General features: G+C 55.9%; 43 protein-coding genes and 1 riboswitch (1 of these 44 running past the window's edge). Of the genes, 28 read left to right on the forward strand and 15 right to left on the reverse strand.

Annotated features, from left to right (window positions below):
• Window positions 1-672: 672 nt before the first annotated feature.
• The 3 genes from CEE69_RS23090 to yajC form a co-directional block, all read right to left on the reverse strand.
• A complete protein-coding gene (locus CEE69_RS23090; protein ID WP_233215550.1) occupies window positions 673-2,157 on the reverse strand; it encodes a sulfatase in 1,485 nt (494 codons plus the stop codon).
• Between the two features lie 159 nt (window positions 2,158-2,316).
• Window positions 2,317-5,595: a protein translocase subunit SecD gene (gene secD, locus CEE69_RS23095; protein WP_099262981.1), complete on the reverse strand. Its 3,279-nt coding sequence runs from the start codon at window positions 5,593-5,595 to the stop codon at window positions 2,317-2,319.
• A 78-nt stretch (window positions 5,596-5,673) separates the two neighbouring features.
• Window positions 5,674-6,093: a preprotein translocase subunit YajC gene (gene yajC / locus CEE69_RS23100; protein WP_099262982.1), complete on the reverse strand. Its 420-nt coding sequence runs from the start codon at window positions 6,091-6,093 to the stop codon at window positions 5,674-5,676.
• 167 nt (window positions 6,094-6,260) lie between these two features.
• On the opposite strand from yajC, the gene CEE69_RS23105 reads away from it, so the two are divergent.
• The 3 genes from CEE69_RS23105 to CEE69_RS23120 all read left to right on the forward strand — a co-directional run bounded on the left by CEE69_RS23105 (window position 6,261) and on the right by CEE69_RS23120 (window position 13,027).
• Complete coding sequence (locus CEE69_RS23105; RefSeq protein WP_099262983.1) at window positions 6,261-7,514, forward strand: DegT/DnrJ/EryC1/StrS family aminotransferase; 1,254 nt, start codon at window positions 6,261-6,263, stop codon at window positions 7,512-7,514.
• A 125-nt stretch (window positions 7,515-7,639) separates the two neighbouring features.
• On the forward strand, window positions 7,640-7,918 hold the full coding sequence (ppnP, locus tag CEE69_RS23110) for a pyrimidine/purine nucleoside phosphorylase (protein WP_099262984.1): 279 nt from the start codon (window positions 7,640-7,642) through the stop codon (window positions 7,916-7,918).
• Between the two features lie 618 nt (window positions 7,919-8,536).
• Window positions 8,537-13,027: a PVC-type heme-binding CxxCH protein gene (locus CEE69_RS23120; RefSeq protein WP_099262986.1), complete on the forward strand. Its 4,491-nt coding sequence runs from the start codon at window positions 8,537-8,539 to the stop codon at window positions 13,025-13,027.
• A 67-nt stretch (window positions 13,028-13,094) separates the two neighbouring features.
• On the opposite strand, the gene CEE69_RS23125 is transcribed toward CEE69_RS23120, so the two are convergent.
• Window positions 13,095-14,135: a siderophore ABC transporter substrate-binding protein gene (locus CEE69_RS23125; protein WP_158231068.1), complete on the reverse strand. Its 1,041-nt coding sequence runs from the start codon at window positions 14,133-14,135 to the stop codon at window positions 13,095-13,097.
• A 364-nt stretch (window positions 14,136-14,499) separates the two neighbouring features.
• Window positions 14,500-15,945 carry a Gfo/Idh/MocA family protein gene (locus CEE69_RS23135; RefSeq protein WP_099263071.1) on the reverse strand — a complete coding sequence of 482 codons (1,446 nt, stop codon included), beginning with the start codon at window positions 15,943-15,945 and terminating at the stop codon, window positions 14,500-14,502.
• A 468-nt stretch (window positions 15,946-16,413) separates the two neighbouring features.
• Between CEE69_RS23135 and CEE69_RS23145 the strand changes: the two genes are divergently transcribed.
• From CEE69_RS23145 to CEE69_RS23170, 6 genes are all read left to right on the forward strand, one after another.
• Window positions 16,414-16,746, forward strand: coding sequence for a HesB/IscA family protein (locus CEE69_RS23145; RefSeq protein ID WP_007326964.1), 333 nt, complete (start codon window positions 16,414-16,416; stop codon window positions 16,744-16,746).
• A 105-nt stretch (window positions 16,747-16,851) separates the two neighbouring features.
• Complete coding sequence (gene nusB / locus CEE69_RS23150) at window positions 16,852-17,289, forward strand: transcription antitermination factor NusB (RefSeq protein WP_199169927.1); 438 nt, start codon at window positions 16,852-16,854, stop codon at window positions 17,287-17,289.
• Window positions 17,286-17,909, forward strand: coding sequence for a Holliday junction branch migration protein RuvA (gene ruvA, locus CEE69_RS23155; RefSeq protein ID WP_099262989.1), 624 nt, complete (start codon window positions 17,286-17,288; stop codon window positions 17,907-17,909). Before nusB ends, ruvA begins: the two co-directional genes overlap by 4 nt.
• Window positions 17,910-18,218: 309 nt before the next feature.
• Entirely contained in the window at window positions 18,219-18,824 is a 606-nt protein-coding gene (locus CEE69_RS23160; RefSeq protein WP_099262990.1) for a thioredoxin family protein, read from the forward strand.
• Window positions 18,825-18,832: 8 nt separating this feature from the next.
• Window positions 18,833-19,816 carry a dihydrodipicolinate synthase family protein gene (locus tag CEE69_RS23165; RefSeq protein ID WP_099262991.1) on the forward strand — a complete coding sequence of 328 codons (984 nt, stop codon included), beginning with the start codon at window positions 18,833-18,835 and terminating at the stop codon, window positions 19,814-19,816.
• Window positions 19,817-19,925: 109 nt separating this feature from the next.
• A complete protein-coding gene (locus CEE69_RS23170; protein WP_099262992.1) occupies window positions 19,926-20,987 on the forward strand; it encodes a GNAT family N-acetyltransferase in 1,062 nt (353 codons plus the stop codon).
• 53 nt (window positions 20,988-21,040) lie between these two features.
• Here CEE69_RS23170 and CEE69_RS23175 read toward each other — a convergent pair whose 3' ends face one another.
• Window positions 21,041-21,997 carry a DUF1559 family PulG-like putative transporter gene (locus CEE69_RS23175; protein WP_099262993.1) on the reverse strand — a complete coding sequence of 319 codons (957 nt, stop codon included), beginning with the start codon at window positions 21,995-21,997 and terminating at the stop codon, window positions 21,041-21,043.
• Between the two features lie 70 nt (window positions 21,998-22,067).
• Window positions 22,068-22,829 (reverse strand): tetratricopeptide repeat protein, encoded by a 762-nt coding sequence (locus CEE69_RS23180; protein WP_099262994.1) that lies wholly within the window; start codon window positions 22,827-22,829, stop codon window positions 22,068-22,070.
• Window positions 22,830-22,888: 59 nt separating this feature from the next.
• Here CEE69_RS23180 and CEE69_RS23185 point away from each other — a divergent pair, with 59 nt between their 5' ends.
• Window positions 22,889-23,902, forward strand: coding sequence for an AEC family transporter (locus tag CEE69_RS23185; protein WP_099262995.1), 1,014 nt, complete (start codon window positions 22,889-22,891; stop codon window positions 23,900-23,902).
• Between the two features lie 25 nt (window positions 23,903-23,927).
• Here CEE69_RS23185 and lptE read toward each other — a convergent pair whose 3' ends face one another.
• From lptE to recO, 3 genes are all read right to left on the reverse strand, one after another.
• Window positions 23,928-24,479, reverse strand: a complete 552-nt coding sequence (gene lptE / locus CEE69_RS23190; protein WP_099262996.1) for an LPS assembly lipoprotein LptE — start codon at window positions 24,477-24,479, stop codon at window positions 23,928-23,930.
• On the reverse strand, window positions 24,476-25,648 hold the full coding sequence (locus CEE69_RS23195) for a tetratricopeptide repeat protein (protein ID WP_099263073.1): 1,173 nt from the start codon (window positions 25,646-25,648) through the stop codon (window positions 24,476-24,478). Before CEE69_RS23195 ends, lptE begins: the two co-directional genes overlap by 4 nt.
• 101 nt (window positions 25,649-25,749) lie before the next feature.
• Window positions 25,750-26,583 (reverse strand): DNA repair protein RecO, encoded by an 834-nt coding sequence (recO, locus tag CEE69_RS23200; RefSeq protein WP_099262997.1) that lies wholly within the window; start codon window positions 26,581-26,583, stop codon window positions 25,750-25,752.
• 622 nt (window positions 26,584-27,205) lie between these two features.
• Here recO and tpx point away from each other — a divergent pair.
• The 8 genes from tpx to CEE69_RS23240 all read left to right on the forward strand — a co-directional run bounded on the left by tpx (window position 27,206) and on the right by CEE69_RS23240 (window position 37,788).
• Window positions 27,206-27,724: a thiol peroxidase gene (gene tpx, locus CEE69_RS23205; protein ID WP_099262998.1), complete on the forward strand. Its 519-nt coding sequence runs from the start codon at window positions 27,206-27,208 to the stop codon at window positions 27,722-27,724.
• A 121-nt stretch (window positions 27,725-27,845) separates the two neighbouring features.
• Window positions 27,846-28,847: a phosphatidate cytidylyltransferase gene (locus CEE69_RS23210; RefSeq protein WP_099262999.1), complete on the forward strand. Its 1,002-nt coding sequence runs from the start codon at window positions 27,846-27,848 to the stop codon at window positions 28,845-28,847.
• Window positions 28,848-28,953: 106 nt separating this feature from the next.
• Window positions 28,954-30,021: a PhoH family protein gene (locus tag CEE69_RS23215; RefSeq protein ID WP_099263000.1), complete on the forward strand. Its 1,068-nt coding sequence runs from the start codon at window positions 28,954-28,956 to the stop codon at window positions 30,019-30,021.
• Entirely contained in the window at window positions 30,018-32,402 is a 2,385-nt protein-coding gene (locus CEE69_RS23220) for an HD family phosphohydrolase (protein WP_099263001.1), read from the forward strand. Before CEE69_RS23215 ends, CEE69_RS23220 begins: the two co-directional genes overlap by 4 nt.
• Window positions 32,402-32,965 (forward strand): rRNA maturation RNase YbeY, encoded by a 564-nt coding sequence (gene ybeY / locus CEE69_RS23225; protein WP_099263002.1) that lies wholly within the window; start codon window positions 32,402-32,404, stop codon window positions 32,963-32,965. The genes CEE69_RS23220 and ybeY overlap by 1 nt, the downstream gene beginning before the upstream one ends.
• Window positions 32,962-34,254, forward strand: a complete 1,293-nt coding sequence (locus CEE69_RS23230; protein ID WP_099263003.1) for a hemolysin family protein — start codon at window positions 32,962-32,964, stop codon at window positions 34,252-34,254. The genes ybeY and CEE69_RS23230 overlap by 4 nt, the downstream gene beginning before the upstream one ends.
• Before the next feature lie 71 nt (window positions 34,255-34,325).
• On the forward strand, window positions 34,326-36,230 hold the full coding sequence (asnB, locus tag CEE69_RS23235) for an asparagine synthase (glutamine-hydrolyzing) (RefSeq protein ID WP_099263004.1): 1,905 nt from the start codon (window positions 34,326-34,328) through the stop codon (window positions 36,228-36,230).
• Between the two features lie 70 nt (window positions 36,231-36,300).
• Entirely contained in the window at window positions 36,301-37,788 is a 1,488-nt protein-coding gene (locus CEE69_RS23240) for a hypothetical protein (protein ID WP_099263005.1), read from the forward strand.
• 20 nt (window positions 37,789-37,808) lie between these two features.
• Here the strand turns inward: CEE69_RS23240 and CEE69_RS23245 are convergent, their stop codons facing one another.
• Window positions 37,809-38,645: a DUF4465 domain-containing protein gene (locus CEE69_RS23245; RefSeq protein ID WP_233215553.1), complete on the reverse strand. Its 837-nt coding sequence runs from the start codon at window positions 38,643-38,645 to the stop codon at window positions 37,809-37,811.
• A gap of 396 nt (window positions 38,646-39,041) precedes the next feature.
• A riboswitch (cobalamin riboswitch) is annotated at window positions 39,042-39,288 on the reverse strand.
• 379 nt (window positions 39,289-39,667) lie between these two features.
• Between CEE69_RS23245 and CEE69_RS23250 the strand changes: the two genes are divergently transcribed.
• On the forward strand, window positions 39,668-40,351 hold the full coding sequence (locus tag CEE69_RS23250; protein ID WP_390179997.1) for a haloacid dehalogenase type II: 684 nt from the start codon (window positions 39,668-39,670) through the stop codon (window positions 40,349-40,351).
• 34 nt (window positions 40,352-40,385) lie between these two features.
• On the opposite strand, the gene CEE69_RS23255 is transcribed toward CEE69_RS23250, so the two are convergent.
• The 4 genes from CEE69_RS23255 to CEE69_RS23270 all read right to left on the reverse strand — a co-directional run bounded on the left by CEE69_RS23255 (window position 40,386) and on the right by CEE69_RS23270 (window position 46,500).
• Window positions 40,386-42,197 carry a sodium:solute symporter family protein gene (locus CEE69_RS23255; protein WP_099263007.1) on the reverse strand — a complete coding sequence of 604 codons (1,812 nt, stop codon included), beginning with the start codon at window positions 42,195-42,197 and terminating at the stop codon, window positions 40,386-40,388.
• Between the two features lie 182 nt (window positions 42,198-42,379).
• Window positions 42,380-44,488, reverse strand: coding sequence for a family 20 glycosylhydrolase (locus CEE69_RS23260; RefSeq protein WP_099263008.1), 2,109 nt, complete (start codon window positions 44,486-44,488; stop codon window positions 42,380-42,382).
• A 194-nt stretch (window positions 44,489-44,682) separates the two neighbouring features.
• Entirely contained in the window at window positions 44,683-45,153 is a 471-nt protein-coding gene (locus CEE69_RS23265; RefSeq protein WP_199169928.1) for a hypothetical protein, read from the reverse strand.
• 171 nt (window positions 45,154-45,324) lie between these two features.
• Window positions 45,325-46,500, reverse strand: a complete 1,176-nt coding sequence (locus CEE69_RS23270; protein ID WP_233215554.1) for a DUF1559 domain-containing protein — start codon at window positions 46,498-46,500, stop codon at window positions 45,325-45,327.
• A 328-nt stretch (window positions 46,501-46,828) separates the two neighbouring features.
• Between CEE69_RS23270 and CEE69_RS23275 the strand changes: the two genes are divergently transcribed.
• From CEE69_RS23275 to CEE69_RS23325, 9 genes are all read left to right on the forward strand, one after another.
• The gene (locus CEE69_RS23275; protein ID WP_143549320.1) at window positions 46,829-47,185 is read left to right on the forward strand and encodes a hypothetical protein; all 357 of its coding nucleotides are present in this window, start codon (window positions 46,829-46,831) and stop codon (window positions 47,183-47,185) included.
• A 241-nt stretch (window positions 47,186-47,426) separates the two neighbouring features.
• Window positions 47,427-48,641 (forward strand): ankyrin repeat domain-containing protein, encoded by a 1,215-nt coding sequence (locus tag CEE69_RS23280; protein ID WP_099263077.1) that lies wholly within the window; start codon window positions 47,427-47,429, stop codon window positions 48,639-48,641.
• A 138-nt stretch (window positions 48,642-48,779) separates the two neighbouring features.
• Complete coding sequence (locus tag CEE69_RS23285) at window positions 48,780-49,271, forward strand: protease complex subunit PrcB family protein (protein ID WP_199169929.1); 492 nt, start codon at window positions 48,780-48,782, stop codon at window positions 49,269-49,271.
• Window positions 49,272-49,312: 41 nt separating this feature from the next.
• The gene (locus tag CEE69_RS23290) at window positions 49,313-49,831 is read left to right on the forward strand and encodes a zf-TFIIB domain-containing protein (RefSeq protein ID WP_099263010.1); all 519 of its coding nucleotides are present in this window, start codon (window positions 49,313-49,315) and stop codon (window positions 49,829-49,831) included.
• A 111-nt stretch (window positions 49,832-49,942) separates the two neighbouring features.
• Window positions 49,943-51,592, forward strand: a complete 1,650-nt coding sequence (locus CEE69_RS23295; RefSeq protein ID WP_099263011.1) for a TolC family protein — start codon at window positions 49,943-49,945, stop codon at window positions 51,590-51,592.
• Window positions 51,593-51,802: 210 nt separating this feature from the next.
• Window positions 51,803-52,258, forward strand: coding sequence for a hypothetical protein (locus tag CEE69_RS33335; RefSeq protein WP_233215555.1), 456 nt, complete (start codon window positions 51,803-51,805; stop codon window positions 52,256-52,258).
• Window positions 52,259-52,529: 271 nt separating this feature from the next.
• Entirely contained in the window at window positions 52,530-54,032 is a 1,503-nt protein-coding gene (locus CEE69_RS23315; RefSeq protein WP_099263013.1) for an efflux RND transporter periplasmic adaptor subunit, read from the forward strand.
• Between the two features lie 110 nt (window positions 54,033-54,142).
• Complete coding sequence (locus tag CEE69_RS23320) at window positions 54,143-57,481, forward strand: efflux RND transporter permease subunit (RefSeq protein ID WP_099263014.1); 3,339 nt, start codon at window positions 54,143-54,145, stop codon at window positions 57,479-57,481.
• A 105-nt stretch (window positions 57,482-57,586) separates the two neighbouring features.
• A protein-coding gene (locus CEE69_RS23325) for a hypothetical protein (protein WP_099263079.1) crosses the window boundary here: on the forward strand, window positions 57,587-57,671 show its 5' portion. It continues 416 nt past the right edge of the window; only the first 85 of its 501 coding nucleotides appear in the window; the start codon lies at window positions 57,587-57,589; its stop codon lies off the right edge, out of view.

A 57,671-nucleotide genomic window follows, 5' to 3' on the forward strand; every position in this document is an offset into this window, starting at 1 on the left:
ACCCACTGACTGGCGAGCCGTATGCGGGAGAACCGCACGTACGGTTCTGAGGGAGGGGAGTCCGGCTCAACCGGACTTCCCTACCCCTATCAGGTGCTGGTCGATGATTGCTGCGCGTTTGTTGATGGTTTCAGTAGGTTTGGCGGGCGTCGCAAGGCGTCGACTTGATCGGCGACGATCTTGAATAGCCATTCGGTGTCGACTGTTGATTCAGGCGTTACTCCGCACCACCAGCAATCACGTAGCCGACAGAGGCCCTCTGTCGGCAAGGCAGATCAGCCACATGTGGCAGGCATCCGAAAGCTCGTGCCCGCTGGGGTGAGCAATCGCTTGCTGCGATTGATTGCGCTCATGCCGACTGAGGGCCTCAGTCGGCTACAGGTGCTGGTCGGTGATTGCTGTGCGCTTGTTGATGGTTTCAGTAGGTTTGGCGGATATCGCAAGGCGTCGACTTGATCGGCGACGATTCTGAATGGCCATTCGGTGTCGCCTGTCGATTCAGGCGGGGCTCCGCTCAACCAGCAATCACGTAGCCGACAGAGGCCCTCTGTCGGCATCAAAAGATCTCACGCGACAGACATGCGTGAGGTAACGATCGATTCAACCCGAGTCAGTAGGGTCGTATTCGGGAAAGCGGTGATACGCGGTAACTGAGTTGGGTGGCTCGGCCAATCAGTCTTTTTCGGTTGGTGGGAACCGTTTGCGTTGCTCGCTTGGGACTGGTTTTCCGCTCTTGAGGCTCCACCATTCGTGAGCACGCTTGGGATCGTAGCTCGGGTTGGGAATCGGTGTCCGAGCCAACACGTTGCTTCTCCACTGCGTCAGTTTGCGTTTGAGGTCGCCCGCTCGGCCCTGCTTCTCGGAGGCTAAGTTTTTCGTTTCGCCCAAGTCACTGGCTAGGTTGTAAAGTTCCAGATCTCCGGTGCCGTCGAGGTATTCGATCAGCTTCCAATCTCGCTCGCGAATCGTGCTGGCGGGACGATCGTGGTGGTAGTGTGGGTAGTGCCAATGCAATGCCTTGCGATCGAGCATTGATGTTGGATTCGACAGCAAAGGCAGCAGGCTGTGGCCATCGATGGTTTGATTGGTCGGCAGTTCGCCACCGGCCATCTCAACGAAAGTCGGGTAGAAGTCATGGCTGATGGTTGGCTCAACACACACCGTGGATGCTTTTGTGGCATTTGGGTGGCGGATGATCAGCGGAACACGAATTCCACCTTCATGAAGCGAGCCCTTTTCGCCTTTGAGCGGAGCTTGGCTGCTGACCAGATCATCGGCCGACTCGCGGTAGTCGTAGCGTCGGTAGAGTCCGCCATTGTCGGACGTGAAGACAATCATCGTGTCGTCGGCGATCTGGAGTTCATCGAGCGAAGCGACCAAACGGCCGACCATGTCATCGCAATGCTCGATCATTGCGGCGTAGACCGGATGGGGGAGCGATTGCCCGGTTTGCTTGGTCTTGGCTTCGTACTTCTGAACCTTTTCTGACATCGCGCCCAGCGGAATGTGAACCGCGAAAGGTGAAAGCATCAGGAAGAAAGGTTCGTCTTTGTTCTGACGCATGAAGTCAATGCACAGATCGGCTTCGAAATCTGTTCGGTACTGGTCCGGCTTGGGCTTCAGATCCTTTCGGCCCTGCACCCGATAGCGACCGGGAAGGTGCGGTCCACCAATGACAGCGCTGAAGTCGTAGCCCTGTCGATCGGGTTGAAACTCAGGCGCATTGCCGAGATGCCATTTGCCGACATATCCGGTGGTGTATCCGGAAGCTTTCAATGATTCCGCAACCGTGACCGTGTCGAGTGGCAACGCCATCGTGGTTTGTGGCGTGATGACTCGTTCGAACGGTCGCCAGTGACCGGGGATGTGCGCGGTGATCCCGATCCTCGCTTGGTTCTGCCCGGATTGCAACGCGCATCGAGTCGGTGAGCACACGGCGCCGGAGGCATAGAAGTTGGTGAACCGCAAACCTTCCGCGGCGAGTTGATCGATGTGTGGTGTTTCGACAAAGTCGTTGCCGTAGCAACCGATGTCTTTCCATCCCAGGTCATCAATGAAGATCAACAGAATGTTGGGCTGGTCAGCGTGGGCTTGCGCTGGGAACCAGCAAGCGATCATCGCGAATGCGAAGGCGAACGGCGTCACTCGATGTGTCACGGCAATTTCCATGAGGTGGGGATGGAAGGTGGGACGTCGAATGATAGTCGATTGAGTGTGGCTGATTGGAGCTGCGCATGAAAAAAACTCCCTTCCGATGATTCGAAAGGGAGTTTCGTTGTTTTCTCAGGATCGTCGCAGATGAACTGCAGAGAGCGATCAGGCGTTGGCTGCCTTCTTCTCTTCGCGTTCGACCAACCACAGAAGCACTGGGCTGGCAACAAACACGCTGCTGTAAGTACCGACGATAACGCCGATCACCAAAGCGAACGCGAAAGCGTGGATGCCTTCGCCGCCGAAAGCGTAGAGCAACGCGACCACGATCAAAGTGGTCAACGATGTCAGCAACGTTCGGCTGAGCGTTTGGTTGATGCTGGTATTGATCATCTCGCCGGTCAAACGAGGAGCTTTGCCCTTCGTCTCGCGAATTCGGTCAAAGACAACAATCGTATCGTTGAGCGAGTAACCAATGATCGTCAGCAACGCGGCAACAACCGTCAGCGAGATCTTGAAAGGATCGATCAACAAGAAGCCGAGAGCGTCGGCGACCCAGTAGCTGATTGCAATTGCACCCAGGGTGATCGCGACGTCGTGAAGCAAGGCGACCACAGCGGCCAGGCCATAGATGACGCGTTGGAATCGGAACCAGATGTAGCCGATGATGCAAAGCAGCGAAGCGAACAGGGCTCCGAATGCTCGGCTAATCATGTCGCCAGCGACGCGAGCACCAACAGCACTGCTGCTGATCCAAACCGGATCGCTGTCGAGTTGTTTTTCCATTTCACCCATGACCTTGATGGCGTTGTCACCACCAAGTGGCAATTGAACACGCCATTTAGGGAACGCCAAAGTCGAACCAGGCGACCAAGCTTCAATGTCTTCCCCGAGTGGTTTGACGATGATTCCTTCTCTTTGTATTGGAACGCCAACCGCTTCCGCGGCTGCCACGATCGAATCGACCAATCCTTCCTCGTTTTTCACGGCAACTTTGTCGCTGCCTTTGATTCCGAGCGAGATGTCCGTGGTGCTGAAAGCAAGGCCGGGGAATTCGCGAGCCTCCATTTTCGGTCCATCCGATTCCGCATCGGTTGTTTCTTCGGCCTCTGCTTCTTCAACAGGGGCTTCTTCTTCGTCGTCTTGAGCGATCACCAGCATCACGCCGTTGTCGGCCGATTGCCACTGGCTGGTCGCAGAATCCGAAGGTTCAGCGGGATCAGATGAGCTGGTTTCATCCGTGTCAGGAGCGGCAGTTTCTTGCGTTGCACCTTCCAAGTCAGCCGGAGTGATGTCGACGCTGTAGGTCACCAAGCCAACTGATTCGGAAGCCGCGAAGCCTTCTCGAATAACCTGTTTCAGGTCTTCGACTCGCTCAACGGAGGAGTCGACTTTGAAGACCGTGCCTTCTTCGGCACCTTCCATCGAGACGCCGTTGACCGTGAATTGAACCGAATCGTTCTCGGATGATGCCACAGCGTTGTCCATGATCTTGCGAACTTCGTCGGCTTCGGTTGGTTGGTCAACTCGGAATTGAACAGAGGAACCACCGGCAAAGTCGATGTCGAGGATGCTTTGTCCGCGAGCGAACAAGGCAGCCAAGCCACAAACGACCAAGATGGCCGAAAGAGTCAGCGTCATTTTGCCTTTGCTGATGAAGTTGAACTGTCCACCGCCGGCGAACGCCGAACGAATGCTGTTGACGCCATCGGACATGCCAAGTGACAGGAACCCGCGACGCTCAGCCAAGTCGAAGATCGTTCGCGAAACGTAGATCGCGGTGAACATCGAGTAGAGAATGCCCAAGATCAACGTGACGGCGAAGCCGCGAATTTGATCGGTACCGATCGCATAAAGAACGATGGCGGTGATCAGAGTTGTCAGGTTGGCATCGATAATCGTCGTGGTCGCTCGAGCGAAACCGTTGCGAATCGCCATGCGAGCCTTGGCTCCCTTGTTCAATTCTTCTCGGATGCGTTCGAAGATCAAAACGTTGGCGTCGACTGACATACCGACGGTCAGAACCAAACCGGCGAGTCCGGGCAGGGTCAGCGGTTGGTTGATGAAGACCATCGTGGCCAAAATCATGGCCATGTTCATGACCAACGCGATGCAGGCAACGACGCCAGCGAAGCGGTAGTAAACCAGGATGAAGATGAGGACCAAGCCGAGCGAAACGGCGATCGAATACAGACCCTTTGTTCGCGTGTCAGCACCCAATGTCGCACCGACTTCGTTTTCGGCGATGGGTTGCTTGGTCACGGTCGCCGGCAATTGGCCAGCTTTCAGGATCTGCACCAGCGAGTCGACTTGATCGCGGGTGAAGTTACCCGTGATGCGACCGTTTTTGTTCATCGGTTCTTGGATCGAAGGAGCCGAAAGCAGCTCATCATCGAGCACGATGCCCAATTGTCGAGTTCGCGATCCATCGGGAGCGTTGTTCGTCGTCAGGGCTCGGAATCGACCCGAACCCATGTCAGTCAAAGTGAAGGCGACGGCGGGAGCACCGGTTTCGTCGAAGGTGCTGGCGGCGTACGCGAGGTCTTCGCCGAGGATGTCCAGTTTTGGATTGATCACCATCAGGACTTCGATGTTGTCGAAATCTTGCGTCTTCAACCATTTCGCGACTGAAACGGATTCGTCACCGATGCGAGCTTCCGGTGGGACGTTCAGAATCGCACCGGTGCGCGGGTTGCGAGCCAAGGCTCCTGAGACGGGAACCAACATTGGACGGACGCCATCGGTCTCTTTTTCTTCGAAACCAATGCGAGCCCAGATTCCGTAGAGCGAATCGTCGGGCTTGCCGACCATGTCTCGGGTGGCGATGCCGGGTTGAGTCGATTCGGCTTGCTCAATCGCTTGGTTGATCAGCGTTTGGTGATCGAATTGGTTGGCCAGAATCGCGAAACGCAACTGTCCGGCTTCTTCCACCAATCCCTTGATGCGATCGACCGCGTCGGGGTCTTTCTCTGGGATGATGATTTCGATTTGTTGTTCGCCGTAGGGGCGAATGACGATTTCTTGCGTGCCGGCGGGGTTGATTCGGCGGGTCAGCGGACCGACCAAATCTTCACTGGTGATTCGCTGTCCTCCGCTTTCGATAACAGCCGCTTGCTTTTCCGGATCCAGTTCGTAGACCAAGATCGTACCGCCCGACAAGTCGATGCCGAGGCTGGGGAACTTGTTGGCAAGGGTCACGCCGCTGGCGGTGATCGCGAGCAAGATGAAACCGAAGCGAGTGCCGTAGGTTGGCATCTTCAAGGATTTCGCCAAGAAGTTGCCAACGATGAACGGCAGAATCAGAACGGCCGCGGCGCTGAGCAGCGTCACGATTTGTCCGGTGCTGATGCCTTTGGAGACTTCGCTTGCGACGGCAGCGTCGGTCTGCGCGAGCCACTGGGCCGAAATCGAGTGGCAAAGATCGGGAAGAGTCGAAAGATCCATCGTGGTTTCTAAGTACGGGTGCGATGTGTCCGCTGCGACCAAAACCAGTCGCTGTGGGAAGGATGGTTTGGGAAAAGGTCAGTCCGACGAATCGTTGTCGGGTTTGTTTTTCGGTTCGCCAACGATTTTGACGATGGCTGACCGATTGACTTTGATGCGTGTCGAACCGTTCTCGTCGATCTTCAGCGTCACCGTTTCACTGTCCGGTGCCGCCGAAACGATCGTGCCGTGGATGCCGCCGATCGTGACCACGCGATCATTTTTGGCCATCGAAGACATCATCTTGGCCTCTTCGGCGCGACGTCGTCGTTCCGGGCCGAAGTACGTGACGTAGAAGATCGCCACGACGCCAACTGGCAAAATCAAAGGGTTTTCGAGAATTCGCTGCAAAATCGAGGGTTCTGCAGCGGGCGGAGCGTCCTGTGCCAGCAACTGAAAGGCGAGCAAGTTTGCCTGCCGCGTTAGATCGGTTAAGAACAGATCGAAAGAAGGCAACAAGACAGGGGTTCCGGGGATGATGACACTAGCTTGACGCGGCCCCAGCCGTCCTGGCTGGTGGTTGCCTGCGTCATTCGCAATGCGGCATGATATGGAAGCAAAAAAATCGCCACAAGCCCAGCCCTAACTTGCCTCGCCATCCTCCTTTGCGTAGCACCGAGAATCTCTTGGACCTCCCCGCCGATGAATCGTTCGATGTTTTCTCTGATGGGTGGCCGGCATGGCCGCCCCGAAACGCCGAATTGACCCAGCAAATCGAACGATCCGTCAGAGAAATCCTGAACGACGGCCAATGGGGGACGTATCCGGAAACAACCGCCGCGAATTGCGATCAGCCGGGAGTCTATGATCGCTGTCGGGCGGCGGTGGGTCAGGCGGCGAACGAGTGGGCCGCGCCTGAGGGCTTGGATTCGTTTGGCAGTGCGTCTCATGTTCGTTTGTGCCCATCGGGATCGTCCGCGATTGAATTGGCCCTGCGAGCTTTGGGAGTCGGGCCTGCGGGGGGAAAGCGGAAAGCCGCGACGAAGGTGATTCTGTCAGCGTATGACTACCCGGGCAATTTTCGAACGGTGGAATTGCTGGGCGGACGTCCCGTGCTCTGCGATACCGAGCCGACTCGTGGGATTCGCAGTGGCAGGTCTCCGGCTGGAATTTCGCTGAGTTCGAAAGCGATCCAAGCCATTCAGGCCCCGCCCGAGTCCGTGCTGCTGATTTCGCACTTGCACGGCCAAGTGGTCGACTCCGGTGGTTTGGCCGAGTTGTGTCGTCAACGTCGGTGGTTCCTGGTCGAGGACGCTTGCCAAGCCATCGGGGCGGGACGAATCCGAGAATTGGCGAACGGGCAGACTGTGTTTGTCCCCGTCGGGACGTTGGCGGAATGGACGACTTACAGCTTTGGCGGGAGCAAGCCGCTGACGTGCGGGAACGGTGGTGCTCTGGCGACCGAGTACGACGGCAAATTTCAAAAGCTGCAAGCGATGGTGGATCGGCCGAGCGATACGTTTCCCATGTCGACGCTGCAGTGTGCCGCGTTGCTTCCGCAATTGAGCTGGTTGAATCGTCTGAACCGAATTCGCTGTGAGAACGCCAGGCGGTTGAGCGAGCTGGATTGGGCGGAGGTCGGCTGTGCCGCGATTTGGGACGATGATCCTGCGGTCGTTCGGGCTCCGTACAAGTTTCCTGTCTTGGCCCGAGACGCGGCGACTCGATCAAAGGTCATCGCGGGATTGCGTTCGATTGGATTGCCATGTGGCGAAGGCTTTCGGGCGATGCATCGCACGAGCGATCGAAGGAGCGACAAACCTGTGCCGCTCATCAATGCAGCGAAGCTGAGTGACTCGTTGCTGGTCATCGATCATCGGGCACTGTTACCACCAGACGTCGCGGATCGCGTCCGCGAATGTTTGGCTGAGATGTCATGAGGATCGGTGCCGCGTTTCGATGTTCTCGGATTCTCGCCGCTCGGAATCGAGGCTCGCGAATTTCTGCGGTGTGAATTATCTTCCTCGGCTTTCCTGTCTCGTTCCCTTTTCCCAGAGATCTCATCATGCAAGTCAACGAATACTTCGACGGCAATGTCACTTCCATCGCATTCGAAAATGGCGAAGGCCGAGCGACATCGGGCGTGATGTCGGTGGGCGAATACGAATTCGGAACCAGCGAAAAGGAACTGATGAAAATCGTCTCGGGCAAGTTGGAAGCCAAGCTTCCCGGCGAACCAGGGTTCCGCGCCTACCCAGGTGGGACCGAGTTCAATGTCGATGCGAATCAAAAATTTCAGGTTCGTGTGATCGAGCCGACCGCGTACCTCTGCTTCTACAGCTGAGCGTTTCGCCATATGTCGGCCATCGACTCCGCTCGATGGAAGCTAAGCACGTGAGCGGGAGTCCTTGGGCTTGATCACGTAGCGGCGTCTCTCAGAGACGCTGTCATTTGCGAGTCTCAGAGAGACTCGCCTACGTGAGGTTCTACCCGATCATTCCTGCCGACCTGCTTAGTAGCTTAGAACATTTGTCTCAAATGTTTGCGTGGTTGGGTTGAACCACCGAGACGTGAGACGCGGACGTTTTTGCAGGTTGGCTGGGAGGCGACGTTGCTTGGCGTTGGAACGTTTTCTGCCGGAACAGTTGAGGACGACGGTTCTACTCTGGTGCCGGAGCTCCCGTTGGTCGATCCCGCCTACGATCGGCGACGATGGGAAGTCAGCTCGATGCGAATCGATCGCATTGGAGCTCCATGGACTTCGGGTTGGGTTACAATCACGTTCCCTGTCCGTGAGTGACAAGGTGTCTTCAGATGCGATCTTCCGCCGGGAAGGGTGACTTAGTCGCCTTCGTCTCGATTCCGGAGGCTGTCGCTCGCCGCACTTCAAGTGCTTGGACACCAACGTTTGCCTCACCCCCGCCGGAATCCTCCCTCCTGGAACCTTGGTTCTCCCGCTTCCATGAATAAAGATGCTTTGCCGACCACGTCGTGGTCCTGGATCGCCGCGTTTGCGTGCACCGTTCTCGCTTGGAACTCACTCGCCCCAACGGCCCGATCCGCCGAGGGAGCCGAGAAAACGATCTTGCTGATCGCGGGAAAACCCAGTCACGGGTATGGGGCTCACGAGCATTACGCCGGGTTGAAAGTCCTCGAGCAGTCTTTGCTGGAAGCCAATCCGAAACTCAAGACCGACGTGGTGCGTGGTTGGCCAAGCGATGCGTCCAAGGTCGAGGCAGCCGACAGCGTCGTTCTTTACAGCGACGGGCAAGGTCGACACGTTGCGTTCAATAACCGCGATGAAATGCGAGCGTTGTTGAAACGCGGCGGCGGTTTGGTTTGTTTGCACTACGCAACCGAAATGTCGCCCGGTGAATCCGGCGATGACATGGTGGAGTTGTTGGGCGGGCACTTTGAAATTCACTACAGCGTCAACCCACACTGGATCGCGGAATTTGATTCGTTGCCCGAGCACCCAATCACGCACGGTGTGGAATCTTTCTCGACCAACGACGAGTGGTACTTCCACTTGCGTTTTGCTGAGGAAGGCAAGCTGACTCCGATCCTGCAGTCGGTTGCTCCTGAATCAACGATGCGACGTCCGGATAGTGCCCACACCGGCAACCCGCACGCTCGCAAGTCAGTCGCGGCGGGGGAACTGCAGACGGTCGCTTGGGCTTATGAACCTGAAATCGGTGGTCGCAGCTTTGGCTTCACCGGCGGGCACCATCATTGGAATTGGTCGCACGTTCCCGTGCGTCGTTTGGTGACCAACGCGATTCGCTGGACAGCGGGAGACGACCCGACTTCAGAGGCTGGTTCTCCGCGGCCAATTTCCGCCGAACAGTTGATGGCGGATCAAGACTATGAACCGCCTGAAAAATTCAACTTGGAGTCGGTCGCGAAGGAATTTGAAATCCCGCTTCGCAGTGAATCAGGGAAAGCCGACGCAAAGAAGAAGTCCAAACCGGAGGGATCGGCATCGGCGGTGGAACCCAAGTTGTTGTACGCCAGCCCGTTGGTGACCACCGCTACGGAAGGCCATCGGATCGCGATGGAAGTGGATTTGAATGACGTCGATGAAGTCTCGCGACGCAAGTTGTTTTTGGTGGTCAGCGAAGGCGGCAACGATTACTCGTGCGACCATGTGGCATGGTTGGACCCAACGTTGCATGGTGACAAGGGAACAGTGGACTTGGTCGATCAAGGTTGGGTGACCGCTCGAGCAGGTTGGGGCAATGTTCGTAAAAATGCAAACTGCAGCGGCGGCCCGGTGTTGGTCAACAATCAACCCGCTGGCAAAACCGCGATTGGAACGCATGCCCCCAGCGTGATCGAATTTGATGTGCCACCGGGATACGACCGACTGACGGTGACGGGTGCGTTGGAAAGTGGCGGGACGAATCAGCACGGCGGCAGCAACACCAGCGTTCGGTTTGCGGTCTACGCCGGAGCGGCACCCAAGGATCTCAATGAGGTGGATGGCAAATCGGCCGCGGACCAACGGTCGCCTGAGCAAGCCGTCGCGGGATTGGAGGTTGCCGAGGGTCTCGAGGTCACGCTGATGGGTAGCGAGCCTGATCTGTCCAGCCTGACAAACCTTGACATCGATCATCGCGGACGCGTGTGGGTCTGCGACGTGATGAACTATCGCCGCAACCAAGGATCACGTCCCGAAGGCGACCGGATCTTGATTCTTGAAGACACGACCGGCGACGGGAAACTGGATCACATCCACACGTATTACCAAGGCCGCGACATTGATTCGGCGATGGGAATTTGTGTGCTTGGCAACGAGGTCATTGTTTCTGCATCGCCGACGATTTGGAAATTCACGGACACCGACGGTGACGACATTCCAGATTCCAAAGTCGCTTTGTTCACCGAGACCGGTCAACCTCAACACGACCATTCCGCTCACTCGTTCTTGTTTGGTGATGACGGCAAACTGTATTGGAACTTTGGCAACACCGGGATGCAGGTCAAAGATGCAGATGGGGAAACGGTGGTCGACATTCATGGTCGCGCGGTCGTCGATGATGGAAAGCCGTTGTTCGGCGGAATGCCGTTCCGATGCGACCTCGACGGTTCCAACTTCGAAGTCTTGGCTCACAACTTTCGCAACAACTGGGAAACAACCGTCGACTCATTTGGAGCGTTGTGGCAGAGCGACAATGACGATGACGGCAACCGCGGAACTCGCATCAACTTTGTGATGGAGCAAGGAAACTACGGGTACAAAGACGAGCAAACCGGTGCGTCATGGCGAGCCGACCGGATCACGTTGGAGGATGAAATCCCACTTCAGCATTGGCACCTGAACGATCCCGGCGTGGTTCCCAACGTGTTGCAAACCGGTGCGGGTTCGCCGAGCGGAATCTGCATGTACGAAGGCCGCTTGCTGCCCGAACGTTTCTGGGACGAAGTCATCCACTGTGACCCGGGCCCCAACGTGGTTCGGGCTTATCCGATGACGGCTGATGGAGCCGGATACTCGGCAACGATTGAACCACTGATCACCGGTACGACTGACAATTGGTTTCGGCCCGCGGATGTTTGTGTGGCTCCCGATGGATCGTTGTTCGTGACGGATTGGTACGACCCCGGTGTCGGTGGCCACCATCAAAAAGACAGCGATCGCGGACGCTTGTTTCGTGTTGCGCCGCCGGGTGTGAAGTACTCCGTGCCCGAGTTCGATTTGTCGACGGTGGAGGGTGCGATCGAAGCTCTCAAGAATCCAAACCGTTCGGTTCGCTATCTTGCTTGGCAAAAGCTGCACGCGATGGGTGCGGAAGCGGAGAATGAGCTTTTGTCGCTGTACAAAAACGAAAACCCTCGTCTTCGGGCTCGAGCATTGTGGTTGCTCGGCAAGATCGAAGGCCGTGGCCGGGCGTATGTCGAAAAAGCTTTGAGCGATGTTGACGCCGATATCCGCTGCACCGCGATTCGGTTGTGCAAACAGCTCGGTCTATCCGCGGCGAAAGTTTGTGGCGACGCGGCGGACGATCCTTCTTCGGCAGTTCGGCGCGAACTCGCCGTTGCATTGCGATTCGATGAGTCCAAAGCGATGCCGGCCGTTTGGGCGGACCTCGCGATGCAGTACGACGGTGAAGATCGCTGGATGTTGGAAGCACTCGGCATTGCGAGTGATCTGCGTGCCGACGAATGTTACGCGGCGTGGATGAAAGCCAACGGCGGCAATTGGAATACCGCCGCGGGTCGTGACTTGGTTTGGCGTCTGCGAACCGATGATGCGGCGGCGAAGATGGTTGAGTTGCTCGCTGGCGGAATGCCTAGCAATGAAGCCAAACGGTATTTTCGGTCGCTGGAGTATCACTCCGACGCCGTCCGCGAATTGGTTTTGCGTCAGCTGCTGCCTGATGAGAACAGCGGGCCCGCGGTTGACCCGCAAACCCTCGTTCGGACGGTGACGCGAATGCCAGACTTTGATCCGGCGAAGTTCCCAAAGACGCAAGTTGCGATTGTGGACTACGTTCGCAGCCGAGCCGGCAAGTCTGACTTCGTTGACTTGGTCGAGCAATTTGAAATTCGCGAAATGGATGATCAGCTGATTGCTGCGATGCTTCGACAGGGTGACGACAACTTGTCGCTTTCCGCTTTGCGATTGCTGCTGAAACGCAAAGACGGTTGGAACCAATTTGTTCGCATTCTGGCGAAGGAATCCAAGTACGATCTTGGCCAACTTGGTCGCGTCGTTTCACTGCTCGGTTCTCTCGGAAACGGTCGTGCGATTGGGTTGCTTGCCAAGACCGCCGGCGATCCTGAAGTCGACTACGTTTTGCGAAGTGCGTCCGTGCGAGCGATGGCCAAGTCCAACGGTGGTGCGGAAGAGTTGTTGAAGATGACCGAAGCGGACAAGCTACCCGCCGACACGCATTTGTTGGCCGGTGGATTGCTCGGACGCAACGCCAACGCGGAAATTGCGAAACGGGCGAAGGAGTTGTTGCCGCAACCTGCCGCGGCCGACAGCAAGCCACTGCCACCTCTGGATGAGTTGGTGCAAATCAATGGCGACGCGAAAAAGGGACTCGCAATCTTCCGAGGCGTCGCGACGTGTGCCAATTGCCACATCGTGGATGGTTTTGGAAAGCAAGTCGGTCCGGATCTTTCGGAGATCGGATCGAAGCTTTCTCGGGAAGCGATGTTCACTTCGATTTTGGCACCAAGTGCTGGCATCAGCCACAACTACGAGAACATGATCGCGTTGACCGAAGATGGCCGCGTGGTCAATGGCGTGTTGGTATCCGAGACCGACGACAAACTCGTGTTGCGAACCGCGGAAGCGATCGATTTGGAGTTTGACCAAGACGAGATTGTCGACGTCAAAAAGAGCGAGAAGTCGATCATGCCCGAGAACCTGCACCACACCACCGACCAACAAGGCCTGGTGGATATGGTGGAGTATCTGATGGGACTGAAGAAGAAGTCCTAGTTGCGCGGCCGTGCCGACAACCTGTAGCTCGGTGGTCCCCCACCGAGCAGTCAGCCTAATTTTCAAATCAGTCGTTGTCCGACGACTTCTCAAACGCGGTTTGAACCGTCTCGATGGCGTGTTGCATCTGCTGGTATCCGCCCGCGGCCAAGTACCATCCGCGGCCACTGAGATAGATGACCTTGTTCGACGCGTAAGCGTTTGAAGCGGAGACGGCAGGATCCGATTTCAGTAATTCGTTGCCGTTCTCACGCTCAGCAAATGCTGAATTGCGATCGAGTGAGATCAGCCAATTTGGATCGCGATCGACGAGTTTCTGCAGGCGTTTAGCTTCGTCTTGCAGTTGCTTGCGTTTGCGTGCTTCGGCTTGTGCGATTTGCTCCGGCGTTTGTTCTTCGGTGGCGTTGCCTTTGCCTCGTTGACGTGGTGGGCCCGCGTCGGCTTGGGTCATCACAGACGGAAGTCCGATCAGTTCGTGAATGATGCCGAACCGAGTCGCGGGTGGCTGTGGTTTGATGGACTCACCCACCGAGAAGAGCAGCAAACCAGTTCCTTGTTCCGCCGCGGTGGAGTGCAGTTCACGAACGCTCTGCAACAACTCGATCGCTCTTTGATTGGCCAAGTCTTCTTGATTGAAGATCGAACCAAGAGTCAGCAGGTTCTGAACGACGGTCGGCACAAAACCGGAGGTCGAGGTGGACAGATCGATCGTCGGTGCGATCTCGCTGAGATCTTTGAGTGAGCCACTCGAGCGACCGCCCACAACAATCAGATCCGGCTTGAGTTCGCGAATGGTGTCCAGCTCAGGCTCAAACAGAGTTCCGACTTTTTTGTATTCGTCCGAGGAGTATTTCGACAGCCAATCGGGAAGCATGTCGGCTTTGATTTCTGGAACACCGACGACCGGGGCGCCGAGCGTGTCCAAGTTGTCGAGGGCTCCGAGGTCCAGCACGACGACCCGTTGCGGAACACTGGGAATCGTTATTGTGCCTTGGGCGTGGTGAACCACTTGCGGAGAGTCGGGGTGGGAAGGCTCAGCCAAGGTCACGCCATGGACCACGCATGCGGACAACAGTGCGGCAGCGACAGCGAATTTTCTACGTTGCATCGAAAGCATCGGTTTCTCTTCTAGCGGCGAGTGACGGACGGGCTGCCGGACAGACGGATAACCACTGCGTTCAGAGAAGACGCATTGCCAGACAGCTACATAAATTGTTGGCTGGCTACCGCTGGTGCACGATGTGCGACTCAGGCTCGCTGGCTATAGAAGCAGACGTACTCGAAGTGCGTCTGCGATGAAGTCGGTCGACTCATTGCGACCGACCGCAAAGCATCTGATCGGATCGGTTGTGCATTGTCAACCGACGGAAGCGTGCGGTGGCGGATTGATACAAACAGGCGACAAGGATCGTCCGCGAGTTGCGAACGATCCTTGTTTTGCCGTTGTTGATTGGCTCGTAGCCGAAGCGAACTTAAGCTTCGAAGGAGTGGCCTTCGCGAGGTTCGAAACTCAGGAATGAACTGGCTTCATCGGAACCGGCGAACGATTGTTTAGCGTTGTCCCAAGTGAGAGTTTGCCCGGGGAAGCGAGTTGCGATGCAGCCGAGTAAAGCGGCTTGCGTCATGTTGCCGGCCGTCTTTCGATCGCTGTCGATCGAATCTGATTTGCCTTCGCGAGCGGCACGAATCCATTGTTCGTAATGCGACTTGGATGACTCGCTGCTCTCGGCGGAAAGCTGTTCGACTCGTTCGCGTCCCGCCCGACGTGCGTTGGCGAGCTCGTCATCGTCCTCACTCGCGACGGCAACGATCTGTGGCATTTGGTCGGGCTCGCTCGAGAGTGTTGATCCGACGAGCGTCATCTTTTCACCCACGATCATGCAGCCGCTTCCTCCGGCTGAGTAGCCAGGTTCACCGGACGTTTCATCGGCGATGATCGTCGGAGTGTCAGGCTGTTTGCCTCCGTCGTACCAAGTCAATTTCAATCCGTTGGGACACGCGTCGGTGGAATCGAATTCCATCTCGACCTGGGACCAAACGGGATAAGAAATCGACGTCGCGGTTTCGCAATCGGCTGTGACGGTGCGTGGCAACTGCAGGCCCAACGTCGTGAACGCAGGATCGAGCAAATGGCAACCCATGTCGCCCATGGCTCCGGTCCCAAAGTCCCACCAACCACGCCAAGTCGTTGGGAGGTAGCCCTTGCTGTACGGTCGATCCGCGACTGGTCCCAACCAAAGATCCCAATCCAGCGAAACGGGTGGAGACGACGACACGGGAGTCGCCGTCATGCCTTGCGGCCATTCGGGGCGATCGGTCCAGCAATGGACGGATTGGATCTCGCCCAGTTCTCCTCGATTGATGAAATCATCGAAGGCACGCATGTGAAGGCTGGAGTGCCCTTGGTTGCCGACTTGGATCGCCAAGCCAGACTCATCCGCGGCGGTTTGAAGACGCCGGACTTCATCGAACGTGCGAGCCATGGGGCATTGCAAGTAAACATGCTTGCCGTGCCGCATGGCTGCCAAAGCAATGGCGGCGTGGGTGTGGTCGGGCGTGCTGACTACGACCGCGTCGAATTCCTTGTCAAACTCTTCCAGCATGATTCGATAGTCGGTGAACCGCTCGACGTCTGGGTGTTGGCAGAACGTTTTTCCCGCTCGCTGCACATCGACGTCACATAGTGCGACGGGGGTGCCGCCGGCACGCATCATTTGCCGGACGTCGCGGGCGCCTTGGCCGCCAACTCCGATTTGAGCGAAGCGAAATTGGTCGCTGGGAGGTGTTTTGCCGGGGCCGCCCAAAACATGGGGAGAGACAACCATCACGGACGCTGCGGCGAGCGTCGAACGTTTCAAAAAAGAACGACGGCCGGTCGGTGCGCAGCGGCCACCAAGTTTTGTGCGAGAATCGGTCATGGAGATCACCTGACGGTGCATAGAAGAGAAAAGGACAAGCGAAAGGAATCGCTGCGATCGTTCTCAGCGAATCTCCGCCTGACGTGGAGCATTCTACCGGTCGTGCAGGTCGCGGACCAATTTTCAATTCTTGACGAGCAATTTTCACGCGGACATCGGCGGAGTTGGTACCACCGAATCGGACCGGATGCGTTGAAAATGGCGGGAAACACCGAGTCGAATTCTAGCAATCACGGTCTCGGAGATGCGTTGCGGCAGCCTTTCCTGCGGCCGCAAAATGAACAGGACACTCCTTCGCTGCGAAAAGAGGTTGTTGGTTTGGTCGGCCTGCGGGTACAATTGGCAATTACGAACCAGTGGCCCGATTGGTGCCAGAACTGCCGAGTTGACCGGTTTTCGTATTGGCAGACCAATCTCGGACCTAAATTCAAAACAACTGTCCATCCATTCACGAGGATCATCCGAACGATGGCAATCAAATTGACTGAGCGCGCGGCCGAAGAAGTCATGCGTTTTCGCAAAGAACACAACTTCGACGATTCGATGCTTTTGCGGATTGGTGTCGCTGGTGGTGGCTGCAGCGGATTCAACTACACGCTGAACTTTGACGACAGCTTCGACATGAAAGCCGATTCGAAATACGACTGCCACGGCGTCAGCGTCGTCGTCGACAAGAAGAGCTCGCTGTACCTCGATGGCACCGAAGTCGATTGGTACGACAGCCTCGAAAAACAGGGCTTCACGTTCAACAACCCCAACGCGGTGAAAAGCTGCGGTTGCGGAAGCTCCTTCCAAGCCTGATCGAGTTCGCTCGATTCAAACGACATTCATCGAAAGTCGGCTCGCTTCATTGAAGTGGCCGGCTTTTTGTCATGGCCTAGTTGACACTTCTGAGGTTCCTGCGGGATGATCGCCCGCATGTCCACACGTCGACGCGCCCGCGAAATAGTCCTGCAGCTTCTCTACGAAGCCGATCTCAATGATTGGCGTGATGCAGCCACATCACGCAAATTCATCCGCTCCCGTTTGCAAGGCCGAAAGGTCCTCACGGATTTCGCGGCTGAGCTTTTGGATGGCACGATGGCGCGTCGAGACGACATCGACGCGAAGCTCACCAAGCTCTCCACCAACTGGGCGTTGCACCGCATGCCGGTGACCGATCGCAACGTGTTGCGACTAGGGGCCTACGAGATTCTGTACAGCGGAACGCCCGGCCAAGTTGCGATCTCCGAAGCGTTGACGTTGGCGAAACGTTACGGCGGCGAGAACAGCCCACGGTTCATCAACGGCGTGTTGGATCGATTGTTCAAGTATCACTCCAGCCCCGAATCCATCTCTTCATGATCGTATCGATCGCCGGCAAACTGGTCCAAGTGGGCGAGATCAGTGTCATCATCCAGGCGGCCCCGTTTGACTACGAAGTCTACGTGGGTGACTTCACCCGCCGTCAGTTGCAAAACCAGATCGGCAATGAAGTTCGGCTGCACACGCTGGACTACATCGAAGGCAACGCGCAAGGTGGACGGCTGACGCCACGTTTGATCGGGTTCTCAACCCTTCCCGAGCGTCAGTTCTTTGACCTGTTTTGCAGCGTCGACGGTGTCGGCGTGAAGAAGGCTCTTCGTGCGATGGTTCGGCCGGTCAAAGAGCTAGCCGTGTTGATCGAGGAACAAGACGCCAAGACGTTGTCGGCGTTGCCTGGCATCGGTCCCGCGACCAGCGAGAAAGTGATCGCGAAATTGCGTCGCAAGATGCCTCGCTTCGCTTTGATGGTGGCTGGTGGCGAAGTCGCGGACGCGATGCAGTCCGAGTCTCCAATCGTGTCAGACACCTATGACGCTTTGGTCACGCTGGGACACACTGAGGCCGACGCTCGTAAACTGATTGACGAAACGTTGGCGACAGGCAAGAAGTTCAAAGACACCGAGTCGCTGCTGACCGCGATTTACCAGCGTTCAAAGTAGGCAATCCGCCGAGCTCTTGAGCTTCCATGGACCGGCGGATCTTCTGTGTTGCCGTCAGATTGAGTGGACGTTTGGCTACTGAATGCCAAGGCATTTTCCACGGCCGAGGGTCGCAGCTTTTCCGGTGGAGGGGCGACGATCGAGCGTTTTGAAAACTGTCGTCATAAAAACTGCGCAAACTTCCCAGACGCTAAAATTTGACTCTTGTGATGCCATTTTCTGACGCTTAGGTTTCGATGGCTCTATGTCGTCGCAGCTTCCGTCTTCTCGCTGCGAGGGCTTTGTCTTTGCCTTACGAGGGGGAAACTCATGGCTCAGTCAGTGGTTGCGGGACGCAGCCTCCAATGTGGAACCGGCGATGATCGCCAATCTGTTCCGCCACGCTTCGTGCACCGCGTGTCTTTTCTCAACCCGCCCATTATTCGGTGGCGGATCCTGGCCTTCATCGCACTGGTGGGCTGCTTCACGTCGACCGCAGATGCTGAACTGCCGATCATTGGCAAAGTCGTGTCGGCTCTTTCGGTTTCAAATGCGAGCCGATCAAGTGCGACAGACCTCGTGTCGGCTGAGACGCCGATGTGGCACGACAATTTTGAATCCGGGTGGGCTGCGGCGCGACGTTCGGGGCGGCCGATGCTGATCTTCATCACGTCCGAGCATTGCCGATTCTGTGACGCGATGAAACAGAACACTCTTTGCGATGCGAGCATTCGGTCTCGATTGGCCAACGGATTTGTGCCGATCATCCTTCGGACCGATACCAACCCAGAGATTCTGGCTCGGATCCCCGTGCAGACTTATCCGACCACATTGTTAGCCGTTCCACGCGGCAAAGTGATTGCTCACCGAGTAGGCTATCAGCCACCCGACCGACTTCACGAACTGTTGGGTTTGGCTCCTTCCTCTCCGAACTGACTCCCGCCATGAATCGACGCATCTCCGGCATTTTGACTCCCAACATCACGCCGGTGGATGACCGGGGACGCGTTGATGAAGACAAGTTGCGAGGGTACGTCGATTGGTTGATCGATCATGGCGTGGACGGTTTGTACCCCAACGGCAGCACGGGCGAATTCGTTCGCTTCACGGCGGAGGAACGTCGCCACATTGTTCGGATCGTGGTGGATCAGGCCGCCGGTCGAGTTCCCGTGCTCGCGGGTGCTGCGGAAGCGAACGTGGACGAAACGATCGAGGCTTGCAACGCCTACGGGGACATGGGCGTCCGAGCCGTCGCAATTGTCGCGCCGTTCTACTACCCGATCAGCAGCGAAGGTGTGCACGCTTACTACGCGCGAATCGCTCGCGACGTGAGAGTTGACGTGACGCTCTACAACATTCCGCTGTTCGCGTCACCGATCGAAGTCGATGTCGTGATTCGTTTGGCGGAAGAGTACCCGCGAATCATCGGTTTGAAGGACAGCTCGGGAGACTTGCCAAACTTGATGCGAATGATGGCCGCCATCCGGCCGATGCGAGAAGATTTTTCTTTCCTGACGGGCTGGGACGCTGCGCTGGCGCCGATGTTGATTGCCGGAGCCGACGGAGGCACGAATGCGAGCAGCGGCGTGTTGCCTGAATTGACGCACGCAATCCACCGAGCTGTTTCGGATGGTGATCACAAATTGGCGATGGAACTGCAGTACATGCTGTTGCCATTGTTTGACGCAATGATCGGACTGGGCGAATTCCCCGAAGGATTCCGAGCCGGTGCGCGTGCCCGTGGTTGGGATCTGGGGCGTGGGCGCGTGCCGTTGTCAGAGAAGCAACAGGCGTTGATCGTGACAGCGGAACGCGAGATCGATGCGATCGTCCGCTCAACTCAAGCGAAGATGTCCGGCTCATCGGAGTTGCCGCTGGAAGCGATCCAAGTGATTGCTCGCCGGGTGATGGAACAGCTCGAGAAGTAGTGCTCGGAATTGAGCGAGTCCGCGTTCATGCATGGGACACGTGAAAGCGATTTCACGGTACCATGAACCGCCGACCTGTTTCGTGTTCATTGCATCGTGTTTTACCCTCATGGCGAACATCCGTCCGTTTCGCAACTCTGATCTTCCCGGCCTGTTCGACGTTTGGATGCGTCACTGGGAAACCGCCGGTCAGATTCCGCCGGTCAGCGTTTCGATTTTGGAACGAGCCGTGCTTTCGCGAACGTTCTTTGATCCGGCCAGCCTGCTGGTTGCCGAGGTCGACGGGGAAGTGGTGGCCTGGTGTCATCAGTTTTCAGATGATTGGCGGTCACCTTCGCCCGAATTGTTGGAAGCGGATTCGCCGCAAGCCATCGCGGAAGTTCCCGAGGTCGATGCGGTCCCAACATCGTTGGTCGCGGCGATTTGTTTTGCTGGCGAGTCCGGGTTGGCCGTGTGCGATTCGCTGCTGATTGAAACGATGCAACGAGCAGCGGACGCGGGTGTCAAACGGATGTGCGTCGGTCCGGTTCGGGATGCCAGAAACGGCTACGGCGGATTGCCTCCGATCGGACACGGGTTGGGAGTTCCAGTTTCGGACGCGCGAGTCGCATCGTTGCTGTCTCGACACGGATTCCATGTTGCTCGCAGCTTGCTACGTCTGGTCGTGAACACGTCGACTTATCGTCCGCCCGTCAATCGCGAGTTTTTGCAGCTGCGTCGGTCGACTCGGATTGATCAGCTTCCTTTGTTGCCGATGAATCATCGAAGCGCGGTCGCGATGAGCCATTTTGACATGGAACGCAACGTCTTGGTGGACCACCAAACGAACGAACAGTTGGCCGCAATTGATTTGTGGGTGGGTGATCCGGAAGGCCAAGTGATGGATGGGGCGCGGTCCATTTTGTCGCTTCGTTTGATGCACCCGGTCGAGCTGAACGGCGTTCCCGCCTCGCGACCGAAGAAGGGATTTGTGGCTTCGATGGCGGAACGAGAATTATCGACGCACGAGCAATTTTTGGTTTCTTCGATCGTGCAATCGCTTTCCAATCGCCAGATCTTCACCGTTGAAACCACAATCGATTCCGACGCGGTGAAGTTGAAAGGGCAGTTCGCGACGTTGAAGTTCAGCGAAGACGAGCAAGGACGGCAGTGGGAAAAGGACCTGGTCTGAGGTCGCATGGTCGCGGGGACGTGCTCTTGCGAAAAAGGCCGGCTCGGCAGCATTCAGTCCGAGTCCGTTTCGGTTGGCATCGTTTCTGATCGGTCGTTGCGTTTAATCATCGATTGAAAGAGCGGTTGATCGATCGTTTCCGAAAGAAACGTCACCGCGCCGTCGCCCTTGACGACGCTGGCCCCGCCAAAATGCCGGCTTCCCAATCCGCCCACGAAATTCAGGTCGCTGAGCTGTTCTTCTTGCGGGATCGAGTTGATCGGATGGCCCGCGTTGCGAAGTGTTGCTCGCGTGCCGCTGCACCAGCCAAGTTCACTTGCGAAGGAACGTTTCTCACCCAGAAGGATGGTGGCGGACATCCCGTCGGAAATTTCTTCCGAACGAACCCATGCATTGAGGAACAGCAGGCCGTCGTTGGACGCACCGATGGGGCTGGTGTTTGAATGATGCAGCCCCGCGTAGCTCGCGTTTGTCGGTATGGACTCGTCAGCTGGGCAACGGAAGACCGGCACCATGGTTTCGCGAATCAGGCGATTCGACTCAGCGTAGATGCTTGCCGATGAGTCGATCGATTGGAACAAACCCGTTTGGTCGACGTGGGGCAGCAAGGACGTCGCCCAATTGTGATGGTAGCCTTCAGGCTGGCTTGTGATGGAAAGATCGATGGTGGACGATCCAACTTCTGACGCAACCGGTGGTGAAGCCTCTGGCCAGAACCGGAACGTTGCATCAAAGGATGCAGTTCCCGATGGCAAGTGAGCTTGGTCACTCGAATAAGCCTGCATGGCCAACGCCAGGCGGATCAGATTTTGATCGCAATTGCTGCGTCGCGTTAGTTCTCGCATGTTGCGAACAAACGGGATTGAGAGCGCCAGCAAGATCAAGACGATCAGGACCACGACGATGACTTCCACCAGCGAAACACCCGATCTTGGCTCACGCCATGTTCGGCATTCGTGGGTGATTGATGGGTGAGGACGAAAGTCTCGGCGAGGGGAAGCAGCAATCATGCTCGGATTTTATCGAGCCGAGCCACCTTCGCGAAGAAGAGGCATATTCGCGAAGAATGCTGGATTCAGTTCAGGCCGCTTCCGAGTGACCGGCGTTTTCCTGGTTGAAATCATCCTCGTCGTCTTCATCGTCAGCCGAGAATGTTTTCAATGCCGTGTCGATCGGCAGCGTTGCTGGCTCGGCTTCGGTCTCGTCGTGCTCCGCCGAACTGACGTTTTCAGCTTCAGGCTCGGTTTCGGGTCCAGATTCTTCGGAAGCTTCGGGATCGGATCCTTCCTGCAGTTCCCCGCGAGCATCGAGGTCGCGTTCCAGTCGGGCTCGTTCGCTTTCCCATTCAAGGTTCCAAGCGGCGGCGGCTTCCAATTTTGGAATTTCGATGAGCAAGGCGTCTGCGGCGTTCAATCGCCCGGTGTGTCTTAGCACGGCGGCCAGCAGCAACAGTGCGGGCGGATCACGCGGTTCGATTGACAGACCCGCTGTCAACGCCTCTTCTGCCAACGCGTAGTTGCCCGTTAAATAGGCGCCTTGAGCTTCGGCAAAGCGGTCCGGTTGGGTGCTGGCTTGGCGGGGCGACAGCAACAACGGCAATTCGCGAATCGCACGAACCGTCAGCACAACCCATGCGGCGACGGCGATCCAGCAGGCCAGCATGACTAACGCCCCGGACAGCCATCCGGGATAGATGAATTTGGCGATCAGCAACGCGTTGACGACCGCGGCGAACGCGACGGCAGCGGGCAGGGCTGACAATCGTCCACGCCACCACAATTCCGACATACCCGGCCACAGGCACGTCCAATAATGTTTCGCTTGGATCGACACGGTTTCCATCGCATCACAGATACGAAATCCGGTGCCTGCACGACAAGTCGAAACGAGGGGGCCCGCCCATGTTGATGGACCCGGAAGCCTTCGCTGTCATCATCAGCAGTGTGCTGGGAGTTTTCTTGGTGATGGGCGTGGGCGCGGTTTGTCGTGTTCAGCATTGGCTGACGCATCAGGCCGACGTTTCGCTGGCAAAACTGACCGCGAAAGTCCTGTTGCCTTGTTTGTTTCTGGATCGAATTCTGGGTGATTCGACGCTGGATTCGTTGGCTTCGGCTTGGTTGCCGCCGCTGCTTGGTTTCACGATCACCACGTTTGGTTTTTTGGCAGCTTGGTACGTCGCGAAAACGGTCGGGCCGTTTGTGGGGCTGAAAACCGATGCCCAGCAACGAGCGTTTGCGCTTTGTGCGGGGATTTGCAATTACGGATACATCCCGCTGCCGTTGGCCCAGATCACCTATCCCAATGCGGAAGTCGAGATGATTCTGCACAACGTCGGCGTCGACATCTCGCTGTGGAGTGTTGGCGTGGCGATTGTCACAGGCAGCAAGGGCGGAAAGAAGCCGAAGGAGCACCAGAGTGCTTGGCGACGGAACTGGGAGCGGATCAGCCCGGTTGCCACCAGTGCTCCCTTGATCGCGGTCATTGTTGCCTTGTCCATTCGGGCATCGGGAATGGAGACGTTCATTCCAACTTCGGTGATGCGTTCCGTCGGGTTGTTGGCGTCCAGTTCGATCCCGCTCGGGTTGCTGCTCAGCGGAGCCATCCTGGTCGACTTCCTGCGGGCGGCGGACTGGACCGGATCGGCGCCGGTGATCGGATTGGCGGTTGGCTTCCGGCAATTGTTCATGCCGGTCGTGATGCTCGGCATCGCTGCGGTGACAGTGACCGCGGCGGACTTGAAACAGGTGCTGCTATTGGAAGCCGCGATGCCATCGGCGGTGTTCCCAATCGTTTTGACAAGGCTCTACGAAGGCGACACGGCAACGGCATTGAGAGTCGTGTTGTCGACTTCGTTGCTTGGGATCGTGTTGATCCCGGTGTGGATGGCCATCGGAGCATGGTGGCTGGGCGTCTGATCGCTGGTGTGCACCAGCTGCGAACCTACCAGCGAGCTTCCATTTGGCTGACGATGCGGTTTGCCAAATCTTCGATCGCTTTTTGAGTTGCCGTGTCGATCGATTGGCCGGCCTCGGGTACGAAGCGTTCGTCTTGGCTGAACAGGATCGTCAGGTCGTCCGTGGGAACGATCGAGTTCTTCATCAGCAAGCGACCTTGTCGGTCCGACCATGATGCACGAACCTGAACGGCCGCGTCGAGAGCACGGACGTAGTCGGCATCGTTCTCGGTCAGCACGCGTTTGGTTTCGTCGATGACTTCGCATCGCAACACCGTGTCGGCGAGCGGATCGGCGGTGACTTTGTAGGGCGTTCGCAGTTCAATTTCTTTGTTGAGTGCTTCTGTCAGCCGAATGCCCAGGTCTTCGCGAAAGGTTGAGTTGCGAATGATCGGAACATGCACCGTGCGAATGTTCTGCGGGAACAACGCGGCATTGCCGAACTGGTAAGGCGCACAACCAAGCATACACGTCACGAACAAGGCCGCGAGGATACCGATTGAGGCAGTCGTGTTCTGGCGTTGTGGGTGACGGCTCATCGGTAGATCGACTCGTTGCTTTCGCCGGTCGATGAATTGAACTTGGTTTCCAATGGCGACGAGCGGCGGCTATCGGGGAAGATTCGCTTGAGCAAAGTCGCGGTGGCACGCTCGGCCGGCACATCGGGGTAGCTCGTGATGGCTTCTAATCGTTCGCGAGCCCGATCGGCGAAAGGTGTGCTGGGGTAGTCACGCAAGATCATCTGGTAGTGCAAGCGTGCTGCGCCGTACTCGGATCGTTTCTCGCGATAGATCGCTCGGTCGTTCAGTTTCTCAGCACGGCGGAAAGCAACTTCGGCAGCGGCACGGGCCAACATTTCGGATGTCTCGGGATCTTGCAGTCGATCCGGGAAACGTTCGCGAGTTTGCCGGACCAGTTTGTCGGCTTCTTCCAGCATCAGTCCGCTGTATTTGGGGCCCGCGAAAACTTCGAGTTTGCAGCGGATGCCCATCAGGTGAGCGTTGAAGAAGTGATCGCTTTCCGGGAACGTTTCGCGAAGGTCGGTCAGGAACTCGTCCGCGGTTTCGAAATCGCTTTGACGCATGTACTCGACGGCCGCGGCCATGGTTGCGTCATCGGCCAATCGGCCGGTTGGATTGTCGTATCGGATTTGGTCCAGCACGCGAACGGCGTGCCCTTCGGTGTCCAGTCGTGGTCGACTGGCGTCGAACAGATTGAATTTGAACCAGTCGTCCTCGGTCGCCTTTTCGGTGTCGATCCAGTACTGGGAAATCGCGAAGGCTCGCGCGGCGGCTTGGTCGACGTGGCGGTTGTTCGGGAAGTCTTTGTTCAGGCGTTCGTAGACGTCGGCGGCATCGGGCAATTGGTCGGAGAAGAACAGGCTTTCCGCTTGCATGAACATCGCGTCTTGTGCGAGCGCGGTGCCGGGTTGTGCGTCGGCGGCGCGAGCGAACAACTTCGCGGCGCGAGCAAAGTCTTTTTTCTCGGTGCCTTCCGCTTCGCCGTCGCGTTCGGTTTGGTTGGTGCGAGCGGCAGCGGCTCGGAACAGTTGGTCGGCTTCTTGATACAGCTGGCGAGCGCGTTCGGCGTCGGGTTGCTCACGCATGGTGAGGAAACGCATGGCACGGTCGGTTGAGTCCTTGGTGGATTCCCAAAAGCCCGTTTGAGCGTGCACAGATTCGTTGCCGAATAGTGGGCAGACGCAAATAGCAACAGCGAGTAACAGCAAACGGCGAGACGTCACGAGCAGCTTCCTTCGGTCAAGTTCGAAATGACTCGTTGGAGATACTCAACCTCTTCGTCATGACGCTAGAGCGAATCGAGCTTGTCAGGAAGGAATGCTTGCATTCGCGGCTTTTGTCCAATCAACGATTCCAACGTTCGATTGAGCAGCCCGCGAAGGTCGCGGTAGATCGCCGGTGTCATCTCGGGAAACAGGCGTCCGATCGGGAATGAGCTGGACGGTGGCTGATTTGGGTTGTCAGTCTCTGTATCGAAGGAAGAAACAATATTCTGCTCGGGATCGCTGGCAAATTCACGCAGTGCGTCCAATGCATCCCAACTGGCCGTCATCAGGTGGCTTTGCGACGGACGACAAGTTTCGCAAACGACGCCGCCACCAACCAGCGAAAACGCCGCACGCCGGCGATTGCGTTCCGCGTCGCGCCCACACACGGTGCATCGCTGCGTCGCCGGAGCGTGTCCCAGCAATCGCAAGCACTGAGCGTCAAACGCCAACAACGTTTTCGCGACCGGGCCTTCGCCGTCGATCATTCCCATTGCCGACAGTGTCATGTCAAACAATTCGCGGTGCGGGTCGTCATCGTCGATCAGCAGTCGCAGCATTTCCGCGATGTAGTAACCGGCGTGAAGGCGATCCAGCGATCGCTGGGCTCCTCGAAAACGTCGCCGAAGCTTGGATTCGGTGAGCAGATCCAGTGTATCGCCTGGTTTATCGATCAGCGTGATCGCGCAAACGGATAGCAGATCGAGAGATCCTTCGAACGGACCCTTCAACCGCCGAGCACCCTTGGCGAGCGCTGAGATCCGGCCGAGATCCTTTGTCAGCAACGTGACAATGAGGCTGGTTTCGCTGAAGTCCACCGTGCGCAGAACGATCGCGGTGGTGGATTGGTTGGACATGGAGCGAGTGAAAAGGGATCCGACCCAATGTGGTCACTGATTCAGCGGCACCGCGCAGTCACCGAAGTGAATGGAGTGAGCTGAGTGCTGCCTGAAAGCGGAGGCGGCACCAGAATTCGTATGGGCATTGTAGGAGCGAGTTGCGCCCGAAGGGAGTGCGAGGAACTTTGAAATACGCAGCCGTTACATGCAAATCCCATTACTCCTGCGCACCCCGTTCGGACGCAATTCACTGCCACAAATTCTGCCGCTGAATGGCGCGTTGTCGGAACGAATACACCGTCATTTCGACGAGATAGGCGAATCCAACCACAACTTCGCGTAGTTTAGCTGCTCGTCCGATTAGGGAAACCTGCGCCCACCCGAATCGCCCTATTTGCTCACCTTTGTGCGCAGTATGCAACCGGAAATTTCGTACACCGTTGCTTGTAAGTTCGGCGTTACTCGCGAAATGTCGTGTCTTGAGGCGATGGTTGTTAGACACTGCGGTGAAAAACAATCAAATTGACGGCAGTTTGCGTCATTGTTTGGCAGGGCAATGCCCGGGGTTCACGACCGGAACGACGATGCTCATACTGCCGGCTTCCCGTCCGACCTGTTCTCTCAATCAAAGTGAATATCGATGAGTCAAAGTGGTGTGATCACGTTCAAAGGCAATCCGATGACTCTCGCTGGCAGCGAATTGGCCATTGGTCAAGCTGCTCCAGACTTCAGCCTGCACTACGCCCACGAAGGTTTGAAAGAATTGAAGTTGGCTGATCTGAAGGGCAAACCTTCGATGATCAGCATCGTGCCAAGCTTGGATACTCCAACTTGCGCGACTCAAACCAAGAAATTCAACGAGCAAATCGGCGAACTCGGCGACAAGATCAACGCCGTGACGGTCAGCCGCGATTTGCCATTCGCTCAGGCTCGTTTCTGCGGTGCGGAAAATGTCGAAATGCGAACCGCGAGCGATTACCAAACGCACGCATTCGGTGAAGACTACGGAGTCGAAATCGAAGAGTTGAAATTGCTGAGCCGAGCCGTCATCGTTTTGGATGCCGAAGGCAAAGTGGTCTACAAGCAAGTCGTGGCAGAAGTCACCGAAGAACCTAACTACGACGGAGCCCTGCAGGCTCTCAAAGATTTGGTTGGTTGATCGAACCAAGGCCACAACAGACGACGTATGAGTCGCACGGTGATTGTCATCACGATGGCTTTCGCCGTTTCCGGCTCACACGGACAATTATGAATCTGACTTTACGCAAGGATCCCCTTCATTGTTGATCGACCGGCTTCGCAGCGCAGCGGTGTTGATTGCGATTGCGGTGGGATGCTTGTTCGTTGATGCGAAGTTCAGCACGCCCGGCACGGAAGGTTTGCTTGTCATTCCGTTGCTGCTTTTCTTTGCCTTGGGAACGACGTGGGATGTCACTTCTTTGCTGAAGTCATCCGGTCGCGATGTTTGGCGGGCTGGGTGCATGATTGGCGTTGGTGCGATCAGTTTAGGTCCCGCGATTCCAGCTTTGGTGAATGCCGCATCGCAACTTAGCGGCGGAGCGATTGGTGCTTACCCAGAGAATTGTCCGATCGGGCAATTGGGTTGGGCGTTGACGATGGCGATCGCATCATTGTTTGCGTTGCTGATTCGCGAAATGCGAACGTACGTCGCGGTCGTCCCCAAGGAGTTGGATGCTTCGTCGGAGTCGGCCAACTCGATTGCTCTGCCGGCATCCAGCAGCATTGACCGAACCATGCGGGCGGCGTTCGTCTCCTTGTACGTCGGGTTGCCAATGAGTTTGCTTTTCGCGACGCGGGGTTTGGGCAGCGACATCAGCACGTCATGGGGACTGGCTGCGTTGCTGACCATGATCGCGACGACGAAATCGGCTGATGCCGGGGCATACTTCGCCGGCAAAGCTCTCGGGCGTCACAAGTTGATTCCGCGGCTCAGTCCGGGCAAGACTTGGGAAGGAGCGATCGGCGGTGTGGTGATGTCGACTTTCGTGGCGATGGCCTGTTTGCGTTGGTTGTTTCCGGCGTTGGTTGCCGACGCGAATACTGTCACATCGCTGCCCGCGACCAGTTGGGCGTTCATTTTGGGCCCGGCCCTCGCGATCGCCGGAATGGTCGGCGATTTGGCCGAATCGATGTTCAAACGCGATTGCGGCGCAAAAGATTCCGGAAATTGGCTTCCCGGTTTGGGGGGAGTCTGGGATGTGACGGATTCGTTGATTGCTGCGATTTTGCCGGCTTTTCTGTGTTTGGCGGCCGCGGCATGACGGCCGGTTGGCCTCCCGTGAATTCTGCTCAAACCTATGTCGCACGATGGTCGGACCACGTGTGGGACGGTTAGAATTAGTCACTCTTAACGAAACGCTCTGACGCATGTCGGTCCAATCTGCAATGAACGAAGCCACGCTGTCCACAGCGGGTCCCAATGAAGTCCTGACGTTGTTCGGTCCTCGCGATCAACACGTGCGCAAGTTGCGGCGGCTATTCGGAGTCGACATCACGCATCGAGCGGGGAAAATCCGCGTCGCCGGCGAAGAGACTGGCGTTGGTGGTGCGATGCGCACGCTGGAAAAGCTGCGATTGCTGTGTCGCAAAAAAGGCTCGCTCAGCATCGGCGACATTGAAACTGCGGCGGCAGAAGAAGGCGCGAAGATTGAAAACGGTCGTCCGCCGACGCCCAGTGGCGAAGCAATCAACTTGCAGAACGCGGGTCGCAAGATCGCACCGCGAACGCCCGGGCAAGCTCGCTATGTCGAAGCCATCCGGCAACACGATTTGACGATCGCGACGGGACCGGCCGGGTGCGGCAAGACTTATTTGGCTGTGGCCACCGCCGTCGAAGCTCTTCGCAACGAATCGATCAAGAAAATCGTGCTGGTTCGTCCTGCGGTCGAAGCTGGCGAGAGTCTCGGTTTTTTGCCGGGTGATTTGCGAGCCAAGCTGAACCCGTATTTGCGACCGCTGCTCGACGCACTCGGCGAAATGGTTGACTTTGACCAAGCTCGCGCATTGATGGAACAAGATGTCATCGAAATTGTTCCTTTGGCGTACATGCGAGGCCGCACGCTGAACGATGCGTTCATTATCTTGGACGAAGCACAAAACACGACCGTCGCCCAAATGAAGATGTTCCTGACCCGAATGGGCGAGCGGAGCAAAATGGTGGTCAGCGGCGATGCGACGCAACTCGATTTGCCTCGCGGTGTTCGCAGCGGACTTCATGACGCGGTCTACCGACTCAGTAACATCAAAGGGATCGCTCAGATTCGTTTGAGTGCCGCTGACATTGTGCGTCACCGATTGGTGCAACAAATTGTGGCTGCTTACGAAGCTGATTCAGAAAGTTCGGACGTGGAAGAAACATCCAGCGATTCGGTGGTGTCCAATTCGGCGTCCGATTCTGTCACCGACTCTGATTCGGAGAATCAACCGAAAGAATGAGCGGCACGAGCAAAAGCGGGACGACCAAAGGCAAACAACGTGCGGGCAAAGAACGCATTGAGTCGCTGGGGATCCCGAAGTCCAAATGGGCGACTTGGTGGGATCGCAAAGACAAAGCCGAATGGTCGCTTCGTGTCGGAATGACGCTGATCGCCGCGGTGACGATTCTGGTTTTATGTTTCACTTGGAAACCGGCTTTCAGTTATCGCAGCGGTGCGATCCCGGCTCGCGATTTGATCTCGCGGGTGGACTTTCAAGTTGCCGACGCGATCGCCACGGGTGATTTGAAAGAACGGCGTCGTCGCGAAGTGATGACGCTGTATCGCAATTCACCTCAGCGACTCGAGCAACTGCGAGCCGCACTGAAAAACCGATTGTTTCTCGTGCTCGGTGCAGCCAATTACGAGCAACTCGGCAAAGAAGAGCGGTCTGCACTGACCGAATTCTACGAGGGCAGCGAGACGGCTCCCGATGGCGAGTCGCCGGCCGAACGATTCGCTTTGTTGAAGCGGGTCTTCAGCAAAGACAAGGACCTCGCGACGCTGGAAGCCGCGGTCGATTCCGCGATGCTGAAACTCTACAAGAACGGCATCTTGCAAGCTCCGCAGCACCCTCCCGAAAAGGGATCGCAGCGGATGATTCGCGTCTTCACCGGTGACCAAACCGATGAGGCGGTGCCGGTTGAGTTGTCCAAGGTCATCATCGCTGAAGCTGGCAACCAATTGGTCAAAGAACTGCGTGACCAATTTCGCTCGCGCTTCCCCGGCGACGAAGGCTTGATCGCCGCAGACATGATCGGCGAATGGTTGCGAACCCGGTTGCCCGAGTTCGAGACACTGAAATATGACGACGAGGCCAGCCAAATGGTTCGCGACCAAGCGGCGGCTGCGGTCGAGGACGTGATGATGACGTTCTACGCTGGGCAAACCAAACTGGCCGACTCAGGAAAGCCACTGACTGGTCGCGAATTAGGGCTGCTTCGAAGCGAGTGGTCCAAATTGGTTGAGTCGATGCGTTGGGGCGATCGGGTCGCTCGAGTCGCTGCTTATGCCGGAATGATCGCTGCTTTGTATCTGCTTTGCGGTTCCTACATTTGGTTCGTTGATGACCGTTCTTTGTTGCTGGAACGCAACAAACTACTGAAGCTACTTTTGTTGATGGTCGTCACCATCGTGTTGGCTTACCACGCGTCGCGGGATGCATGGCGAGCGGAATTGGTTCCGCTGGTGTTGGCGTCGATCACCGCCGCGGTGGTCTACGGTCGCGAACTCGCGATTCTGTTGCTTTCGTCGGTTTGTCTATCAATCATTTTGCTGCTTGGGGCTGACATTCCGAACTTGGTTGTCGTGACCGCTGCTTGCACAACGTGCACCTTGTTGACGGGCCGCATCCGGTCTCGGACTCACTTGGTCACCGTCGGTTTGATATCGGCGACCATTACCATGTTCACGGTGGTGGGCGTTGGAATTGTCACGGGACAGACGCTATCCTCCGGTGCACCTGGCGGAAATCTGGAAGGCATGCTCAGTGGTGGATCACTGAATCATGTCGTCAACGGTTTGGTGGCCGAAGCCGGTTGGGCGGGCGTTTGCATTCTGTTTTCGTCGCTGGCGATGACGGGTTTGCTGCCTTTGGTTGAAAAAGCGTTCGGGGTCCAAACGGACCTCAGCCTTTTGGAGCTTGGCGATGCATCGCACCCGTTGTTGCGGCGTTTGGCACAGCGTGCACCGGGGACTTACAACCACTCGATCAATGTGGCTTCGATTGCCGAAGCCGCCGCGGATGCGATTGGTGCCAATGGGTTGCTCGTTCGTGTGGGAGCCTACTTCCACGACATCGGCAAGATGTTCAAACCGGAATACTTCATCGAGAATCAATCGTCGGGAATCAACCAGCACGATGCATTGCAGCCTGCGATGAGCACGCTGGTCATCATCGCACACGTCAAAGACGGTGCAGATTTGGCTCGCAATCACCACCTGCCCGAACCGATCATCGATTTCATTTTGCAACACCACGGCACGACGCTGGTCGAGTACTTCTACCGCGAAGCCGCGAAACGCAGCGAAGAGGATCCCAATCGTGAAGCGGTCAGTGACAAAGACTTCCGCTACCCTGGACCCAAGCCGCAAACTCTCGAAGCTGCCGTGCTGATGCTGGCGGATACGGTCGAGAGTGCATCGCGGACCTTGGTTGATCCAACGCCGGCACGCATCCAAGGTTTGGTCGATGCGATCGCTCAGAAGAAAGTGGCGGACGGTCAGTTCGATGATTGCGGCATCACGTTCGCTCAATTGCACCGTGTTCGACAAAGCTTGGTGAAGTCGCTGACCGCGATTTATCACGCACGCGTGAAGTATCCAGGGCAACAGTCGGCGTGATGGAACAGTTTCCCACTCAATTGACGACGGACGTCCTCATCGACGAGGAAGCGGAGCCCGACTTATCGGTCTGGTTTGGTTGCCTGGAGACCGCTCGCACGCAGCTTGCCGAAGCAGCGATCGCGGCCGCATCCGTGGAAGGATGCAATCGGGGTTCGATCGGAGTTCGGATTTGCGATGACGCGACGATTCATCCAATCAATCGCGAATTTCTGCAGCACGATTATCCGACGGACGTGATCAGCTTTCCTTACGAGTTGAACCCTCCGACGGTCGAAGGTGAATTGGTCGCCAGTTTCGAAACCGCGATTGAAAACACGAGTGAACCCAACAACTCGCTATCACCCCGCGAAGAGTTGTTGCTGTACGTCGTCCACGGAACCTTGCACATCGTCGGCCACGACGATCAATCTCCGCAGCCACGTACGGCGATGCGTCGTGCTGAAGTGATGGCGATGAAGGCAATCGGTATCGAACTGCCCTTGAGTTCTTCGGCCATGCCCGAGACATCCTCGGATGATGACTCCTTCGGCGAAAGCTTGTTCAGCGGGGACGTCCTATGAGCGACTTAGCTGATCTCAATGCAATGCCGCTTGCGGCCGTTGGTTTTATCCTCGGAAGCATCGGCGGTCTGGGCAGCGAATTGCTGGATCGGTTTGCCGGTCGATCGCTGGAAATCTATTGCCGCGTCAAGAAGAACCGCGACCGGTTTGGATCGGTGCTGGATCATCAAGACACCGTGATCCGCGCCGGTGCCTATTTGCACGTCATCGGTTCGGTGATGTTCGTCCTGTTTGGGACGATCGTTGTCGTCAATCGCGTTGACGTGGACCTGAACACTTTGCTGGCGTGGGGAATCGCGGCGGCTGGTCTGACCATGTTGACTCATACATGGTTGCCCAACGCGGTGACTCGGTTTGCGTCGGCGCCGTTGCTTTATCACACCTGGCCGTTTTGGCGAACGATGTCGTTTGTGATGCGTCCGTTGCATGCTCCGGGTGAACTTCTTGAAATCATCTCCCGCCGATTGGCGGGAGTGGAAGAAACGGAAGATGAGGACGAGGAGCAACTCGAAGACGAAATTCGAACGATCGTGGCGGCGGGAACCCGGGAAGGTTTCTTTGCACCGGGTGTTCGTGAAATGATCCAAGGTGTGATGGAGCTGCATGAAGACACGGTCGGGCACATCATGACACCCCGAGTCGACGTCAATGCGATCGAAGTCACTGCGACTTGGGAAGAAGCCATCGGGTCGATCATCGAGACGGGGCGGACACGCTACCCGGTCTACGAAGATACAATCGACAACGTCGTCGGCGTGTTGTTCGTCAAAGATTTGTTGCCCTATCTGGCCGGCAATGGTTTGCCGAACAAGCCGTTGTTGGATCTCTGTCGTCGGCCTTGGTCAGTCCCAAAGGATCGCAGCGTGGATCTATTGCTGCGTGAGTTCTTGCACAGTCGTTCGCATATGGCGATCGTTCTTGACGAGTTTCAACAAACCGCTGGCGTGGTCACGATCGAAGACGCGTTGGAGGAAATCGTCGGTGAAATTGTTGACGAGTCGGACGAAGAAGAAGAGTTCGAAATTCGCGTGATCGATGACGACACCATTGATGTCGACGGGCGTGTGATGATTGACGATGTCAATGACTTGGTTCACTGGGACCTGCCCGAGAGTGACGACTACGAAACCGTTGCGGGTTGGGTTTTGCATCATGCCGGGATGATTCCCATCGAGGGGCACTTGCTCAACGTCGGCCAATGGGAAGTCGAAGTGTTGCACGCGACCAACCGAAAAATCGAAAGCATGCGGATTCGCCGAGCGAATGGTGAAAGCCAACGTGTCGGCTGAGTCGCGATCAGGCGGACTGAAGTAGCTCCCGTCATTTGAAACCCTTTTCTGACTTTAGCCCTCCTGTTTTTATGTGTGGTTTCACCGGCGGACTTTGGCAACGCGACGACCAAGCGATCAGTGCCGATTTGCTGTCCAGGATGACCAATGAAATCGCTCATCGTGGTCCTGACGATTCGCAACTTTGGATGGACGCGGAACATCGCGATGCGACCGGACGACCGATGGGCGTTGGTTTGGGATTCCGTCGTCTGTCGATCATCGATGTGGATGGGGCTCGCCAGCCTTTGTCCAACGAAGATGGCCGGGTTCGGATGGTGTTCAACGGTGAGATCTACAATTACGAATTGCTTCGCAAACGCTTGCAAGGTGCCGGCCACCAATTCGCGACGGACGGCGACGGGGAATCGATCGTTCATTTGTACGAGGATGTTGGAACCGATTGCTTTTCCTCACTCAATGGCATGTTCGCGATCGCGATTTGGGATGCCAGACGCAATCGAATCGTCTTGGCACGTGATCGAATCGGACAAAAGCCGCTTTACTATTCTTACAAGAATGGTCGATTGGTTTTCGCCAGCGAACTGAAGGCGTTGCGGTTGGTCCCTGGTGTCTGTGAGGAAGTGGATCCCAACGCGATCGATGAGTTTCTGACTTACCAATACATCCCCCATCCAGGCACGATCTTCAAAGGCGTGCACAAGCTGCCGCCGGGACACTTTGCTGTCTTGGACGAGCGTGGGCTTCGCGTCCAGCGGTATTGGAACTTTGATCCATCGGTGGAACGTCCAATCGGGCGAGAAGAGGCCATTGAAAAAGTTCGTGACTTGCTTTCTGACTCTGTTCGTTTGCGGATGCGCAGTGACGTTCCTTTGGGATCGTTTCTGTCCGGCGGCATTGATTCATCCTTGATCACCGCTTTGGCGGGCGATCACACTGACACCGCACTGCGAACGTTCAGCATTGGTTTTCCCGTCGCGGATTTTGATGAAACACGATATGCCGCGCAGGTCGCGGAGCATTTGCAGACCGACCACACCCGGTTCGAAGTCCAACCGAGTGGGATTGAGATCCTTGAGAAATTGGTTTGGCACTACGACGAACCTTATGGCGATTCGTCGGCCGTTCCAACTTGGTATTTATCGAAACTGACTCGTGAGAGCGTCAAGGTCGCGTTGTCGGGTGACGGTGGCGACGAATTATTCGCGGGATACGAACGCTACCGTGCACTTTGGATGAGCCAGAAGATCGCACGCTTGTTTCCATTGAACAAGTTCCCCGGCATTGGACTGGTTCAGCGTTTGCCTGATTCCAATCGCAGACGGTCTGTCATTCGACGAGCGAAACGATTTTTGGAAGCGATCGACCAACCGGTCGTGCGGCGGTACATGAATTGGCTGCAGATCTTTCCGGAATCCATGCGAGCGTCAATGTACAACGACGACTTTGTGCAAACGTTGCCGGGCCACGACCCCGTCGATTTCCTGGAATCCGTTTGGGCTCGTAGCGAGGGACGCGATGTTGTCACGCGAGCTTCCACATCAGACATTCTTTCGTACTTGCCGTGTGACTTGTGCACCAAAGTCGACATCGCGTCGATGGCTCACGGGTTGGAGGTTCGGCAGCCGATGCTGGATCACCGATTTGTCGAGCTGGCGGCTTCGATGCCCGTCGAACACAAGTTTCGCGGACGCCGTGGCAAATTGATTCTGCAAGATGCGTTTGGCGATCGGATCCCATCTTCGATCTTCACTCGTCCCAAAATGGGATTTGGAATCCCGATTGGTCAGTGGTTTCGCGAGGACTTCAAGCCTTTGGTCCATGACACGATGTTGGCGCCCGACGCACGTATCAATGCCTATTTCCGTCCGGACGCAATCGCCGACCTGGTCCGTTCACACGAAACCGGCGAGCAAAACCACGGCTATCGGTTGTGGAATCTTCTCGTTCTCGAAACCTGGCTGCGGCAACTGTAAAGAAGATACAAACCACCGATGGGTGACCTGATAAACTGCGGGTTCTGTTGACTGAAGCACAGTCTGCATCATGCTCCCGCGATCTTGGTTGTTTCATCAGATGAGTCGAACTCCTTGCTGGTTGTTTGTCGGTTTGCTTTGTGGGTGCGGTCCCGTGGCTGTGGCCGACGATTTCTTCCTGACGATTGGTGGCGGCTATTCGCCCTCCGGCAACCAGGCATCACTCGAGAACAATGTGATGTTTGCTCAGCGGGCTCTCGGCGAACAAGGTGTTTTGGGCGAACACAACGACATCTACTTTTCGGATGGCGATGCTGTCGGAAAAGACCTGCAGGTGATGGATCCGAATTCGGTTCCCAAAGCCAACCGGCTGATGGCGGAGTTCTTTGGCAGCGGCGATTCACTGGGACTGTCCTATCGGAACCATGCTATTCCCAAGGTGAACGGAAGCACCGAACCTGAAAACATTCGGGAATGGTTTCGCGGTGAGGGGCAGACGATGAAGTCGGGCGATCGGCTTTATGTTTACGTGACCGCCCACGGAAGTCGCAGCAGCGATCGCCAATCACCCTATGACACGACCATTGCGACTTGGAATAACAGTGCGATTCGCATGACCGAGTTTGTGAAGATGCTGGACGGTCTGCCTAAGGGAGTCGAAGTGGTTGCGATCATGGTCCAGTGTCACGCGGGTGGATTTGCTCGATACATTTTCAATGAGGGGGATCCCGAGAAAGGGCTGTCAGAGCAGAATCGAATCGGTTTTTTCGCGACGGTGCACGATCGTCCCGCGTCCGGTTGCACGCCGGAAGTCGATGAGGCCAGCTACGTGGAATACAGCACTTACTTCTGGGCGGCGCTTTCCGGGCGAAATCGATCCGGCCGACTGATCGAACGCCCGGACTACGATGGCGATGGCGTGGTTTCGTTTGACGAAGCTCACGCGTACACGGTGATCACAGCGGACACGATTGACTTGCCAGTCATGAGTTCGGGTGAATTTCTAAGCATTCACAGTTTCTTCGACGAAGACGATCCGAAGCTTTTGCGAAACGACGAGTCTTACGCGTTGATCCTGAGTTTGGCGACTCATTCTCAACGCGCGATCCTGGAAGGTTTGTCGGAGCAATTGAGTTTGACCGGAGATGGCCGGATCAACGATGCGTGGAAGAAATCTCAAGGCGATCAAGGTCGCGGTTCGAGCCGACGCCGACGACGCTCTTCGCCAGAAGACGGTTTGCGTCGTCGCATCACGAGAGACTTGGAACGCAAATGGCCGGAACTCGCCAACGTTCTCAACCCAGTGGCGATCGATCTTCTGACCAGTCGCAGTGATGAATTCGTCGAGGCGGTCGAGGATCACCCCGACTATGCGCGTTACCGAGAATTGATGGACGCGGACGAAACGGACGATTCGAAGACCAAGGTCAAGTTCGAGCGTTTCATTCGCATCGCTGACAACGTTGCACTAGCGGAGAACTTGCGTCGACTTGGCGATGAGAAACTCATCGCTCAATTCAATGCCATCGTGGCCGCCGAAAGCGGTTCATTGAAGTAGTTCTCCGCTGACGTCGTTGTTCAACTGATCGCGGATGTCCTATCCGTCGCGGACTCTTGTCTGACTCGGCGACGTCGGTTGATGGCAACGCCGATTCCGATACTCATCAGCACCGCAAGCGAGCCCGGTTCGGGGACGGCCGTTGCGGTCGCGAAATTGTCCAACGCGAAGTATCCCGGGGTGTTCAAACCATACGGACCGACATCGCTGGACGAAAGATTGAAGTGCAGACTTCTGGCATCGGACATCGAGGTGAGATCAATCGTCAACCAATCGTCCAAGATGAAATCTTGAAGTGAATCGGTGAAGCGGAAGTCAGCCAGGAACACTTCGATTGTTGTGTCGAGGATCTGATCGTTCGCATCGATCCCGAACACGGACAACTTGAAGAAGTCCGGGTCCGTCCCAGCGGGGCCGCCGAACTGCTTGGCGAACGAATCACCGTTGCTCATCGACAAACTCGCGTAGGTGGTGTTGCTCACATCAGCGCTGATCGCTTGCTCTCCGTCAGGCAGATAGATACTCGGCAGAGCGGTCAGGGTGTTGATGCTTGTTGGAGTTGAATTGGCGTATCCAAACGCCACTGCATAAGCATCGGAACCTCCTGATCCCGATCCCGGTGTCGCACTGTATTGGTTCGAGTAGCCGGGTGTGGTTGTGTCCGTGTGATTGGAAACCGCGAATCCACTCCAACTGCCGTAGAGGTCGTTGTAGCGGTTCGAAAAGTCGACACCATCGGCGGTGAAGACTCCAATATGATCGTTCCCTCCATAGGCACCGGGAACGATGGTCGCGTTCGCAACAGGGCCGTTGGAAACACCGGACCCGCCAAGATCTTGGCTTTCGAAATCGACCACCACATCGGCTTTGAGAACAGATAGAAAGGTCGGAAACGCTGAAATGAAAACGAGGATGACTGTTAGAGCCAGCCACAGTGATTGATTGGATTGCGGAGCGTTTGCGGAAGTAGATGAACGGTGAAGGAGACTCGAGTGAAGCGTGCGCATGAGTAGAAATCGAAATGTGAATCGCTTGGAATCACTCTTCGTCGGCGCATATCATCCCCAGCGTCTCCACCTCCGCTCATGAATTTTCAAAGCGAATGCGAGACGATTGGCGTGGTGAACGCGTGCGACGAAAGCGGATTCAAAAGCTGATGACGGAAATCCAACGCGTCGAATGGGCATGCTCAATGAAAGGCATGGCACCAATGCGGTAAGCGTTGCAACGTTCGCCCCAATCCAAGAAGGCAACAAAACGTCTTGTGCGAGGTAGGTCTTCTGACTCATCACCATTTTGTTCACTCATGGCCTTCTCACTCACGATCGCGTCACAACGCGAAAGCACGAGCAATGGCCGAATAGAAAAGCGAACAATGAGATCGACTTTCGAAGATCTCTGGCGGCACACAGCGGCCGGACCGTCCCGGAATTTCACCGGAGTTCCCTGTTCACTGATCTGGAAGAAACCAAACCAGTCACCTCGGACGTCGGCGATTCTAGCCACGAGACCATGGCTGTCAACGCGTTTGTGAACCACCATTTTTCCTGGCCAACTGCTGATATCAAATTCGGATTCACGCGGCCCAGACTCGACCGCATCGCTTCGTCCGCGTTGCTCGCTCGGATCATTCTCGGCGGAGAAAGGAACGCGAAATGCATCACTGGCTTAGCAAGGATTGCTTCGTAGGTCGTTTCGTGTCGTCTCGTCAGTCCATTCTCTGCTGGTCCTTCTCATGTCTTTTCGTGTAGCTATTTTCGTCGTTCCCGTGTTGGTCTCGCTTTCGGTGGTGACTACATCGTCCGCGCAAGAATCAAAATCCGTCTCTGCGAATGAAAATGCGAAGACTCTCGCAGGTCAGCCATCCAGGAAACCTATCATGTCCAGTCCGAAAGTGATCGTCTTCGATGTGAACGAAACGTTGCTTGATCTCGCCGGGCTGAAACAGTCGGTTGGCGAGGCTTTGAATGGTCGAGAAGACCTTCTGCCGCTTTGGTTTTCGAATATGTTGCACTACTCGCTCGTGGAGACCTTGGCGGGTGAGTACCACGATTTTGGCGACATAGGGACTGCCGCGTTGATGATGGTCGCGGAGCAAGAAGGGATTGAACTGACCCAAGATGACGCGAAAGCTGCGATCGTTACGCCATTGCGATCATTGCCCGCGCACGCGGACGTTCGCGAAGGACTACAGCGTCTTTCGGAGCAGGGATTTCGCTTGGTGAGTTTGACAAACTCGTCAAAGATTGGCGTCGAAACTCAGATGAAGAACGCCGGTCTCACCGATCTATTCGAAAAACGATACAGCATCGATCAAATCAAAAAGTACAAGCCCCATCCTGACACCTATCAAATGGTCCTGGATGACCTTGGGCTGCAACCAGGCGAAGTCTTGATGGTCGCGGCCCACGCATGGGATCTGGCCGGTGCGAAGAGCGTCGGGATGCAGACTGCTTTTGTCAGCCGTCCTGGTAAAACGTTGTATCCCAACGTCCAACGACCCGATGTGATCGTGACTGACTTGAACCAGCTGGCGGATGTGATGGCGGAAGCGAAACATTGAGGGACTCGTTGCTATCAGCTAAGCAAGATGGAGGTCATTCCGTTCCTTGCGGTTTCGCAGGACTGCCATCGATTCGCAGCGACGGCCAGCTCTTCCAAAGTGCAATCGCGGATGCCCCGCACACACTCAGGCTGATCGCCAAGCAGCCCCATGACTGATAGAGCAAGTACCCAGTGCTGAACAGCGCGGAGTAAACCAGGAATGTCGCTGCCATCATGGCTTTCAAACCTGCGGTGATTGAATCGCCGGTTTCGACGTGGACGCCGCTTTCCGCCAATTCGTCGCGGACCGTTTTCCAGCCAACGCCGCCGGGACGGATTTTGCGATAGAACTTCTTCAACGGCTCGCGATCGGTGGGAGGGGTGACGACCGTGACCAACATCCACGAGAGTGTTGTGATCACGACTCCGGTCAAGAGCTGTTGCCAAGAGTTGAGTTCGGGCAGACCCGTCGATGAGTACCCGAATTTGAAGAACATCGCGATGGCCAAAGAAACCGCCATGCCGGTGATTTCCGTAAACGCGTTGATTCGCCACCAGAACCATCGCAAGATGTAGATCAGCCCGGTGCCCGCACCGATTTGCAGGATGATACTGAAGCTTTCCATCGCACTTTCAAGTGCCAGAGCAACCGCGCCTGCGACGATCATCAAACCCACTGTGGACCAGCGTCCCGTCGCGACGAGCCTTTGTTCGGTTGCCTCTGGATTCACGAAACGACGGTAGAAGTCATGCGCGATGTAGGAGGCACCCCAGTTCAAGTGTGTTGAGATCGTGGACATGAACGCCGCAATCAAACTTGCAATCACAATGCCGAGCAAACCGCTGGGCAGGTACGTCAACATCGCGGGATAGGCCAAGTCGTCTTGGACGAATTGAGGATCGATGTCTGGAAAAGCGGTTTGAATGCTTTCTAGATTTGGGAAGACGACGATTGATGCGAGGGCCACGATGATCCAAGGCCAAGGTCGCAGTGAATAGTGAGCGACTTGAAAGAGCAACGTGGCCAGCGTCGCGTCTTTTTCACTGCGGGCGCCCAACATTCGCTGCGCGACGTAACCGCCACCACCGGGTTCTGCCCCGGGGTACCAACCGCTCCACCATTGCACCGCAAAAGGAATGACGATCAATGGGATCAACGCATCCATGTCGCTGAAGTCAGGAAGCAAAGCTGTTTTGGAGCGAACTTCTTCGTGCTGCAGCAAGTTCGAAAGGCCGCCCACCTCCGGCAGATTGCAAACGACATAGGCAGCCGCGATGGATCCAAACATTGCAACGACAAATTGAAAGCAATCGGTCAGGATCACACCTCTTAGTCCGCCCAGCAACGTGTAGACAACGGTGATCGTTCCGGTCACCAGGACAACTTGAATGGGTGTTGCACCCACCAGAACGCCACCCAGCTTGATCCCGGCCAAGATTACGCTCGCCATGACCAAGCAATTGAATACGACCCCCAGGTAGATCGCACGAAATCCTCGCAAGAACCCGGCCGTCTTTCCGCTGTACCTGAGTTCATAGAACTCCAGGTCGGTTGAGACGCCACTTCGCTTCCAAAGCCTCGCATAGACAAACACCGTCAGCAGACCCGTGAGCAGGAATGCCCACCAGACCCAGTTGCCGCTGACACCGTCGCGACGGACGATTCCCGTGACCAAGTTTGGTGTGTCCGCCGCGAAGGTCGTCGCGACCATCGAGATCCCGAGCATCCACCAACTCATCTGCCCGCCGGCCAAGAAGTACTCCGAAAAGCTCTTGCCTGCCCGCCGACTCGCGAAAAGCCCGATGGATGTCGTGATGACAAAGAACGCGATGATGATCGCGTAGTCGATGAATGAAAGTGCCATATCCCTGCACAGTTGAATGGTGATTTGCCTCGTTGCGATTCCGTTAAAACGGTCTAATTTCGCGACGGGGCTTGAGCGGTTTGTTGGATCCTGGCGAGCGGCTGGGACGTTCGCCCAAATTTATCGCGTGAACCGCGGCTAACGCCGTTCGTCAGGTATACCCGAAGTCACCCGCGTTCTACTTAGAAGACTTGTACTTCGACAATCTTTGAGAATGAGTTGAACACATAGCCTTTGTTGCCGTGTGTCTTGATCCGAACATAGCGAACTTCGCGAGGTGCGAAGCGGTGTTCGGCGGGATCGGTCGGCACTTCGGGCTTGTCCAACCGCGTTGCCACCTCTTCAAAATCGACTCCGTCGGTGGATGTCTCCACGGCGTACTTCTCAAACGATCCCGCGATGCTGTAGGCGAACACTTTGACATGTTCCACCATTTGTGGGCTGCCCAGGTCAATTGTCAGCAGAATTGGCTCGGGATCCGCCGGATAGCCAAGATAGAAGCCGAGGTTTTCGGTTCCACCATCGTTGATTCGTTGAACTGAAAATGGTGGTCCAGAGGTTGCGTTTGAGGTGACTGGTTTGTGCAGAGCAAGGTTTGGTTGTCCATTCACTTTCACCAAGTTGTATCGAGATCCATGCGCGATCGGATCGTCACCGGCGTAGGCAATGGCTCGGACGGTTGCTGACTCCGTCAACTTAAATGGCGACTCATAAACAGACGAATCCTTTGATGGCTTCGATCCGTCGGTCGTGTATCGGATCTCGAGGTTCCCAGTCGAAGGAGCACTCGGTTTGTTTGTGGTTTCCAAAGTCACCGTTGTTGTTTCTTCGAAAACGCCATCATCCGGTACAACGAAGTTTGTGGCTTCAATCGTGACCGGATAGAACGCCGCCAAACGAGCTTGCTCGATGAAAGAAACGCGGCTTTCGAAGTCTTCGTAATCTCGCTTGATGCTTGGATTCCAAGCCACTTCGGCGAACGGGATCACTCTCGGTAAGGTTTGGGGCAAGAAGTTCTCTTCACGTCCTTCCCACCATGGCATGCAAAACCCGATGAGCTTGTTTGTGGGCTCGACTTCGACCGGATCCGCGTAGGTCCGGATGTCTGGGTTCACGTGTTTGAAACGAGTCAGCGACATCGTTTCATAGATGTGTTGCGGCGAAGTCATCGTGAAGTTTGTTCGCGGATAGTGATCGACCAAGTACAAAGGATCCCATGCCGCATTGATCACCCGGTGCCCGTTTGCGATCATCTCGTCGGCTGGGTAGTTGATCGTTCGCCAGTTGAGGTGAATGACTTCCGGGTTGACTCGGTTGTCTCCGGTTCCCGCTCGCGGGCCTTCCCAAACCAAAGTCTCTTTGCCTTTGGACTTGAGGTACGCGTGCAGTTCGTTGATCAGGTCTCGTTGCAAATCTTCGGGCACGCCAAATGCTTCATCGCCGCCGATGTGGATGTAGGGTGATGACGAAAAGACCGCCATCATTTCATCCAGCAATGTCTTGATTCCATCGAGAGCCTTTTTTGACTTAGTCAATTCGGTTCCGGAGTTTCCGAACACCTCGGGATAGATCCGACGAAGCAATTCGGAGTGGCCGGGAACTTCGAGTTCGGGAATGATGGTCACACCGCGAGCCACCGCGTAACGTTCAAGTTCTTCGAACTGAGACAAAGTGATCACCCAGTCCCATAGCTTCGGAAACGCGGTTGATGGAAATGCGATGCGTTGATCGTCCGTGAGGTGCAACTGCACCGAGTCAACTTTGTAGAACCAAAGCAGGTCGATCGTTTCTTTCAGCAAAGCGATGCTGTGTGGATTGCGACCCATGTCAATCATCAGATTGCGGTAGGCCAACTTGGGTGCATCCTCAATTTGCAGTTGCGGAATCGTCTTCGATTCACCGTCGCCGATCAACTGCAGCAATGTTGCCGTCGCACGCGTCAAACCCTTCAGTGTCGAAGCCTCGACCCGAATTTGGTCGGATGACACTGCGACGGTGTAGCCTTCCGGTGGAAATTCGTTGGAGTGGCTGAACTGCAGCAACCCGCTTTGCTCGCTTTCCAACTGCAATTGATGACGGCCGTCAGTCATCCGTTTCAGGTGCTCACCAAAAATCGTGAGATGGTTCGCCCAGTCCGCGTCGGTTGGTGTGTTGGTGGAGACAGTCTCGGGCAAAACCAAGTCCGGACCACCCAGCGTTTTGATGTCAGTTGGCAGCGGGACCAAGTGGACTTCGGCGGCGGCAACGGATGATGCCAATAGCAGAACAACAAGCAAGCAACGGGGAATCATTAGCAATCAGTTGGAATCAGAAGATGTCGATCAAAGGGGTGCATCAATTGGCGTGTCATTCAAAGGCCATTCTAAGCAGATACGCAGGTGTTTTTGCGCATCGGAGCCTTTTTGCGTTGGCCCAGGTTGCTATTCACAACCGGGGCGAACGTCCAAACGGCTGATGGGATTCGTGAGCAGTCTTGCCTACCTGCCTAGCGACGTTTTTTCGGCTCAGGTTCTCTTTTGAACTCGAGCTGAATGCCATCTTCTGAACCGGTTACTTCCAAGTCAGACGTGAAGCTCTCTTCCGATGGTGGCGCGTCTTTCAATGCCTGGCTGATCGCGGTACCGACGGCGGCCTTGTTGCCACCCTGCAAGAACGTCAGTTGGGCTTTGGGAGTCCGATCTGCGGTGATGCTGACGCGAAGGTCAAAGCTTCCTTCTCGCAATTGCGATGCTGCCGGAATTGTGAATTCCCCATCGATGATGGGAGCCATGGCGGTCGGCGAATTAACGTTCGCCTTGGGAACTAGGCTGATCTTTCCCTTTTGAATGGGGGTTCCGTCGACGGTTGCCGTTCCCGAGAGGCTGATGCCAGATGGACCACATGCAACAAACGTGCTGAGCAATCCAAGAAGAGGCAATGATCGAAGTGAGAACGAGATGAATTTCTTGCGTGACATGAAGCTGTTGATTGGAACGCTGTGGAGTTGAAATATGGCTGCGAGTGGTGGCTCGCAATCGCTACGTATGGATGAGCGTCGGCCCCGGTCGGTGAAACCAAATCCGGGGCGAACGCATGAATGTTCGATAAGCTGAAACGGGTCTGCTCATCGATTGAACTCGAGCTGACCCTATTCTTCGAAGGTGTTGACTTCGTGTCCTGCTTTCGTCAGGAAAGCGGTCAGAACATCTTGGGCGACGGAATAGGTGACGAACTTGGTCGACCCGTCGGTCATGACAAAGTGCGAGCCGCCTGGGTGATAGCTGAAGAAAAAGTGCTCGTCGTTGTCAGGCAGATTGCCGAGTCCACCGGTCAAGTCTTCGTCGTTCAAGATGCCTCCGTTGCCGTCGGAATCAACTGGGAAACCGTAGTAGGGGATGAATCCTCCACCCGCTTCATCCGGCGAGTCATAGCACAGCACCGAGTGCCCGACGCCAAATGGTGCTCCCGTGAACGTCGTCAACCAACCGCCCGATTGAACCGTACCTGGTTTGGCGGGGAACAATCCACGCTCGCCGATCAGCAATGTGTTGCTAGTGCCATCAATGACAGATGCAAATCGCACTGGACCGAAAGCGGAACCTTGGCTGTGGAACATCCCGTCCGCCGTGTACTGGAACGCAGCGGGGAACCCGTTGAAGCCGGATGCATCGGTTCCGTGGTATTGGTTGGAGGAGCGTCCGTAGTGGCCCGCGTTTCCGAAGTAGTTTGTGCCGGCACTGGTCGCGATCACTGAGCTACCAAAGCCAACGTTGACTGGCGTCGAAGACAGCGGGTCGCTGGGGCAGTTGAGCATGGGGACTTCGGTCAGAATGGCATCTGCGTCGAAAGTCGGGCCATAGATCTCGAGGTCGTTCGAATCCAAAGCCGATTGCTCGAGGTAAGGAAGAACGCCACGGATCCAAGTCCGTCCCACACCGACAAAGTCGTGATTGTCAGCGGAAGCTGGGAACTGTTTGTAGGTGCTCTCGTAGTTGTGACAAGCCAGAGCCAGTTGCCGCATGTTGTTGCTGCACTGCATCCGACGGGCTGCTTCTCGAGCCGATTGAACTGCAGGTAGAAGGAGGCCGACGAGGACGCCGATGATGGCGATGACGACAAGGAGTTCGACGAGGGTGAAACCGCTGCGTGTTGGCAATCCGGTTTTCTGCTTAATGACCACTGATGTTACCTGCAAATAGACAATGTTGAAACTCGCGGTGGAATCGAAACCATCTCGATCTCCCCGCGGAATGTGTGCTTGGCACGGTGCGGGAAGCAAGACGCGGACCGCCCGATGCAGAAAATCTGAGCGAGCGAAATCCATAGAGTCCGGCTGGTTTTCAGCGTGAGTTTGTACCCCGTAGCGCGACGTTAGAGATTGCTACTTTCCCGACCAAGCGAAGAATCAAAAAGTCTATATTTGATGATGTTTCGTCGAGGCGTATTCACGTTGTGACCCGCATTTCAGTCTGTAGATTGATATGATGGGCATTGCTCAGAATTGTTGCAGCGATGCACGAAATGAGTGCTTGGTTGCTTTCGATCGCGAGACGCGGGGGGGAGTTGATTGGTCCCTTGCGCTCCACACCCGCGTTCTAAGAATTCGAATTGATGGATCGAAGGAAGCTGAGCAGGAAGGCTTTGTTCAACTGGTGCGAAACAAGAAGGCACGTCGTTTGTCAGAGAACCCGTACGAGACGCCGAGCTTGGCCCGTCAAGTGGCTGGGAAGCGATCGTACTTGCCTTATGCACTGGTCACGATGGCGGTCGTTGCTGTCTTGTCCAGTGTTGTTGCAATCATCGGCTGGTACGGGAGCGTGTCGATCGAGAACGGGGTAGTCAGTCTGCTCTATGACGACGTCACTGATTCTGTTTCACCGTACGGCGACATCACCATCTCGACGTACTCGATCACTTCCGACGTTGCAGTCGTCGGTGGGATGATCGGGATTGTCTACCTCGCGTCGATTGCAATCGCGAATGGCGTCGTCTTCTTTTGCAGGCGATAGCTGGCTTCGTTGGATGCCCAATCGCGACTGGATACGGCGAGCAACAACGCTCGCCGATAGTCGTCCCCATTAGGTGTGTCTGGACGGGCACCGATCGGGGATGGCATTGCGACAAAGCAATTTTGCTGAGTTTTGAGAAAAACCAAGTTTTGGTGAGGTGCGGGCGGACGGGATTTCGCAGGGGAAATTGAGGCGAAGAATGCTTCGCCCAATGCCTCCCTTTTCTGCTGGATTCAAGATCATGTCTTTCATGAAGCAACTGTCCGAATTTGTCATCCCGTTCCTGCTGCCCACCATGTTGGCGGTATCTGGTTTGCCTGCCACCACGCCAAAAGTCGAACGTTCGACTGTGGGTGTTGTGCCAGCCGCAGTGAAAGAAGAGGCGACGGAGCGGCAACACAACCTGCACAAACGGCTCCTCGAGGTGAATCCCAATTGGGCCGGCAAGGTTCATGAAGAGTTCGATCGGAATGGGGTAGAAGCACTCAACAACGAAGTCACTTTGCTTCAGAAGCATTTTGAACTGGTGATCGCGAGACTCAATGCGGCGGACATCAGTGATCTCAGTCGTTCGCAGTTGGATCAGCGTTCAGCGAATATTCAGCGACTTCGCGACTACATGGTCGAAGGAGACTTTCCGCAGAACATTTTCGTACCCGGTCGTCGCCCAGTTTTCATCGATCCTTGGGGCACGCACTGCGCGGTTGGTCACTTGATCGCCACTTCTGGTCATGCCGATTTGGCTCAGCGAATCAATCGGGAACATCGGCTGGATGTGTTGAAAAACATTCAGACGGAAGGTCTCGGCGAGTGGCAATTGGCATCTGGGCTACGCCTCGATGAGTTGGTGTTGATTCAACCTCACTACCAATTTCGGATGCGCAGCCAAACGATCGAATATCCGGCTGAGATCGAGGCTTTGGTTCTGGGCGATTCGTCTGCAGTCTTGGAAGCTTTGAAGGCGGGCGAACTCAAAGTGGGGGCTCGCTGTGGCGGCAAGACGCTTTTGCACTTCGCGGCAGCTTCTGGCGATCTGGCACTGGTAAAACGTCTGGTGGACATGGGGGCTGATTTGAATGGGGTGTCAACGTTGGGATGCGACGAAGATGAGATCGCCAAAGGTGGAAAGCATTCGCGATTTGAAGTTCGGTGGGATGGCTCCACACGAGTGACAAGTGCAAACCATTATTTGTCGAAAGGACGTGTTTACAAAAGCGTCCGCGGCTCATTCGTTGCGGATGTGCTGCAGGATTTCTACGGAGGCATGGATGGCAAGAACGCATTGGAGTATGCGACTTCCGACCCACGACCGTCGAAGCATGGTGTCTCAATGCATGCGTACTACGGCAAGCGACTTCCGTTTGGGAACCCCGACAAAGAAATTAGCCCGCTGGACGAGGTGAAGAACGGCCGAGCCGAAGTTGCAAAGTGGCTTCGTGAACAAGGCTTGAAATAGTCCTTCGTCAATGTTCGAGCGGCGCGGCCGTCCGTGTCGCTCGCGATGATCCAGTCGCCGATGCGTGGATGCGGTGAATGATACCGGCGAAGACAAACCCCGAAGCTTTTCACGACTACTCAGACGAGATGAATTCTCATGACCAACTTCATTGCTCGCCCAATTCTTGCCGTTCTCGTTTGTTTCGCCAGCGGTTGTGCTCCATCAAAGATCGACGAGCTTCCGATCGTCGATGGGGAGCACATCCCGGTTCGGCAAACAATCAACGTCGGCCGAGTGATGTCGCCTGGCATTCACTTGATCCAGTCAGTCGATGACTTTGTTCAATTAACGGGGCAGTCGTCTGAGTCAGTATCACAAGCTTTTCAGTCAGTTGATTTTTCGAGGGAGACCGTCGTGATCGCCGCCCTTGGTGAGCGCAACACGACGGGCTATTCGATCCGTATTGTCGGCATCGCTTTACGGAAAGATGTTCTGAACGTGTATCTGCGAGAAAGTTCTCCGAGTGGGACCGGGCCGGTCGGCATGGCGTTCACCTATCCAACACACGCGGTCGTCCTCGAGAAGCTGCCGGGGTCATTGAAGGTCAACGTGGTCGACGGCGGCATGCATGCAAGCTTGATGAGATAGACTGTTTGATGGGTTTTCAATGCTGATGATTGAGGTCTTTGATGAAGTGTCCCGTGTGTGCCAGTTCCCTCGTCCGAAGTCAGTACGAAGGGGTGAACGTTTTCAAATGTCACCAGTGTGTCGGCTACTTGGTGCAGTCTCGACGCGTGGAAGACATTTGTCGCCGGGATACCAATTCGCCGGAGGAGTTGCAGCAGGAGATCTCGCAATCCGGTGACAACAATCTTCAACTTCGATGCCCGCGGTGCCGTCGGTTGATGGACAAGGAAGATCAGCCGGGGACGGATTCGTTCGCTCTCGATCGATGCCGCAGTTGCGAGTGGGTTTGGTTTGACTCTGGGGAATTGGCTCGTTTTCAAATTCGGTATGAAGCAACCGCGCAAGGACGAGATGCTGCTCGATTTCGCAAACGTTCTCGGCAGATGACTTCTGGGGAGCAACGTGTGTTTGAGCACAACCTTGCGAATCTACCGGACGGAGATTCCAGTCTCGCTTCAGCGATCGGAGATGGATTGGTTGAAAGCCTCCGCGGGTTTCTGAGCGAGCTTCTCAGACGATGACATCGCGGTTTCGACGACCGGCACAATCGCTACAGTCGGAAGCTCGGATCGGGGGAATCGTTCGGGTTGTCGCAATCATGCCTGATACAGCCATCGTGTTGGACCGATGGAATGATCGGGCTAGTTGCGATTTTCATGGAAGGTGTCGTTGTGCAAAAGCATTCGGAAGTCGATGGGCGGAAGCGAATTGCGAAACGCTTGCTGTTGCTGGCTGCATTGGGGATGAGCGGTGGTTGTCAGACCATTGGGGAAACTCGCTCGGATGGATTGATCGCGGCTTCGGAGCCCGTTTCGAAAATGGTCGCGGAGTCAAAGGTTCCGGCGGGCTCGAATCCGCAGGTAGGAGTTCAGCAAGTCGGCTTTGACGAGTGGTCGTTAGCCCGTGAAACAGAACCGGAGCCGATCGCGGTAACAGCGCCACCGGAAATGAATGCGGCTGACGACCAGGACTTCACGTTGGTCATCGAACCCCAAACTTTGCGCGATGCGATGGCGTTGGAAGCTACGATGAACGAGGTCGAGCCATCGCAGGACCAAATCTCTTCGTCTTTGGCTGCGGGCTCACTGTCTGAGGACTCACCGTCTGCTAGTCCTGTTCAGCAAAGTGGATTGACGTTGTCGTCGGTGGAGGCGATGGCGTTGGGGACGCACCCGGCGATCGCGGAAGCACGAGCTCGGGTTGCATTTTCAACTGGACAAGCCGTTCAGGCTGGTTTGCCATTCAATCCTGTGCTGCAGTATCAGTCGGATGAGATTGGCAACGAATCCTCGTCGGGATTGCACACCGTCCAGTTGTCGCAGCAGTTTGTGACCGCGAACAAACTGGAGATCGCTCAGCAGGTTCAGGCTCACGAAGCGCAACGCCGGCGTTCTGAGTTGCGAATGGCGGAGTTGCGTGTGCTGACGAACGTTCGGTCCGCATTCGCCGCGGCGATTGTCGCTCAACGTCGGGCTCAGATCGCTAACCAGATCGTTGATTTGGCGGAAAAGTCATTGAGCAGTGTCCAGGACTTGTTGAATGCTCAAGAAGTTTCACGCGTGGTTTGGTTGCAAGCGCGCGTCGAAGCTGAGCAAGCTCGAATTACCGCAGAGAATGCGGCAACGCAATTGCGGGCCAACCGCGGTGTGCTCGCCGCAGCAACGGGACTGCAGACTTTGCCGGCGGATGCGTTGGTGGGTGAGGTCGGTGAAGGCTTGATCGAAACACCCTGGGAGTCGTTGCTTGCCGAAATCACCGCGACCAGTCCTGAGATCACAGCGGCTGGATCAGCGCTGGAACGTGCACGCTGGTCATTGCGTTTGGCTTGCGCCCAAGTCACGCCCAATATCACCGGTCAAATTGGTGTCGGAGTTGACGCGTCGACGGACGACACGTTCGCTAGCGTCGGCGTGAGCGTGCCACTTCCGTTGTGGAATCGCAACCAAGGCAACATTCGAAGTGCTCGTGCCAGCATCGCTGAGGCGTCGGCAGCGATTGATCGAACGAGACTCAGTTTGGAAGGACGATTGGCCAGTGCAGCTGGTCGCTATCAAGTCGCGCTCGAGCGTTATCGCCGTTTGAATGACAGCGTTTTGCCGACCTCAGAAGAGACGTATCAGCTTTCTCAGCGAGCGTTTGAGGCCGGTGAAACGGACTACATTCAGCTGCTTACCATTCAACGAACATTGTTCAACACGCGTTTGAGCGTCTTGGAAGCTGCCGCGGAAGCTCGACAAGCCGCTGCGGAAATCGAAGGATTGTTGGTGACCTTGGACGGTTGATATGAGTGACCGGCACGTCTGAACACCTCATTGCCGCTGCGTTTCAAGTTTTTAGTGGAAAACCAATCGCGAAGATTTCTTCGATCTGGCCTTCGCCGTCAGAACTACCGATAATACTTGCAACCTTTCACATTCAGAGAAACCGTGTCCGCATTTTGTCGTCTTACCACCGCCGTAGCATTGTTGCTGCACCTGTTTTTCGGGTGTTCGATGCATCATGCAATTGCGTGTGAGGGGCATGTGCACGACGGTTGTCATCATGTGAATGCGGCCGACGAATCGCCAAGTGTCCACGCCGGGCATGATCACGATTCGGCACTGCATGGGACGTGTGATCATCACAACAAAGGTTGTGACACCGAGCGGTTGAAAGAGGATTCACCCATCGCTGACGGTTCGGTCTGTGGTGTTGGGTGCGATTGTCAATCGGATCCCTGTGACGGTGACCATCCCGGGTGTCACGGCGGGGCGGGGTGCAGTTTTGTGAATTCGAATGACGTGCAGTTCGTCATCGAAATGCCAATGCTCGCCTATCTCGATACGCATTTGAATGGCGACGAACCTCAGAGTTCGGCGATCAAAACGGGGGCGGTCGCTGACGATGTCGGCTGGACCGCGATGGGATCCCGGTATCACTGTGCATTGCTGTGCACTTGGGTGATTTGAGTTTGGGAAGCTTCGCGATGGTTTGTTCGTAAGTGTGGTCATGCCACATCAACGATTCAAACATCGTTCTGCTTTCATCCCCAAACCAGTTTCTAGATCGGAACCAGCATTCGTTCGCGATAGGCACTGAATGACGTTTTGCGTTGGCTCGTTGTACCAGCCTCGCAAGTCCATTCTTTTCCGACGCGAACTGAGATGCTTGGCATGACGTTCGGCTTTGCCGCTGGACGTGATAGTCATCCGATCGTTCACTCAGATTTTGTGCACTGTCATGACTTCATCCAATCAGTGGCTCGCGTCGCTTCGCACTTCGATTCTTTCGTTGTTAGCCGTCGTGATCGCGGTAGCGGCCGGTCTCTACTTCTTCACCGATTTCGGAAGTCGTTCGACCGCCGAATCGAAGGCAATGGTCGAGTCGGATGACCATGCCGGCCATGATCATTCAAGTGGCGGTCATGAAGGTCACGATCACGAGGGCCATGACGAAGCGAATTCGCTTGAGCTGAGTCAGCAGGCGCGAGCCAATTTGCGGCTTCGCACCGAGGCCGTCACCGTCGGTCCGTACACCAAGTATGTCGAGGTTCCTGGCATGGTGACAGCTTGGCCGGGAAAGACGCACATCTCCATCACGTCGCCGTTGACCGGGGTGATCAACGCGATTCACGTCTCGCGTGGCGAGCTGATTCAAAGCGGTGCCCCGATGTTTCGGCTGCGGCTCACGCACCAGGATTTGGTCGAGACGCAAGAGAACTTCTTGCTGCAGTTGGGGCAATTGGATGTGGAGGACCGGGAAATTCAGCGGTTGTCAGCGATCACGAATTCGGGCGCTGTGTCCGGCAAAACGCGGTTGGCTCGCGAGTATGAGCGAGAGAAATTGCTGGCGGGGATCCGTGCGGCGAAGCAGTCCATGTTGTTGCATGGTTTGACCGAACAGCAAATCGAGTCGATCGAGCGTGATCGAACATTGATTCGCGAATTGGTCGTTCGGGCACCTTGGGTGGAGGAAGACAACTCGTTGCACCACGAGTCGCTCAGCCGGGCAACTGACCGGATGGCGGGCAATCCAGACGCGCGAATCGCGTCGATGCAGCCACCTCCACTGGACGACCACGGCCACACTCACATTGATGCTGAATTCGTGGTTTCGGAGCTGGACGTACGACGTGGCGAATCAGTTACGGCAGGCCAGCAGATTTCGCAGATATCTGATTTCTCGCAGTTGTTGATTGAAGGACAAGCGTACCAGCGAGACGCCAAGTTGCTTCGTCAGGCGGCCGACACACACGCGGAAGTGCAGGCGACCATGAGCGGTGCGGACGGCGAAGTCGAGATCTTGGATGGATTGAACGTGGTTTACATCGGCAACAAGGTGGAGGCCGAATCTCGTTCGCTCGCGTTCTATGTGGGACTCGAGAATGAAATCGAAAGGGATGAAACGCGGAACGAAAAGCGGTACGTCAGTTGGCGTTTCAAACCGGGCCAACGTTTGACGCTTCGCTTGCCAGTCTCGCGAATGGAAAACGCGATTGTCGTTCCGAAGGATGCGGTGGCCGAGGAAGGATTGAATCGTTTCGTCTTCATCGAAAACGGTGATCACTTCGATCGCGTTCCGGTGGAAGTGATGGCTCGCGACAGTGTTCACGTCGCACTGAAGAACGATGGGCAAGTTTGGCCTGGTCAGAGAATCGCGGTTCGTGGCGCTCATCAGTTGCAAATGGAAATGAAGAACCGTGGTGGTGGAGCGATCGATCCGCACGCCGGACACAACCACTGACCTCGTTCCATACCGACTCGCTTTGAGATTCTCTCCGTGCCGGATCCATGCGGCAGACCTTGCACGCCGCGTCACGTCACTGCGCCAAACCATTCCACTGAAGATTCACGATGTTAGACAAGATCATTCAATTCTCGCTGAGGAACCGCCTGCTGATCCTGGTGGCCGCCGCGATCATGCTCGGCGTGGGGACTTGGCAAACCAGTCGGCTTCCCATCGATGTGTTCCCGAATTTAAACCGGCCACGAGTGGTTGTGATCACCGAAGCCCACGGGATGGCGCCCGAAGAGGTCGAGACTCTGATCACGTTTCCGTTGGAGACGGCTTTCAACGGGGCCAGTGGTGTGGAGGCGGTTCGCAGCAGCAGTGGGATCGGTTTGTCAGTCATCTATGTCGAGTTCGGGTGGAACACCGACATCTACAACGACCGGCAAATCGTCAACGAAAGACTGCAACTCGCGTCAGAGCAATTGCCCGACGGTGTGAAGCCAACCCTGGCACCGATTTCGTCGATCATGGGCCAAATCCTGATGTACGGGATGTGGAGTGAAGGAGGCGAAACGGAGCCGATGGAGGTGCGGACGCTGGCCGATTGGGTCGTACGTCAGCGATTGCTGACGGTGCCCGGTGTGTCGCAAGTCTTCACGATGGGCGGCGGTCGAAAGCAGTATCAGGTTCTGATCGATCCGGACAAGCTGGTTCAGTTTGGACTGACCATCGAAGACGTTCATACGGCGGTGGACGAATCCAACATGAACGCGACGGGCGGCTACTTGGACGACCAAGGTGCCAATGAGTTGCTGGTGCGAGGGCTCGGACGCATCACCAGTCTGGACGAACTCAAGCAGATCGCGATCACGATGCGAGCGGGACGTCCGGTGACGTTGGCCGATGTTGCACGAGTGGTTGAGGGAGCTCAAGTCAAACGTGGTGACTCGTCGGCATTTTTGCGAGACGAAGCGGGCAATGTCGAAGGCGGTCCCGCCGTGGTGCTGACGATCAACAAGCAACCCGGCAGCGACACGCGAAAAGTAGATCAGGCGATTGTGGAGGCACTCGAAGAGCTTCGAGTATCGCTTCCGGACGACATTCGGATTGCCAACGTCTATTCGCAACGCTCGTTCATCGATCGTGCAATTGAGAACGTGGTCGAGGCATTGGCCGACGGCGGCGTGTTGGTGTTGGTGATTCTGTTTTTGTTCCTTCTGAATTTTCGAACCACGTTCATAACCCTCACCGCGATTCCGCTGTCGATCATTTCGACGGCCTGCGTCTTTGCGATCTTTGGTTTGTCGATCAACACCATGACGCTGGGTGGATTGGCGGTAGCGATTGGCGAGTTGGTCGACGATGCGATCGTCGACGTGGAAAACATCTTTCGTCGATTGAAAGAGAACCGGCACTCGGACAGCCCTCGTCCGGTGTTGCGAGTGGTTTACGACGCCAGTGTCGAAGTGCGAAGCAGTGTGGTTTATGGCACAGCGATCGTGGTGTTGGTGTTCATTCCACTGTTTGCGTTGGAGGGAATGGAAGGCAAGCTCTTCGTTCCTTTGGCGATGGGGTATGTCGTGTCACTGATCGCGTCCTTGGCCGTGTCGCTGACCGTGACACCAGTCCTAGCGTCATTGCTGATGGTCGGGAAGCGAAATTGGCAAATTGTCGTTCCCGTGTTGGCATTTGGGGTCTCAGGATTGACCGTCACTTGGGTCTTGCCTCGGTTGTCGCATTGGTTCATCGAAGGTTGGCATCTACCGGGAAGCCAACTCGCTTGGACGCTTTTGTTGACGCCCGTGTTTTGGATTTTGATCCAAGTCTCGGAATGGATGTTGGGTGGTGAAGACGCTGAAGAAGGGCGTTTGCTTGAAGGATTGAAGGGAATCGCTGGATTGGCGATTCGGTTCAGCACGAGATTGGCTGTTCCTGTTCTCGCGGCCACCGCGGTTTTGGTTGTCTTCGCCGCAATCGCACTTTCGCGGTTGGAGCGTGACTTCTTGCCGCCATTCAATGAAGGTGCGGTCCAGGTCAACGCGTTGTTGGCTCCGGGGACGTCGCTGGCGACGAGCAATCAAATTGGTGTGGCGATTCAAGAGGAGTTGATGAAGATCGACTCAGTGAAGTCGGTCGCTCGCCGGACCGGTCGAGCGGAGTTGGATGAACACGCCGAAGGAGTCAACGTCACCGAGATGTTTCTGGAAATTGATGATGGTGCCAATCGCGAAAAGACCATCGAGACGGTTCGCGAAACGATGGAAGACTTTCCCGGTGTGGTGTCGAGTACCGAGCAACCACTCGCTCACCTGATCAGCCACATGATTTCGGGAGTGAAGGCTCAGATCGGGATCAAGCTTTACGGCGATGACTTGGACGTGTTGCGAAACAAGGCCGAGGAAATGAAGCGACGGATTGCCGATGTACCCGGTTTGGCCGACGTGATGATCGAGCAACAAACAAACATCCCGCAACTACGAATCGATGTGGATCAGCTTGCACTGACTCAAAACGGATTGCGTCCCGCGAATGTGATGGAGTTGGTCGAGACCGCGATGAATGGGCAAGTCGTCAGCCAAGTGGTGATGGGGCAACGAACGTTTGATTTGATGCTTCGGATGGATGAACCGTATCGCGAAAACATCGACAAGCTGATGCGATTGCCAGTTCCATTGCCAAATGGCGGAACGCTACCGCTGGACGAATTGGCCGATGTTTACCGAAGCGACGGGCCAAACATGATCAAGCGGGAGAAAGTGCGTCGCCGGATCGTGTTGCAGGCCAATGTGTCCGATCGTGGTGTGGTGGACGTGGTCAACGACATCCAATCGAGGTTGGAGGATTTGGAACTGCCGCCGGGATACTACTTGGAATATGGTGGTCAGTTTGAGAGCCAACAGTCAGCGACTCGTCGATTGATGATCTTGTCGGGTGTCGCTTTGGTGGGAATGTTCCTGGTCCTCTACACGCTCTTTGGAAATGTCAACTTTTCCATGCAGGTCTTGGTCGCGTTGCCAACCGCGTTTGTCGGTGCCGTCGGGGCTTTGGTGCTCACTGATCAGAACCTAACCGTAGCCGCGATGGTCGGATTCATATCGTTGTGCGGGATCGCCAGTCGAAACGGAATCCTGTTGCTCAATCACTATCTGCACCTTGTTCGCCACGAAGGCGAATCATGGACGCACCAGATGGTGGTCCGAGCGGGGCAAGAACGCATGGCCCCGGTGCTGATGACGGCGCTGACTTCTGGCATTGGATTGCTGCCGTTGGCGTTGGCCGCGGGCGAGCCCGGCAAAGAGATCCTGTATCCGATCGCGACCGTGATCGTCGGAGGGTTGCTCAGCAGCACGCTGGCGGAGTTCTTCGTTCGGCCCGCTTTGTTTTGGGCGATCGGTCGAACGGCCGGACAGCAAATGGTGGCCGAGACAACCGGAGAACTCAGCGAGCCCTTCGAGAATTGAAACAGACGCGAGTGACTTTGGTTTGCGGCGATTTAGGTGTCACCGAGTCGATCCAAGCCAAATGTTGAGATGTTGATGTCCTTTCCTTTTGTCCCTGGAGTTGAGATGAAGTTTGCATGGAGTTTGACGGCCCTGGCTTGTTTGTTTTCAGTTGGTTGCGGTGCGAAGCCTGCTGAAGATTCTGGAGCCG

The organism is Rhodopirellula bahusiensis, from assembly GCF_002727185.1.
Taxonomy (GTDB): Bacteria; Planctomycetota; Planctomycetia; order Pirellulales; family Pirellulaceae; genus Rhodopirellula; species Rhodopirellula bahusiensis.

Bases quoted from the DNA above. Each gene is read 5' to 3' on its own strand.
- CEE69_RS23285 (WP_199169929.1), top strand. From the start codon at position 48,780: ATGACCAACTTCATTGCTCGCCCAATTCTTGCCGTTCTCGTTTGTTTC.
- CEE69_RS23290 (WP_099263010.1), top strand. From the start codon at position 49,313: ATGAAGTGTCCCGTGTGTGCCAGTTCCCTCGTCCGAAGTCAGTACGAA.
- CEE69_RS23165 (WP_099262991.1), top strand. From the start codon at position 18,833: ATGAATCGACGCATCTCCGGCATTTTGACTCCCAACATCACGCCGGTG.
- CEE69_RS23320 (WP_099263014.1), top strand. From the start codon at position 54,143: ATGTTAGACAAGATCATTCAATTCTCGCTGAGGAACCGCCTGCTGATC.
- CEE69_RS23265 (WP_199169928.1), bottom strand. From the start codon at position 45,153: ATGTCACGCAAGAAATTCATCTCGTTCTCACTTCGATCATTGCCTCTT.
- CEE69_RS23260 (WP_099263008.1), bottom strand. From the start codon at position 44,488: ATGATTCCCCGTTGCTTGCTTGTTGTTCTGCTATTGGCATCATCCGTT.
- recO (WP_099262997.1), bottom strand. From the start codon at position 26,583: ATGTCCAACCAATCCACCACCGCGATCGTTCTGCGCACGGTGGACTTC.
- CEE69_RS23170 (WP_099262992.1), top strand. From the start codon at position 19,926: ATGGCGAACATCCGTCCGTTTCGCAACTCTGATCTTCCCGGCCTGTTC.
- secD (WP_099262981.1), bottom strand. From the start codon at position 5,595: ATGGATCTTTCGACTCTTCCCGATCTTTGCCACTCGATTTCGGCCCAG.
- asnB (WP_099263004.1), top strand. From the start codon at position 34,326: ATGTGTGGTTTCACCGGCGGACTTTGGCAACGCGACGACCAAGCGATC.
- nusB (WP_199169927.1), top strand. From the start codon at position 16,852: ATGATCGCCCGCATGTCCACACGTCGACGCGCCCGCGAAATAGTCCTG.
- lptE (WP_099262996.1), bottom strand. From the start codon at position 24,479: ATGAGCCGTCACCCACAACGCCAGAACACGACTGCCTCAATCGGTATC.
- CEE69_RS23145 (WP_007326964.1), top strand. From the start codon at position 16,414: ATGGCAATCAAATTGACTGAGCGCGCGGCCGAAGAAGTCATGCGTTTT.
- CEE69_RS23125 (WP_158231068.1), bottom strand. From the start codon at position 14,135: ATGCAACGTAGAAAATTCGCTGTCGCTGCCGCACTGTTGTCCGCATGC.
- CEE69_RS23230 (WP_099263003.1), top strand. From the start codon at position 32,962: ATGAGCGACTTAGCTGATCTCAATGCAATGCCGCTTGCGGCCGTTGGT.
- ybeY (WP_099263002.1), top strand. From the start codon at position 32,402: ATGGAACAGTTTCCCACTCAATTGACGACGGACGTCCTCATCGACGAG.
- CEE69_RS23295 (WP_099263011.1), top strand. From the start codon at position 49,943: ATGATCGGGCTAGTTGCGATTTTCATGGAAGGTGTCGTTGTGCAAAAG.
- CEE69_RS33335 (WP_233215555.1), top strand. From the start codon at position 51,803: ATGCATCATGCAATTGCGTGTGAGGGGCATGTGCACGACGGTTGTCAT.
- CEE69_RS23315 (WP_099263013.1), top strand. From the start codon at position 52,530: ATGACTTCATCCAATCAGTGGCTCGCGTCGCTTCGCACTTCGATTCTT.
- CEE69_RS23215 (WP_099263000.1), top strand. From the start codon at position 28,954: ATGTCGGTCCAATCTGCAATGAACGAAGCCACGCTGTCCACAGCGGGT.
- CEE69_RS23185 (WP_099262995.1), top strand. From the start codon at position 22,889: ATGTTGATGGACCCGGAAGCCTTCGCTGTCATCATCAGCAGTGTGCTG.
- tpx (WP_099262998.1), top strand. From the start codon at position 27,206: ATGAGTCAAAGTGGTGTGATCACGTTCAAAGGCAATCCGATGACTCTC.
- CEE69_RS23280 (WP_099263077.1), top strand. From the start codon at position 47,427: ATGTCTTTCATGAAGCAACTGTCCGAATTTGTCATCCCGTTCCTGCTG.
- CEE69_RS23240 (WP_099263005.1), top strand. From the start codon at position 36,301: ATGCTCCCGCGATCTTGGTTGTTTCATCAGATGAGTCGAACTCCTTGC.
- CEE69_RS23160 (WP_099262990.1), top strand. From the start codon at position 18,219: ATGGCTCAGTCAGTGGTTGCGGGACGCAGCCTCCAATGTGGAACCGGC.
- CEE69_RS23255 (WP_099263007.1), bottom strand. From the start codon at position 42,197: ATGGCACTTTCATTCATCGACTACGCGATCATCATCGCGTTCTTTGTC.
- ruvA (WP_099262989.1), top strand. From the start codon at position 17,286: ATGATCGTATCGATCGCCGGCAAACTGGTCCAAGTGGGCGAGATCAGT.
- ppnP (WP_099262984.1), top strand. From the start codon at position 7,640: ATGCAAGTCAACGAATACTTCGACGGCAATGTCACTTCCATCGCATTC.
- CEE69_RS23120 (WP_099262986.1), top strand. From the start codon at position 8,537: ATGAATAAAGATGCTTTGCCGACCACGTCGTGGTCCTGGATCGCCGCG.
- CEE69_RS23220 (WP_099263001.1), top strand. From the start codon at position 30,018: ATGAGCGGCACGAGCAAAAGCGGGACGACCAAAGGCAAACAACGTGCG.
- CEE69_RS23270 (WP_233215554.1), bottom strand. From the start codon at position 46,500: ATGGATTTCGCTCGCTCAGATTTTCTGCATCGGGCGGTCCGCGTCTTG.
- CEE69_RS23180 (WP_099262994.1), bottom strand. From the start codon at position 22,829: ATGGAAACCGTGTCGATCCAAGCGAAACATTATTGGACGTGCCTGTGG.
- CEE69_RS23135 (WP_099263071.1), bottom strand. From the start codon at position 15,945: ATGACCGATTCTCGCACAAAACTTGGTGGCCGCTGCGCACCGACCGGC.
- CEE69_RS23175 (WP_099262993.1), bottom strand. From the start codon at position 21,997: ATGATTGCTGCTTCCCCTCGCCGAGACTTTCGTCCTCACCCATCAATC.
- CEE69_RS23250 (WP_390179997.1), top strand. From the start codon at position 39,668: ATGTCCAGTCCGAAAGTGATCGTCTTCGATGTGAACGAAACGTTGCTT.